Annotated in this window: 38 protein-coding genes, 4 pseudogenes and 1 other annotated feature (2 of these 43 cut by a window edge); of the genes and pseudogenes, 34 read left to right on the forward strand and 8 right to left on the reverse strand. The window is 32.5% G+C overall.

Annotated features, from left to right (window positions below; all coding sequences use genetic code 11):
- Positions 1-289, reverse strand: the 5' portion of a protein-coding gene (locus tag SBL16_RS03455) for a class I SAM-dependent methyltransferase (RefSeq protein ID WP_053018786.1). It extends 272 nt beyond the left edge of the window; 289 of the gene's 561 nt are visible here — the first part of the coding sequence; the start codon lies at positions 287-289; its stop codon lies beyond the left edge, outside the window.
- Positions 286-1,245, reverse strand: coding sequence for a TIGR01212 family radical SAM protein (locus tag SBL16_RS03460; protein ID WP_037536920.1), 960 nt, complete (start codon positions 1,243-1,245; stop codon positions 286-288). The genes SBL16_RS03455 and SBL16_RS03460 overlap by 4 nt, the downstream gene beginning before the upstream one ends.
- A gap of 109 nt (positions 1,246-1,354) precedes the next feature.
- On the opposite strand from SBL16_RS03460, the gene SBL16_RS03465 reads away from it, so the two are divergent.
- The 9 genes and pseudogenes from SBL16_RS03465 to SBL16_RS03500 all read left to right on the forward strand — a co-directional run bounded on the left by SBL16_RS03465 (position 1,355) and on the right by SBL16_RS03500 (position 20,593).
- The gene (locus SBL16_RS03465; RefSeq protein WP_037536918.1) at positions 1,355-2,542 is read left to right on the forward strand and encodes an MDR family MFS transporter; all 1,188 of its coding nucleotides are present in this window, start codon (positions 1,355-1,357) and stop codon (positions 2,540-2,542) included.
- Positions 2,543-2,610: 68 nt separating this feature from the next.
- Positions 2,611-2,796: a binding site (T-box leader), on the forward strand.
- A gap of 47 nt (positions 2,797-2,843) precedes the next feature.
- Complete coding sequence (leuS, locus tag SBL16_RS03470; RefSeq protein WP_107612409.1) at positions 2,844-5,258, forward strand: leucine--tRNA ligase; 2,415 nt, start codon at positions 2,844-2,846, stop codon at positions 5,256-5,258.
- 20 nt (positions 5,259-5,278) lie between these two features.
- Positions 5,279-5,590, forward strand: a complete 312-nt coding sequence (locus tag SBL16_RS03475) for a rhodanese-like domain-containing protein (RefSeq protein ID WP_107612418.1) — start codon at positions 5,279-5,281, stop codon at positions 5,588-5,590.
- Positions 5,591-5,798: 208 nt separating this feature from the next.
- A complete protein-coding gene (locus tag SBL16_RS03480; protein WP_317952731.1) occupies positions 5,799-11,348 on the forward strand; it encodes a SasC/FmtB family protein in 5,550 nt (1,849 codons plus the stop codon).
- Positions 11,349-11,441: 93 nt separating this feature from the next.
- Positions 11,442-11,564: pseudogene (locus tag SBL16_RS03485) on the forward strand (LPXTG cell wall anchor domain-containing protein); the annotation flags it as partial.
- 288 nt (positions 11,565-11,852) lie between these two features.
- Positions 11,853-11,951: pseudogene (locus tag SBL16_RS12170) on the forward strand (YSIRK-type signal peptide-containing protein); the annotation flags it as partial.
- A 246-nt stretch (positions 11,952-12,197) separates the two neighbouring features.
- On the forward strand, positions 12,198-16,082 hold the full coding sequence (locus SBL16_RS03490) for a SasC/FmtB family protein (RefSeq protein ID WP_411861521.1): 3,885 nt from the start codon (positions 12,198-12,200) through the stop codon (positions 16,080-16,082).
- Positions 16,083-16,130: 48 nt separating this feature from the next.
- Positions 16,131-16,544: pseudogene (locus SBL16_RS12175) on the forward strand (DUF1542 domain-containing protein).
- Positions 16,505-20,593, forward strand: a complete 4,089-nt coding sequence (locus SBL16_RS03500) for a DUF1542 domain-containing protein (protein WP_411861522.1) — start codon at positions 16,505-16,507, stop codon at positions 20,591-20,593. The pseudogene SBL16_RS12175 and the gene SBL16_RS03500 overlap by 40 nt, the downstream one beginning before the upstream one ends.
- A 92-nt stretch (positions 20,594-20,685) precedes the next feature.
- On the opposite strand, the gene SBL16_RS03505 is transcribed toward SBL16_RS03500, so the two are convergent.
- Positions 20,686-21,945, reverse strand: a complete 1,260-nt coding sequence (locus SBL16_RS03505) for an NAD(P)/FAD-dependent oxidoreductase (RefSeq protein WP_107611775.1) — start codon at positions 21,943-21,945, stop codon at positions 20,686-20,688.
- A 273-nt stretch (positions 21,946-22,218) separates the two neighbouring features.
- Between SBL16_RS03505 and SBL16_RS03510 the strand changes: the two genes are divergently transcribed.
- The 8 genes from SBL16_RS03510 to SBL16_RS03545 all read left to right on the forward strand — a co-directional run bounded on the left by SBL16_RS03510 (position 22,219) and on the right by SBL16_RS03545 (position 30,580).
- Positions 22,219-23,856, forward strand: a complete 1,638-nt coding sequence (locus SBL16_RS03510; protein WP_107611774.1) for a polysaccharide biosynthesis protein — start codon at positions 22,219-22,221, stop codon at positions 23,854-23,856.
- Positions 23,853-24,545, forward strand: coding sequence for a pseudouridine synthase (locus tag SBL16_RS03515; RefSeq protein WP_037536906.1), 693 nt, complete (start codon positions 23,853-23,855; stop codon positions 24,543-24,545). Before SBL16_RS03510 ends, SBL16_RS03515 begins: the two co-directional genes overlap by 4 nt.
- Before the next feature lie 20 nt (positions 24,546-24,565).
- Positions 24,566-25,045, forward strand: coding sequence for a YtxH domain-containing protein (locus tag SBL16_RS03520; RefSeq protein WP_317952735.1), 480 nt, complete (start codon positions 24,566-24,568; stop codon positions 25,043-25,045).
- A 290-nt stretch (positions 25,046-25,335) separates the two neighbouring features.
- Positions 25,336-26,745: a dipeptidase PepV gene (pepV, locus tag SBL16_RS03525; RefSeq protein ID WP_317952737.1), complete on the forward strand. Its 1,410-nt coding sequence runs from the start codon at positions 25,336-25,338 to the stop codon at positions 26,743-26,745.
- A gap of 3 nt (positions 26,746-26,748) precedes the next feature.
- The gene (dat, locus tag SBL16_RS03530) at positions 26,749-27,597 is read left to right on the forward strand and encodes a D-amino-acid transaminase (RefSeq protein ID WP_107613584.1); all 849 of its coding nucleotides are present in this window, start codon (positions 26,749-26,751) and stop codon (positions 27,595-27,597) included.
- A 455-nt stretch (positions 27,598-28,052) separates the two neighbouring features.
- Positions 28,053-28,844, forward strand: coding sequence for a phosphotransferase family protein (locus tag SBL16_RS03535; protein ID WP_107611771.1), 792 nt, complete (start codon positions 28,053-28,055; stop codon positions 28,842-28,844).
- A 14-nt stretch (positions 28,845-28,858) separates the two neighbouring features.
- Positions 28,859-29,509, forward strand: a complete 651-nt coding sequence (trmB, locus tag SBL16_RS03540) for a tRNA (guanosine(46)-N7)-methyltransferase TrmB (protein WP_107611770.1) — start codon at positions 28,859-28,861, stop codon at positions 29,507-29,509.
- Positions 29,510-29,755: 246 nt separating this feature from the next.
- Positions 29,756-30,580: a YtnP family quorum-quenching lactonase gene (locus SBL16_RS03545; RefSeq protein WP_107611769.1), complete on the forward strand. Its 825-nt coding sequence runs from the start codon at positions 29,756-29,758 to the stop codon at positions 30,578-30,580.
- Positions 30,581-30,696: 116 nt separating this feature from the next.
- On the opposite strand, the gene SBL16_RS03550 is transcribed toward SBL16_RS03545, so the two are convergent.
- Positions 30,697-31,014 (reverse strand): hypothetical protein, encoded by a 318-nt coding sequence (locus SBL16_RS03550; RefSeq protein ID WP_107611768.1) that lies wholly within the window; start codon positions 31,012-31,014, stop codon positions 30,697-30,699.
- 86 nt (positions 31,015-31,100) lie between these two features.
- Between SBL16_RS03550 and SBL16_RS03555 the strand changes: the two genes are divergently transcribed.
- The 10 genes from SBL16_RS03555 to ccpA all read left to right on the forward strand — a co-directional run bounded on the left by SBL16_RS03555 (position 31,101) and on the right by ccpA (position 44,267).
- On the forward strand, positions 31,101-32,174 hold the full coding sequence (locus SBL16_RS03555; protein WP_107611767.1) for a M42 family metallopeptidase: 1,074 nt from the start codon (positions 31,101-31,103) through the stop codon (positions 32,172-32,174).
- Positions 32,175-32,186: 12 nt separating this feature from the next.
- Positions 32,187-32,498 carry a thioredoxin family protein gene (locus SBL16_RS03560; RefSeq protein ID WP_070440099.1) on the forward strand — a complete coding sequence of 104 codons (312 nt, stop codon included), beginning with the start codon at positions 32,187-32,189 and terminating at the stop codon, positions 32,496-32,498.
- A 111-nt stretch (positions 32,499-32,609) separates the two neighbouring features.
- Entirely contained in the window at positions 32,610-33,467 is an 858-nt protein-coding gene (locus SBL16_RS03565; protein ID WP_033080129.1) for a DUF1444 domain-containing protein, read from the forward strand.
- A gap of 21 nt (positions 33,468-33,488) precedes the next feature.
- The gene (ytpR, locus tag SBL16_RS03570; protein WP_107611766.1) at positions 33,489-34,085 is read left to right on the forward strand and encodes a YtpR family tRNA-binding protein; all 597 of its coding nucleotides are present in this window, start codon (positions 33,489-33,491) and stop codon (positions 34,083-34,085) included.
- Positions 34,086-34,105: 20 nt separating this feature from the next.
- Positions 34,106-37,999, forward strand: coding sequence for a DNA translocase FtsK (locus tag SBL16_RS03575; protein ID WP_119472279.1), 3,894 nt, complete (start codon positions 34,106-34,108; stop codon positions 37,997-37,999).
- 20 nt (positions 38,000-38,019) lie between these two features.
- Positions 38,020-39,333, forward strand: coding sequence for a UDP-N-acetylmuramate--L-alanine ligase (gene murC / locus SBL16_RS03580; protein WP_011275483.1), 1,314 nt, complete (start codon positions 38,020-38,022; stop codon positions 39,331-39,333).
- A gap of 82 nt (positions 39,334-39,415) precedes the next feature.
- Positions 39,416-39,922 (forward strand): DUF948 domain-containing protein, encoded by a 507-nt coding sequence (locus SBL16_RS03585; RefSeq protein ID WP_011275484.1) that lies wholly within the window; start codon positions 39,416-39,418, stop codon positions 39,920-39,922.
- Positions 39,923-39,993: 71 nt separating this feature from the next.
- A complete protein-coding gene (locus SBL16_RS03590; RefSeq protein WP_241958348.1) occupies positions 39,994-41,580 on the forward strand; it encodes a Maebl in 1,587 nt (528 codons plus the stop codon).
- Between the two features lie 282 nt (positions 41,581-41,862).
- Positions 41,863-42,954 (forward strand): bifunctional 3-deoxy-7-phosphoheptulonate synthase/chorismate mutase, encoded by a 1,092-nt coding sequence (locus SBL16_RS03595; protein WP_317952748.1) that lies wholly within the window; start codon positions 41,863-41,865, stop codon positions 42,952-42,954.
- A 320-nt stretch (positions 42,955-43,274) separates the two neighbouring features.
- Positions 43,275-44,267, forward strand: a complete 993-nt coding sequence (gene ccpA / locus SBL16_RS03600; protein WP_053016754.1) for a catabolite control protein A — start codon at positions 43,275-43,277, stop codon at positions 44,265-44,267.
- 145 nt (positions 44,268-44,412) lie between these two features.
- Here the strand turns inward: ccpA and SBL16_RS03605 are convergent, their stop codons facing one another.
- Together SBL16_RS03605 and SBL16_RS03610 are read right to left on the reverse strand one after the other, a co-directional pair.
- Complete coding sequence (locus SBL16_RS03605) at positions 44,413-45,570, reverse strand: acetoin utilization protein AcuC (protein WP_107611763.1); 1,158 nt, start codon at positions 45,568-45,570, stop codon at positions 44,413-44,415.
- Positions 45,571-45,604: 34 nt separating this feature from the next.
- A complete protein-coding gene (locus SBL16_RS03610; protein WP_037536877.1) occupies positions 45,605-46,237 on the reverse strand; it encodes a GNAT family N-acetyltransferase in 633 nt (210 codons plus the stop codon).
- A 164-nt stretch (positions 46,238-46,401) separates the two neighbouring features.
- Here SBL16_RS03610 and acsA point away from each other — a divergent pair, with 164 nt between their 5' ends.
- Both acsA and SBL16_RS03620 read left to right on the forward strand, forming a co-directional pair.
- Positions 46,402-48,111: an acetate--CoA ligase gene (acsA, locus tag SBL16_RS03615; protein WP_107611762.1), complete on the forward strand. Its 1,710-nt coding sequence runs from the start codon at positions 46,402-46,404 to the stop codon at positions 48,109-48,111.
- Positions 48,112-48,444: 333 nt separating this feature from the next.
- Positions 48,445-50,112 carry a formate--tetrahydrofolate ligase gene (locus SBL16_RS03620; protein ID WP_037536874.1) on the forward strand — a complete coding sequence of 556 codons (1,668 nt, stop codon included), beginning with the start codon at positions 48,445-48,447 and terminating at the stop codon, positions 50,110-50,112.
- A gap of 139 nt (positions 50,113-50,251) precedes the next feature.
- On the opposite strand, the gene SBL16_RS03625 is transcribed toward SBL16_RS03620, so the two are convergent.
- Positions 50,252-51,166 carry a biosynthetic peptidoglycan transglycosylase gene (locus SBL16_RS03625; RefSeq protein ID WP_317953116.1) on the reverse strand — a complete coding sequence of 305 codons (915 nt, stop codon included), beginning with the start codon at positions 51,164-51,166 and terminating at the stop codon, positions 50,252-50,254.
- Between the two features lie 384 nt (positions 51,167-51,550).
- On the opposite strand from SBL16_RS03625, the gene tyrS reads away from it, so the two are divergent.
- From tyrS to SBL16_RS03640, 3 genes and pseudogenes are all read left to right on the forward strand, one after another.
- Entirely contained in the window at positions 51,551-52,813 is a 1,263-nt protein-coding gene (gene tyrS / locus SBL16_RS03630; RefSeq protein WP_107611761.1) for a tyrosine--tRNA ligase, read from the forward strand.
- Positions 52,814-52,937: 124 nt separating this feature from the next.
- Positions 52,938-53,408 (forward strand): MarR family transcriptional regulator, encoded by a 471-nt coding sequence (locus SBL16_RS03635; RefSeq protein ID WP_053016751.1) that lies wholly within the window; start codon positions 52,938-52,940, stop codon positions 53,406-53,408.
- A 119-nt stretch (positions 53,409-53,527) separates the two neighbouring features.
- A pseudogene (locus SBL16_RS03640) lies at positions 53,528-54,936 on the forward strand (DHA2 family efflux MFS transporter permease subunit).
- Positions 54,937-55,015: 79 nt separating this feature from the next.
- On the opposite strand, the gene SBL16_RS03645 reads toward SBL16_RS03640, so the two are convergent.
- Positions 55,016-56,293, reverse strand: coding sequence for a S1C family serine protease (locus SBL16_RS03645; RefSeq protein WP_107611760.1), 1,278 nt, complete (start codon positions 56,291-56,293; stop codon positions 55,016-55,018).
- Positions 56,294-56,460: 167 nt separating this feature from the next.
- Here SBL16_RS03645 and SBL16_RS03650 point away from each other — a divergent pair, with 167 nt between their 5' ends.
- Positions 56,461-57,084: a lysophospholipid acyltransferase family protein gene (locus SBL16_RS03650; RefSeq protein ID WP_107611759.1), complete on the forward strand. Its 624-nt coding sequence runs from the start codon at positions 56,461-56,463 to the stop codon at positions 57,082-57,084.
- A 335-nt stretch (positions 57,085-57,419) separates the two neighbouring features.
- Positions 57,420-57,671, forward strand: the start of a protein-coding gene (nagE, locus tag SBL16_RS03655) for an N-acetylglucosamine-specific PTS transporter subunit IIBC (protein WP_107611758.1). Its footprint extends 1,212 nt past the window's final position; 252 of the gene's 1,464 nt are visible here — the first part of the coding sequence; the start codon lies at positions 57,420-57,422; the stop codon falls past the right edge of the window.

Raw genomic sequence — 57,671 nt, forward strand, 5'->3', positions numbered from 1 at the left:
ATATCGCTGCATCTATATGACCTTTAAATTTAATGTCAATGTGGTTCTTAATGTTTTCATGGCCATCACGAATTAATGTTACATTATGAAATGCTTTTACTTTTTCGAAAGTTAACTGAATTGCTGAGTCTTGTATATCGAAACCAAAAACATGACCATTTGGAACCTGTTGTGCAAGAAACAACGTGTCATTACCATTCCCACAAGTAGCATCAATGACAATACTATCTTGTTTAATATGGTCTTTTATTAAAGTTTTTGAAAAGGGGAGAATACGTTCTAATTTCATGAGTTAACCTTTACCTCAGATGAATAATGTTTACCTTGATAAGAGTTGCGTCGTGCTAATTCATCATCAATTTCATTTAAAACTTCCCATTTATTAACACTCCACATAGGACCAACCATTAAATCAATTGGACCATCTCCAGTAATTCGATGAATAATCATTTCAGGTGGTAATATTTCTAATTGATCACATACTAGATTGGTATAGTCTTCTTGAGACATAAACTCAAGCATCCCTTTTTCATATTGTTTAACCATTGGTGTCCCTTTTAATAAATGAAGTAAATGTATTTTTATGCCTTGAACATCCATTTGAGCTACTTCACGTGCAGTTTCCATCATCATTTGATAGTCTTCGCCAGGTAGTCCATTAATAATATGTGTACACACATTAATATTGTGTTTTCTTAGTTTAGCAACACCATCATAATAAGTTTGCATATCATGAGCACGGTTAATTAAGTCTGAAGTTTCTTGATGTACAGTTTGTAAACCTAATTCTACCCATAAATAAGTACGTTCATTTAACTCGGCTAAGTATTCTACTACATCATCAGGTAAACAATCTGGTCTGGTTGCTATAGATAAACCTACAACACCTTCTTCTTTTAAGACAGGCTCATACTTTTCTTTTAATACTTCTACTGGTGCATGCGTATTTGTGAAAGCTTGGAAGTAGGCAATATATTTACCCTCACTCCATTTTTCATGCATCCTATCTTTAATTTGTTGAAATTGAACTTCAATTGGATCAGCTCTGTTACCAGCAAAGTCACCGCTACCTGCGGCTGAACAGAATGTGCATCCACCATGTGCAACTGTGCCATCTCGGTTAGGACAGTCAAATCCACCATCAAGTGCTACTTTAAAAATCTTTTGACCAAATTTATTTTTTAAATGGTAATTCCATGTATGATATCGTTTATTTTCAAAGGCATACGGGAAATAGTTACCCATAACACATTTTCCTTTCTATCTAACTTAGTTCTAAGTAAAGATTTTAACATACTTTAATGTTATAGTGTTTAATGTAGTTCAACAAAAATATAAAGAGGGGACTAAAAATATGAATATACCTAGATCAGTATGGTGGCTAGTTATAGGCATGGCGCTAAATATAACTGGCTCTAGCTTTTTATGGCCTTTAAACACAATTTATATGAAAGAAGAGCTTGGTAAGAGCCTGACAATTGCTGCGATTGTTCTAATGGTTAATTCATTCGGAATGGTAGTCGGAAATTTACTAGGAGGTTCATTGTTTGATAAATTAGGTGGTTATCGAACAATTATGATCGGTACCGTTACATGTTTAATCAGTACTACGCTTTTAAACTTCTTCCATGGATGGCCATGGTATGCTGTTTGGTTAGTATTGTTAGGCTTTGGTGGCGGAATGATAGTTCCCGCGATATATGCAATGGCTGGTGCCGTTTGGCCTAACGGGGGGAGAACGACTTTCAATGCAATATACTTAGCTCAAAATATTGGTGTAGCAACCGGTGCAGCTATGGGTGGTTTCGTTGCGGAATTAAGCTTTAATTATATTTTCTTAGCAAACTTGATTATGTACGTCTTGTTTGGAATTGTAGCGATAACTCAATTTAATCTTGAATATCATGCTAAAATAAGAACACCTGATAGTCTAGATATCCATAGTAAAGAAAATAAAAAACGTTTCATTGCACTCTTACTACTATGTGTAATGTTTGCAATTTGTTGGATTGCTTACATTCAATGGGAAACTACAATTGCATCATTCACTCAAGAATTAAATATTTCTATGTCGCAATACAGTATATTATGGACAGTGAATGGTATTATGATATTAGTTGCTCAACCGTTAATAAGACCAGCAATTATTTTATTAAAAGGTAATTTAAAATATCAAATGTTAGTTGGTATTTTAATTTTTATGCTTTCATTCTTTGTGACTAGTTTCGCTGAACAATTTACTGTATTTTTAATTGGAATGATTATATTAACTTTTGGTGAAATGTTTGTTTGGCCAGCAGTACCAACTATAGCTAATTATTTAGCACCAGAAGGAAAACAAGGTCAATATCAAGGTGTCGTGAACTCAGCTTCAACTGTTGGTAAAGCATTTGGTCCATTAATAGGTGGGGTATTAGTTGATACCTTTAATATGAGTGCGATGTTCATTGGCATCATGTTCTTATTAATTGTAGGAATTATTTTCCTTTCAATCTTTGATAAAGGACTGCCTAAAGGAAATCAATCGCGACAATCAAGATAGAAATTTTATTTATACATGAGTTTAAACAAAATAGTAACTACCACTTGCAATTAGTACTTGAATCTCATAATATTAAAATGTATTGGAGTAGTAACTTAAGTACTTTTCATCAGAGAGCTAGTGGTGGTGAGAACTAGTGTTAAGAATTAAGTGAACTTACCGTTATTCGATTAAATTATAAACATCTCTTACTATTATAAAGTGCACAATTTTTGTGAATTAGGGTGGTACCGCGGCTAAAAGTCGTCCCTTTAATAAATAATAGTTTGAGGTGTTTTTTTATTTATAGGAGGAAAAAGATTTGGGATATAATCACAAGGAAATTGAGAAAAAATGGCAAAATTATTGGGCAGACAACAAAACGTTTAAAACGAGTGATAATCTAGGACAAAAGAAATTTTATGCATTAGATATGTTCCCTTATCCATCTGGAGCTGGTTTACACGTAGGGCATCCAGAAGGTTACACAGCTACTGATATTGTTTCTAGATATAAACGTATGCAAGGTTATAATGTACTTCATCCAATGGGATGGGATGCTTTTGGATTACCTGCTGAACAATATGCATTAGATACTGGTAATGATCCTAGGGAATTTACAAAGCAAAATATTCAAACTTTTAAACGTCAAATACAAGAATTAGGTTTCAGTTATGATTGGGATAGAGAGGTAAATACTACTGACCCTGAATATTATAAATGGACACAATGGATTTTTATCCAACTGTATAATAAAGGTTTAGCCTATGTAGATGAAGTTGCTGTTAACTGGTGTCCAGCTTTAGGAACTGTTCTATCTAATGAAGAAGTTGTTGATGGAGTTTCTGAACGTGGAGGACATCCAGTATATAGACGACCTATGAAGCAATGGGTATTAAAAATTACTGAATATGCTGACCGATTATTAGAAGATTTAGATGAACTAAACTGGCCAGAATCTATTAAAGACATGCAACGTAATTGGATTGGACGTTCAGAAGGTGCGCGTGTTTCTTTTAAAATTGAAAATGAAGATGCTAGTATCGATGTGTTTACAACGAGACCAGATACAATTTACGGTACAACTTTCTTAGTATTAAGTCCGGAACATGATCTCGTAAATGCTATTACTTCTGAAGATAAATTAGAAGAAGTAAAAAAATATCAAGAAGACGCATCTAAAAAATCTGACCTTGAACGAACAGATTTAGCCAAAGATAAATCAGGTGTCTTCACAGGTGCTTATGCTATAAATCCATTATCAGGTGAGAAATTACCAATTTGGATTGCGGATTATGTACTTTCTAACTATGGTACAGGCGCAGTCATGGCTGTACCCGCGCATGATGAACGTGATCACGAGTTTGCAACTAAATTTGATTTACCTATTATCGAAGTCATTGAAGGCGGCGATGTGCAAAAAGAGGCATATACTGGTGAAGGTCAACATGTTAACTCAGGAGAACTTAATGGTTTAGATAATGAAGCGGCTATTACTAAAGCAATTGAATTACTAGAAACGAATGGTGCTGGAGAGAAAAAAGTAAATTATAAATTAAGAGATTGGCTATTCAGCAGACAACGTTATTGGGGTGAACCAATACCAGTTATTCATTGGGAAGATGGTACTATGACTACAGTTCCAGAAGATGAGTTACCACTTTTACTACCAGAAACTAATGAAATTAAACCTTCTGGCACAGGTGAATCTCCATTAGCTAATATCGATGAGTTTGTGAATGTTGTTGATGAAAAGACAGGCATGAAGGGTCGTCGTGAAACTAATACTATGCCTCAATGGGCAGGAAGTTGCTGGTATTACTTAAGATATATTGATCCTCATAATAGTAATATGTTAGCTGACCCAGAAAAATTAAAACACTGGTTACCAGTAGATTTATACATTGGTGGGGTAGAACATGCTGTACTTCACTTACTTTATGCTAGATTCTGGCACAAAGTTCTTTACGATTTAGGTGTAGTACCTACTAAAGAGCCATTCCAAAAATTATTTAATCAAGGTATGATACTTGGTGAAGGAAACGAGAAAATGAGTAAGTCTAAAGGCAACGTAGTTAATCCAGATGATATTGTAGATTCACACGGTGCTGATACATTACGATTATATGAAATGTTTATGGGACCATTAGATGCAGCTATTGCTTGGAGTGAAAATGGTCTTGATGGTTCAAGACGTTTCTTAGACCGTGTTTGGAGACTATTCATTAATGAAGACGGTTCATTATCAAATAAAATAGTTGAAAATAATGATAATGGATTAGATAAAGTGTATAACCAAACTGTTAAAAAAGTTACAGAAGACTTCAACACATTAAACTTTAATACTGCGATAAGTCAATTAATGGTATTTATTAATGATTGCTACAAAGCAGAAACGATTTATCAACCATATGCTGAAGGCTTTGTAAAAATGTTGGCTCCTATTGCGCCACATATTGGTGAGGAATTATGGAACCGTTTAGGTAATGAAGACACTATTACTTATCAACCATGGCCAACTTATGATGAATCATTACTTGTAGATTCAGAGGTTGAAATTGTAGTACAAGTGAACGGTAAAGTAAGAGCAAAATTAAATATTCCTAAAGATACTTCTAAAGATGAAATGGAAACATTAGCATTACAAGATGAAAATGTTAAACTATCGATTGAGGGTAAAGACATTAAAAAAGTAATCGCAGTCCCTCAAAAACTTGTTAACATCGTTGTAAAATAATAATATAAGGAGTTTTAATAATGGAATCTATTACAGTAGATCAATTAAAAGAAAAAGTATTAGAATCTAATCCAGTGAATATTGTGGACGTTCGTACTGAAGAAGAAACTGCAATGGGAGTTATTCCTGGAGCTAAAACAATTCCAATGGATCAAATTCCTGACAACTTAAATCATTTTAATAAAAGTGAAACCTATTATATTATTTGCGCCGCAGGAATGCGTAGTGCAAAAGTTGTAAAATATTTAGAAGATCAAGGTGTACATGCTATTAATGTTGAAGGTGGCATGAATGAGTGGGGTACTGAAGGTACAGTTATTGATAGCATCTAATTAACATTAAGAGGCTGACTAATATGTCAGTCTCTTTTTTTGCGATCATATTTTATTATATTTTTAAAAGAATAATTAAATATACACTAGCGTACAATAATTAATAATGATAGAATAATTTCGTAAGTGGTCAAATAGTGTACAGACTATATTTTGACTAATTCATTAAATCAAAGACATCAAGATAAGACTACAAGGAGGATATTTAATGAATCTATTTAAAAAACAAAAATTCAGTATACGTAAATTTACAGTTGGGACGTTCTCAACAGTGATTGCTACTCTAGCATTTATCACTCACACAGGACATGCAGCTGAATTAGATGAGCATAGTCAATCAGCTCAACAAAAAATTACTGAATCAAAAAATACGGAGGATTTAAATCAACATCAATCAGATGCTATTAAAGATTCATCTAAAAGTGAATCTAAGATAAATGCTAATCCTACTTTGAATAAAGAGGCTGTTAGTGAGACTACTGAAGTTCCAAATAAAACTCAAACTACAAATAGCACAGAAAATAAAAATAGCACTGAAATATCTGACAAAGATATAGATAAGTCAAAAGTTAAAGGTAATAATGTTGACACAAATCAACCAATTTTAGATAACAATGAATCTAATAAGAATAGTAAATCGGCACCAACTCACAAACGAGTGAAACGTGATGCTAATGATGCAACTTCAAATACTCAAACACAACAAGACCCAATGGCTATCAATGAAACAAACTCTGGTCAAATCATTAACGGTAACTTTACTGATACATCTAACGGAGCTGAAATTCCTACAGCAGCTACAGAATCTGCTATGGATGAAGCAAGTAAGATTCCTGGATGGAAAGTAGTGAATAGCCAACAAACACAAATACCACTAGTATGGGGACCAAAAGTATTACCATCATACACTTATATCACATTCGACAAGACTAATAACAAAATTGGTGCTGTATTATCTAAGTATAGCTATAATTTATCTTACGGAAGACCAGATAATAGTGTAGGACCGATATATCAAGATATCGATGTTACACCTGGTTCTGAATTACAATTCCATTACTTAGGTTCCTCAATAGGTAATATTTCAGGGTTTAATAGTGCACGCATGTTTATATATGATGCTAATAATCCATCAACATTATTGTATAAAGGTACGCCTAAAACAAGTAGCCAACCTTTCGGTATTTTTAAAGGTGTTTTTAATGTACCTGAAAACATTTCAAGAATCAGATTACAATTTGAGTCTTTAGTGAATGTCAGTCATGACACTTATAATGGACATCGTTTACTTAAAGGTCCTAATAACTTTGGTGGTGGTGTAGTTGCGGATGTTTCTGTTAATACTGGTGCATATTTAAAAGTGAGTGCAGCTCAAACTGAATACCAAGCTAACTCTACATCTAATAGTTCACCTGATGTAAATGCTAAATTAAATGTTTCTATTGAGAACAAAGGTCACTCTAGTTCTAACAAAACACAATATAAAGTTGTATTACCTGAAGGGGTGACTTTTGTCTCAGCTGAGAATGCAACTGGTACATTTAATGAAGATACTAGAGAACTTACACTTAATATTAATCCAATAAATGCTGGTACTACACGTGATATTTCTTATACTGTATCATTACCTACTACAGTTCCAATTAAAAAGGATTTTAATGCGAATCTAATTTATCAAACTGAAGGAATTAACATGAACCGTCAAAATGGTTCAAGAGACCTTGCTGTGCAAACACCTGGTGACAACAACTACTTAAGATATGGTGGTAATAATGAATTTATTATTACTGAGAGCGATCAAAGACAAGGTAGTACAATAGCTCCAACGCAATCTGTAACTGTCAATATGTATAAAGATGCCATTAATAGTAAAATAAGTGAGATTGAAACTGAGCTTGCACAAGTCAATCAAAATGATTATTCTACAGAAGCATGGAACAACCTACAAACAGCACTAACAAATGCAAAGGTTGTAAAAAATGAAACAGATGCTACACCATTAACCGATAGAAAGAACCAAGCAGAAATCAATAAATTATTACTTAACTTAGAGAAAGCAAAAGCTAAATTTGATATAGATAAAGCAGCTAAAGCTAGAGAAAGTGTTATCAATAGTAATACTGAAGCCACAACTGAAGAAAAACAAGCTGCTTTAACTAAATTACAAAATAAATTTAACGAGAATAAAGCTGAAATTGATAAATTAACTATTAGTAATGATATCGCTCCACTAAAAGAAAGCAGTATCTCTCAAATTAATTCAATTAATGTAACGGCTACTAAAAAAGCTGAAGCAAAACAAGCAATTGAAGCGGCTTTAACCCAACGTAAAGTATTCATTGACGGTCATTACGATGCAACACAAGAAGAAAAAGAGGTAGCAATGAATAAAGCTACTGAAGAAGCAAACAAAGCAAAAGCTTTAATTGATCAAGCTACATCAAATAATGATGTAGATCAAGCGCAAACTAATGGTATAGATATTATTAATACTATTGATGCGGTTGTTATAAAAAAAGCAAATGGTAAAAAGGCTATAGAACAAGCAGCTGAAGCGAAAAAAGCTTTAATTAATCAAATGAGTGATGCAACTCAAGAAGAAAAAGATGCAGCTATTCAAAGAGTAACTGATGAAGTTAGAAAGGCAGACAGACTCATAGATATGTCAACAACTAATAATGGTGTTGATGAATTTCAAGCGCGTGGTATTAGTGCAATTAACAATATTCAACCAGAAATAGTTAAAAAATCAGATGCGAAACAATCGATTGATATAGCGGTCTTAAATCAAAAGGCATTAGTCAATAATAACAATGAGGCAACACAAGAAGAAAAAGATGTAGCTTTAGCCAAAATTGATGAAGCAGCTAAACAAGCAAAGGCTGCAATTGATGCTGCAACTACAAATAACGCAGTAGATGAAGCAATAACCAACAACACTACAATAATTTCTGGAATTCTTACTGAGACGGTTAAGAAAGCAGCAGCAAGAAAAGCAATTGACGATGCTGCAACTGCTAAAAAAGAAGCTATAAATAATACGCCAGATGCAACACAAGAAGAAAAAGATGAAGCAATTGAGAAAGTTGATGCCGCTGTCTCAGCAGCTAAACAAGCAATTACACAAGCTACAACAAATGATAGTGTTGATCAAGAACAAACTAATGGTAATAATACAATTGCTAGTATCCAACCAGAAGTTACTAAAAAGGCAGCAGCAAGAAAAGCAATTGATGATGAAGTTGTTGCTAAAAAAGCAGCAATTGATACTGTTGCTGATGCTACAGATGAAGAAAAACAAGCTGCAAAAGACAAGGTTGATGCTGAAGCTACAAAAGCGAAAGCAGCGATTGATCGAGCTAATACAAATAGTGATGTAGAACAAGCTAAGTCATCTAGTGTGTCAACTATTGAAGCTATCCAACCAGAAACAATTAAGAAATCATCTGCTAAAAGAGCAATCGATGATAGTGCTAATGCTAAGAAAGCAGCAATCGACAATAATAGTGACGCAACACAAGAAGAGAAAGACGCGGCAAAAGCAAAAGTAGATGCCGAAGTTACTAAGGCCAAAGCAGCGATTGATCAAGCAACAACAAATGATGGTGTAGATCAAGCGAAAGACTTAGGTAATAACGCTATTTCAATTATTCAACCTGATGTTGTTAAAAAAGTAGCAGCAAGAAAAGCAATTGATGATGCAGCAACAGCTAAGAAACAAGAAATTGATCAACATCCAACAGCTACGCAAGAAGAAAAAGAAGCAGCAAAAGCAAAGGTAGATGCTGAAGTACAAAAAGCGAAAGATGCAATTAATCAAGCAAATTCAAATAATGATGTAGATCAAGTACAAAATTCTGAAACTGCTACAATAGCAGGTATTCAAGTAGATGCAGTTAAAAAAGCTACGGCTAAACAAGCTATCGATGTGGCATTAGCTGCTAAAAAACAAGAAATTGATAATAATGAAAATGCTACACAAGAAGAAAAAGAAGCAGAAAAAACAAAAGTGGATGAAGAAGCCACTAAAGCAAAAGCAACGATTGACCAAGCATCTACAAATAGTGATGTAGAACAAGCTAAATCAACAGGGGAAGCAATAATTTCTTCAATCCAACCAGAAGTTGTTAAAAAGTCAGAAGCTAAACAAGCCATCGATGATGCAGTGACAGCTAAAAAGGCAGAAATAGATCAAAATCAAGAAGCAACAAAAGAAGAAAAAGATGCAGCAAAAGCAAAAGTGGATGAAGAAGCCACTAAAGCAAAAGCAGCGATTAGCCAAGCATCTACAAATAATGATGTAGATCAAGCTAAAACATCAAGTGTAACAACTATTTCTTCAATTCAACCAGAAATAGTTAAAAAGGCAGAAGCTAAAAAAGCAATTGAAGATGAAGTAATAGCTAAAAAGGCAGAAATAGATCAAAATCAAGAAGCAACAAAAGAAGAAAAAGATGCGGCGAAAGCAAAAGTTGATGAAGAGGCAACAAAAGCAAAACAAGCAATTGATAATGCGACAACAAATGAATCAGTAGATCAAGCTAAAAATCAAGGTGTTACAACTATTACATCTATTCAACCTGAAACAAATAAAAAAGCAGATGCCAAACGTGCTATCGATGAAGTAGCCAAAGCTAAGAAACAGGAAATTGATAGTAATATTAACGCGACTAAAGAAGAAAAAGATGTAGCCAAATCTAAAGTCGACGAAGAGGTTACTAAAGCTAAAAATGTGATTGACCAAGCAACTACTAATGACCAAGTTGACCAAGGAAATAATAATGGTTATACAGCCATAACTGCTATTCAACCTGAAACAGTTAAAAAACCTGAAGCTAAACAAGCAATTGATGAAGTAGCAAAAGCTAAAAAAGATTTAATAGATCAAACACTAAATGCAACAAAAGAAGAAAAAGATGCAGCAAAAGCTAAGGTTGATGAAGAAGTTACTAAAGCTAAGAAAGCAATAGACCAAGCATCTACAAATAGTGATGTTGATCAAGTCAAAGATAAAGGAACAAATGATATTAATAGTGTTGTAGTTGAAGTATTGAAAAAAGACGAAGCTAAAAAAGCAATTGATGACTTAGTGAAAGCTAAGAAATCAGCGATTGATAGCAATCATAATGCGACTAAGGAAGAAAAAGATGCAGCAAAAGCAAAAGTCGATGACGAAGCTAAAAAAGCAAAAGACATCATAGATCAAGGAACTACTAATAGCGAAGTAGATCAAACTAAAAATAGTAGTAGTAATATCATTAAAAATATTCAACCAGAAACTATTAAGAAATCTGTTGCGAAACAAACGCTTTTAGATCAAGCGAAAGCTAAGAAAGCAGAAATAGACAATAACAACAATGCAACTAAAGAAGAAAAAGACGCAGCAAAAGCAGAGGTTGATAAAATAATTGATAAGGCTAATAAAGCAATAGACAACGCAAACACTAATGACGATGTTGATAAAGTTCAAGTTAATTTCACTACTAAATTAAAAGAAGTTAAAGTGAAAATCGTTAAAAAACCAGAAGCTCAAAAGATTATCTTAGAAGTAGCTAATAAACAAAAAGATAAAATTGATCAATTAGTTGGTTTAACAGATGAACAAAGAAATAAAGCAAAATATTTAATCGATGAAATTGTAAGAAAAGCTTTAGATAAATTAAATAAAGACATCACCAATAAAGATGTTGATTCAATTTTAAATAAAGCCATTGAAGATATTGAAAAAGTTAATCCAACTGTTTCAAAAGGTAAGTAAGTTTTACCGAGAGATAATAACGATGGTAGAGATAGAAATAATAACAATAAATTAGGCAATAATTCTAGTACTAATCCAAGTAGCAAGAATAAGTCTAATAAATTACCAAGCACTGGTGAAGAAAGTCAACGTCAATCACCTTTAGCAGGTTTTGCATTAATCAGTGGTTTATTCTTATTCTTAAAAAATAGAAAAAGAAACAAGGAAAATAATTAATTAATGAATTTATTTGGTTATCAGATCTCACATAAAAGTGAGGTCTGATTTTTTTAGTAATCATTTGCAAACAACATGTAATTATTTAAAATATAATTTTGAAAAGCTTTATACAAATTTAAAATCTTATCTAATGGAAAATTTATTCTGGTTATTTCAGATAAAAAATGATATTATAAAAAAGTATGATAACAATTGCATAAAATCAGATAATACAATTTAATATCAACACACATTACTATTCATTATTACTATTACAACAAGACAAGAACATCAAGGAGGACAATAATGAATCTTTTTAAAAAACAGAAATTTAGTATTCGTAAATTTAGTGTAGGAATATTTTCCACTGTCATAGCTACACTGACTTTCTTATCACATCCTGGTCATGCAGCAACTCAAGAGGAAGAAAGTAATTCTTCGCAAACTACCTCGCAAAATGTTAATTCTCAAAATAATGATAATTCAATATATAATAATGATAATTACATAGAAAATGAAAAAAATAGTAATGAGTCTATTAAAGAATTAGCAACCGCTCCTAAAAATTATAATAGCGAAATTAATTCTAAAATAGATAATGTTAATGGAAATTTTAAAAAAGATAATGAAGAAGCAGTAAGCACTTCTATAGTGAAGGATAAAGTCGCTGTTTCTAATAAATCAGATTTATCTTCTCAAAATAATACGAAAGAAGAAAGTAATTATAATACGTTAAATCAAACTCAATCAATTCATAAAAGAACAAAGCGATCTACTGTTAATGATAACCAAGACCAAATGAGTATAAACGAAACTAATTCTGGTCAAGTCATAAATGGTACTTTTACAGATACGTCTAATGGTGTAGTTATTCCTACTAATCAAACAGTGTCTGAATTGAACCAAGCAAATAAGATTACAGGATGGCATGTCAAAGATAATGATCAAACTGAAATTCCACTTATGTGGGGGCCAAAAGCATTGCCACCATATAATCCTTATGTTTTTGATAAAACGAACAATAAAATTGCAGCAGTACTTTCTAAATACCCAAATAATTTAGGCGGGGTAGCAGGAGATAAAACTGTTGGACCAATTTACCAAGATGTAGATGTAACACCAGGGTCAGAAGTTCAATTATATTTCATTGGTACTTCAATGGGTAACACACATGGGATAAATGGTGTTAAAGTTTCAATATATGATTCAAATAATCCCACAGATTTACTTTATTCAGGTAGACCAAACACAGCGAGCAAATCATTTGGTGTGTTCACAGGTGTTTTTAATGTACCTAATAATGTATCAAGATTAAGATTTATGTTCGAAACATTTGAAAAGAGAAGTTATGAAAGTGCCAATGGCGGTAGAATTTTAAAAGGGAAAAATAATTTTGGAGGAAGTGGATTAGCTGATGTAAAAGTCAATAGCGGTGCGTATTTAAAAGCTACTACTACACAAACAGAATATTCTGTTACTTCCCCATCAACTTCCAGTTCAACAATAAGTGCTACATTGGAGGTTTCGCTAGAGAATAAAGGTCATTCACGCTCGAATAAAACGCAATACAAAGTCGTTTTGCCTGAAGGAGTACAATTTATTTCAGCTCAAAATGCTAGAGCAAATTATAATTCAAAGAACAGATTATTAACATTAAATGTTGATAGAATTGAGCCAGGAACAATAAAAAATATTACTTATACTGTTTCTTTACCAACTTCAGAACCTATTAAAAAAGATTTTGATGCAACTTTAGCTTATGTTACAGATGGCATAAATATGAATAGAAGAAATGGAAGTCGTGATTTTGGTTCGAATGCTGACGATAATTATTTCAGATATGGTGGTAATAACGAATATATCAAAACAGAATCTGATCAAAAAAGAGGAAATGCTACTGTCGCAACACAATCGGTTACGGTAGAAATGTATAAAACTGAATTGAGAGAAAAATATAATCAAATTAGTGCTCAAATAGAACATTTAAACCCTAGCGATTATTCTCAAGAAGCTTGGTCATCTATGCAAAATGTGCTTAATGCTTCAAGACAAATTTTAAATGAAAATGGTAATACACCTATTAACGAAAGAAAAAATCAAGCAACTATCAACGATTTGACTTTAAGATTAGATAAAGAGAGAGCAAAATTAGATATTGATCAAGCTGCAGAATCACGTAGATTGACAATAAATAATAATAACGATGCTACTAAAGAAGAAAAAGATACAGCTTTAACGCTTTTAAAAGCTACACTTGATGAAAAAATTAGAGATATTGAAAGTGTAACTAATATAAATGAAATTCCTGATAGAAAAAATCAAGCTATAGCTAGTATCGATCCCATGGATGTTATTCCAACAATTAAGCAACAAGCGATTCAAGCTCTAAATGATAAAGCAGATGAAAAACTGATAGAAATTGAAAATAATGCGAATGCAACTTATGAAGAGAGAGAAGAAGCTAAAACAAGAGTTAATGAAGCTTTAATCAACGCTAAAAATGAAGTGAAAAATGCTTCAACAAATCAATTAGTTGAAACAGCACAAACTTCAAATATTAACCAAATAAGCCAAATTACACCAGATACGACTGTTAGGGATAGAATGAAGCAAGCATTAGATAGAGCTATTGCTGCTAAAAAGTTAGATATTGACAATAAAGAAAATGCAACTAGAGAAGAAAAAAATGAAGCAAAAGCTAAAATAGATGAAATTGCAAATCAAGCACGATTAAATATTGAACGAGGCGTTCACAACGATGATGTTAAGATTGCTAAAGAAAATGCAATAAACAAAGTATACGATGTCCAGGTTAATGCAATTAAAAATAATCAAGCGAAACAAACAATAACAGATCAAGCTAACGCTAAAAAAGCCGAAATCGATCAAACACCAAATGCGACAGATGAAGAAAAAGCTGTGGCAAAAGTGAAAATCGATGAAGCAGTAAATAGTGCAAGAGCCAAAATAGATCAAGCGAGAAATAACAATGGTGTAGATACAGCAAAAACAAACGGCTTAGATTCAATTAACAATATCCAACCAAAGGTTGTTAAGAAGGATGAAGCAAAAGCAGTAATTGATAATGCAGCAAGAACCAAAAAAGCAGAAATAGATCAAACGCCAAATGCGACAGATGAGGAGAAAGAGGCAGCAAAAGCAAAAGTCAATGAGGCAATAACAGCAGCTAAGAGCGCGATAGACCAAGCAAGAAATAATGCTGGCGTAGATACAGCGAAATCAAAAGGAACAGAAGCAATATTCAATGTACAACCAACGGTTGTTAAGAAAGATGAAGCAATAACAGCAATCGATAATGCAGCGCAAGCTAAGAAAGCGGAAATCGATCAAATGGCAAATGCGACAGATGAAGAAAAAGCTGTGGCAAAAGTGAAAATCGATGAAGCAGTAAATAGTGCAAGAGCCAAAATAGATCAAGCGAGAAATAACAATGGTGTAGATACAGCAAAAACAAACGGCTTAGATTCAATTAACAATATCCAACCAAAGGTTGTTAAGAAGGATGAAGCAAAAGCAGTAATTGATAACGCAGCTAGAACTAAGAAAGCTGAAATAGATCAGGTACCAAATGCGACAGATGAAGAGAAAGCGGCAGCAAAAGCAAAAGTCGATGAAGTAGTGAAAAATGCTAAAGTCGCAATAGATCGAGCAACAAATAATGCCGGTGTAGATACAGTGAAATCAAAAGGAACAGAAGCAATATTCAATGTACAACCAACGGTTGTTAAGAAAGATGAAGCGAAAACAGTAATTGATAATGTTGCACAATCTAAAAAAGCGGAAATTGATCAAACGTTCAATGCTACGGATGAAGAGAAAGCAGAGGCAAAAGCTAAGGTCGATGATGCAGTGACAGAAGCGAAGAAAGCAATAGACCAAGCAACAAATAACACCGGTGTAGATAACGCAAAAACAAATGGCGTAGAGGCAATTAATCACGTCCAACCAACGGTTGTTAAGAAAGATGAAGCGAAAACAGTAATTGATAATGTTGCACAATCTAAAAAAGCGGAAATTGATCAAACACAAAATGCGACGGAAGAAGAGAAAGCAGCGGCAAAAACCAAAGTTGATGAAGCAGTGGCAACAGCGAGGAAAGCGATAGATCAATCAACAAACAATGATGGTGTAGATACTGCGAAAGCAAACGGTATAGAAGCAATTAATCACGTCCAACCGACGGTTGTTAAAAAAGATGAAGCAAAAACAGCGATTGATAATGCAGCGCAAGCTAAGAAAACTGAAATCGATCAAACGCCAAATGCGACAGAAGAAGAGAAAGCAGAGGCAAAAGCTAAGGTCGATAATGCAGTAGAATCAGCTAAGAACGCAATAGATCAAGCAACAAACAACGCCGGTGTAGATAACGCGAAAGCAAATGGTGTAGAAGCAATCAATCACGTCCAACCAACGGTTGTTAAGAAAGACGAAGCGAAAGCAGCAATTGATAATGTTGCACAATCTAAAATAGTAGAAATCGATCAAACACCAAATGCGACAGATGAAGAAAAATAAGCAGCGAAAGCGAAAGTAGATGAAGCAGTAAATAATGCGAAAACGGCAATAAACCAAGCAACAAATAATGCCAGTGTAGATACTGCGAAAGCAAACGGTATAGAAGCAATTAATCACGTCCAACCGACAGTTGTTAAAAAAGATGAAGCAAAAGCAGCAATTGACAAAGTTGCTGAAGCTAAGAAAGCGGAAATTGTCCAAACGCCAAATGCGACAGATGAAGAAAAATAAGCAGCGAAAGCGAAAGTTGATGAAGCAGTAAATAATGCGAAGAAAGCGATAGACCAAGCAACAAATGACAATGGTGTAGACACTGCGAAAACAAGTGGCGTAGAAGCAATCAACAATATCCAACCAACGGTCGTTAAGAAAGATGAAGCGAAAACAGAGATTGATAATGCAGCTAGAACTAAAAAACAGAAATCGATCAAACGCCTAATGCGACAGAAGAAGAAAAAGTAGCGGCAAAAGCTAAGGTCGATGATGCAGTAATAGAAGCGAAGAAAGCAATAGACCAAGCAACAAATAACACCGGTGTAGATAACGCAAAATCAAATGGTACAGAGGCGATAAATCACGTCCAACCAACGGTAGTTAAAAAAGATGAAGCAAAAACAGAGATTGATAATGCAGCTAGAACTAAAAAAGCAAAAATCGATCAAACGCCAAATGCGACAGAAGAAGAAAAAGTAGCAGCGAAAGCGAAAGTTGATGTAGCAGTAACAGAAGCGAAGAAAGCAATAGACCAAGCAACAAATAACAGTGGCGTAGAAACTGCAAAATCAAATGGTACAGATACGATAAATCACGTCCAACCAACAGTTGTTAAGAAAGACGAAGCGAAAGCGGCGATTGACAAAGTAGCCGAAGCTAAGAAAGCAGAAATAGATCAAACGTTCAATGCTACGGATGAAGAGAAAGCAGAGGCAAAATCAAAAGTCGATGAAGCATTAACAGCAGCCAAGAACGCAATAGATCAAGCTACAAATAACGCTAGCGTAGATACAGCAAAAACAAATGGAGTAGAAGCAATCAATAACGTCCAACCGACGGTTGTTAAGAAAGACGAAGCGAAAACAGCGATTAACAAAGCGGCTGAAGCTAAGAAAGCAGAGATTGATCAAACACCAAACGCGACAGATGAAGAAAAAGAAGCAGCAAAATCAAAAGTCGATGAAGCAGCAAATAATGCGAAAGCGTCAATAGATCAAGTGACAAATAACATTGGTGTAGAGACTGCGAAAGCAAACGGTATAGAAGCAATCAATAACGTCCAACCGACGGTTGTTAAGAAAGACGAAGCGAAAGCAGCGATTGATAATGCAGCGCAAGCTAAGAAAACTGAAATCGATCAAACACCAAATGCGACAGAAGAAGAAAAAGCAGCGGCAAAATCTAAGGTCGATGAAGTAGCAAATAATGCGAAAGCATCAATTGATCAAGCAACAAACAATGCTGGTGTAGAGACTTCCAAAACAAGTGGAGTAGAAGCAAACAATAACGTCCAACCAACGGTTGTTAAGAAAGATGAAGCAAAAACAGCAATTGATAATGTTGCACAATCTAAAAAAGTAGAAATCGATCAAACACCAAATGCGACAGAAGAAGAAAAAGCAGCAGCGAAAGCGAAAGTTGATGAAGCATTAACAGCAGCCAAGAGTGCGATAGACCAAGCAACAAATAATGCGGGTGTAGATAACGCAAAAACAAATGGAGTAGAAGCAATCAATCACGTCCAACCAATGGTTGTTAAGAAAGACGAAGCAAAGGCGGCGATTGACAAAGTAGCCGAAGCTAAGAAAACTGAAATTGATCAAACGCTTAATGCTACGGACGAAGAGAAAGCAGCGGCAAAAGCTAAGGTCGATGATGCAGTAACAAAAGCGAAGAAAGCAATAGACCAAGCAACAAATAACACCGGTGTAGATAACGCAAAAACAAATGGTTTAGATGCAATCAATCACATCCAACCGAGGGTTGTTAAAAAAGATGAAGCAAAAGCAGTGATTGATAATGCAGCTAGAACTAAAAAAACTGAAATCGATCAAACGCCTAACTCGACGGATGAGGAGAAAGCAGAGGCAAAAGCGAAAGTTGATGAAGCAGCAAACAATGCGAAAACGTCAATAGACCAAGCGACAAATAACACTGGTGTAGAAACTGCGAAAACAAACGGTGTAGAAGTAATCAATCACATCCAACCGACAGTTGTTAAAAAAGATGAAGCAAAAGTAGCGATTGATAATGCAGCTAGAACTAAAAAAGCAGAAATCGATCAAACGCTAAATACGACAGAAGAAGAAAAAGTAGCGGCAAAAGCTAAGGTCGATGATGCAGTAACAGAAGTGAAGAAAGCAATAGACCAAGCAACAAATGACAATGGTGTAGAAACTGCGAAAACAAGTGGCGTAGAAGCAATCAACAATATCCAACCAACGGTCGTTAAGAAAGATGAAGCGAAAACAGAGATTGATAATGCAGCTAGAACTAAAAAAGCAGAAATCGATCAAACGTCAAATGCGACAGAAGAAGAAAAAGTAGCGGCAAAAGCTAAGGTCGATGATGCAGTAACAGTAGCGAAGAAAGCAATAGACCAAGCAACAAACAATGCTGGTGTAGATACTGCGAAAACAAACGGTATAGAAGCAATTAATCACGTCCAACCGACGGTTGTTAAAAAAGATGAAGCAAAAAAAGCGATTGATAATGCAGCTAGAACTAAAAAAGCAGAAATCGATCAAACGCTAAATGCGACAGAAGAAGAAAAAGTAGCGGCAAAAGCTAAGGTCGATGATGCAGTAACCGAAGCGAAGAAAGCAATAGACCAAGCAACAAACAATGCTGGTGTAGATACTGCGAAAACAAACGGTGTAGAAGCAATCAATCAAGTGCAACCAACGGTTGTTAAGAAGGACGAAGCAAAAAAAGCGATTGACAAAGCAGCCGAAGCGAAGAAAGCGGAAATTGATCAAACACCAAATGCGACAGAAGAAGAAAAAGCAGTGGCAAAATCAAAAATCGATGAAACAGCAAACAATGCGAAAGTGTCAATAGACCAATCAACATACAATGCTGGTGTAGAGACTGCCAAAACAAACGGCATAGAAGCAATCAACAATATCCAACCAACGGTTGTTAAGAAGGACGAAGCAAAAAAAGCGATTGACAAAGCAGCCGAAGCGAAGAAAGCGGAAATTGATCAAACGCCTAACGCGACGGATGAGGAGAAAGCAGAGGCAAAAGCGAAAGTCGATGGTGCAGTAACAGAAGTGAAGAAAGCAATAGACCAAGCAACAAACAATGCTGGTGTAGAAACTGCGAAAACAAACGGTGTAAAAGCAGTCAACAATATCCAACCAACGGTAGTTAAGAAAGACGAAGCAAAAGCAGCAATCGACAAAGCCGCTGAAGCTAAGAGAATTGAAATTGATCAAACACCAAATGCGACAGATGAAGAAAAAGCAGAGGCAAAAACGAAAGTCGATGAAGCAGCAACCAATGCGAAAACGGCAATAGACCAAGCAACAAACAATACTGGTATAGACATTGCTAAAACAAATGGCGTAGAAGTAATTAATCACGTCCAACCAACGGTTGTTAAGAAAGACGAAGCAAAAAAAGCGATTGATAATGCAGCGCAAGCTAAAAAAACTGAAATCGATCAAACACCAAATGCGACAGATAAAGAAAAATCAGTAGCCAAAGCCAAAGTTAATGAAGCAGTTAGAATTGCGAAAGAAAATATTGATAAATCTTTAAACAATAACGAAGTCGACGAGTCTTTAAATAAAGGTGAATTGCAAATTAAAAATGTTCATACTACAGTTATTGCGAAAGAAAAAGCGCTCAAACATCTTATGGATATTGCAACAAAACAAAAAGCAAAAATTGATTCAAATCAATTTGCAACTGATGAAGAAAAATCGCGTGCTAAACATAAGATTGATCAAATTATAAATAAAGCTTACACAGCAATCAAAAAAGCAAAAAGTAATAGTGAAGTAAATAATATTGATGATAAATATAGTAAGTTAATTTCAGAAACAAATACTATAGCTAAAGCTAAACTAAATGCTAAAAAAATAATTTTAAATAAGGCAAGTGAAGCAAAAAGAAATATAGAAAATTCTCAAAATATTTCTAATGAAGAAAAGAATAAGTTAAAAGCACTTATAGATGATATTGTTAAAAGTTCATTACAACAAGTTGCTAAAGCTAAACATGATATTCTATTAAAGCAAATTGTTGAAGAAACAAAGGTTAAACTTAATAATATTAAATTTAATATTGTGCAAAGTACTGAAAAAGAGAATGAAATACAAAAAGAAGAATCTAAAAATAAAAAAGAAAAAGTAAATTCTAAATTAGAAGTAACTAAGTTTAATGGAAGCACACAACTGCCTAATACAGGTGTGAATATGACATATAACGTCGTACCATTAACTCAACTATCCTTAATAAGTGGATTATTCTTGCTATTAATATCAAAACGAAGAAAAAATGCTAAATAAGATTGAATTGCACTATTTTTGACAATCAAATTAAAGTTTAATAAAACTTCCTTCAAACATTTTGAATACCAATATGTTTGAAGGAAGTTCTTTTATTCTATTTGAAATATGGCTGCTTCATTTCCCGCTACATGGCCGGTAACTAACGCACTTGTGATATTATATCCTCCAGTATAACCGTGAATATCTAAGACTTCACCACATAAAAATAGTCCTGGTTGAATTTTAGACATCATCGTTTTTGGCCAAATTTCTTTTAAACTTACACCACCACCAGTTACAAACGCTTTATCAATTGGTAGTGTACCATTAACTTCAAAAGTAAACGCTTTAAAGCATTCAACTAATTGTTTAAGTTGCTGATTTGATAAATGATGAAAAGTAGTATTTTCATCAATTTGAGCTTGTTTTAGCATAAATAGAAGATACCTTTCTTCTATTAATCTTCTCAAACTATTTTTTATATATTTGTCAGGTTCTTCACTTAAGATGGATGTTATCTTCTCTTCTAATAGGTGATTTTTAAATTCTGGAAACACATCTAATTGCATTTTAATCTCTTTTTTATTTTGGCTTTTTTGTTCTTTATAAACAAATTGACTACATCTTAGCGCTGCAGGACCACTTATACCAAAATGAGTGAATATCATATCCATTTTATGACTTATTCTTTTTTTACCATTTTTCTTAAGTACAGATAATTCTACGTCTTTTAGGCTTAAACCTTTAAGTTCTTTAGATTTAATAAAGGCCTCTGCTGAAGTTATAGGGACTTCAGTAGGGAAGAGTTCAGTGATACTATGTCCTAATTTTTGAGCAAACTTATAGCCATCACCCGTTGAACCTGTTTGAGGCACACTAGTTCCACCAGTTGCAATAATGACACTTTTACTTGAAAAAATACCTTTATCAGTTATAACGCTAAAAGTCCCGTTATCTTCTACATTAATATCATTGACGATAGTTTCCTCTTTTATGTCAACTTTATTTTGTTTAATGGTATTTACAAGTGTATCAACTACATCTTGAGATTTATTTGAGACAGGGAACATACGTCCATGGTCTTCTTCTTTTAATTTGACACCTCTAGATTCAAAGAAGTCGATTATCGATTCATTATCAAACACTGAAAAGGGGCTATATAAAAATTTTCCATTACCAGGGATATTTTTTATTATTTCTGCATAAGGTAAACGATTTGTAACATTACATCTACCACCACCTGAAATTTTAAGTTTTCTACCTAGACCTTTTTTCTTCTCCAATAAAAGTACATTTTGACTTTGTTCTGATGCAGCAACGGCTGCCATAAGCCCACTAGGTCCACCACCTATAATAATCGTTTGATACATAGAGTAACCTCCATTTGTTAATCATAGTTCTCTTATTATAAATTAAAATACGTTTGAATTCTCAATAAATTTAGTTATAATTTAAGATTGGTTCATCATTAATCAATTATATATCTTGATTTATTATGGGTTTAAACTTAAATTTAGCAAAACTATTAAAGTAATTAGTAAACAATTAGTATTTTGTGATATATTTTATAGTAATGCAAGCCCTTAAAAATTACAGGTTTTAAATTAAATAATTTGATTATTAAAAAGGCAGGAAGATTAAATATGAGTGAAAATAAGGAAATGGTAAGAGGTACCTTTCTCATTACATTAAGTATTCTTATTACTAAAATTTTAGGTGTACTTTTTGTAATTCCTTTTTATGCCATTATGGGTGCAAATGCGGAAGAAAAGTTAGCACCATTCAACTATGCTTATGTTCCATATAATATTGCAATTGCTGTAGCAACCGCAGGCATACCGTTAGCTGCTTCAAAATTTGTAGCTAAATATAATGCTTTAGGTGCGTATAAAGTCGGACAAAAATTGTATAAATCGAGTTTTATAGTGATGTCCATTTCTGGAATAATTGGATTTTTAATATTATTCTTCTTAGCACCAGACATCGCTGCTTTAACGTTAGGACGTAAAGAAGGTAAAGGCGGTTGGACAATCGATGATATCACATGGATTATCCGAGTTATTAGTATGGTAGTTATGTTTATACCATTACTTGCTACTTGGCGTGGAGTATTTCAAGGTTATGAATCTATGGGTCCTACAGCAGTTTCAGAAGTAACAGAACAAATTGCTAGAATAGTTTTTATTCTTATAGGTAGTTTTTTAGTATTAAATGTTTTTCATGGTTCTTATCTACAAGCAAATGGTATAGCAACATTTGCAGCTGCTATAGGTGCAATTGCTGGTTTGTTAACGCTTTGGTATTACTGGCGTAAACGTAAACCACATATTCAAAAAATGGTAGCTTTTGATCATACCGGTTTGGACGTGCCATACACAAAAATGTATAAAGAAATTATTTCATATAGTATTCCATTTGTTATTGTAAGTTTGAACTTTCCTCTATTTAATTTAGTGGATCAATTCACACATAATAACGCGCTAGATGCAGCAGGGTTTCATGCGAATAAGGACTATTTCTTTACAATTTTAAACTTTACAACAAATAAAATTGTTATGATTCCAACATCTTTAGCTGCTGGATTTGCTGTTAGTTTAATACCATTTATTACCAAAACTTTTGCAGAGGGTCGCTTAAATGAAATGCATCGCCAAATTAAAACTTCAATTGGTGTATTGATGTATATAACAGTTCCGGCAAGTCTAGGTATAATGGCATTGTCTTCACCGTTGTATACTGTATTTTATCAATACAATCCATATGGTAATAAAATATTATTTTATTATGCGCCTGTTGCAATATTAATTTCTTTATTGAGTGTTACTGCCTCAATGTTACAAGGAATAAACAAACAAAAATTAACAGTTTTTGTAATTTTAGGCTCAGTATTTGTTAAATTAATCTTAAATATTCCTTTAATTATGATATTCCATACATCAGGAGCTGTTTTAAGTACTGCAATCGCATTAACGGTTGCCAATGTTGCAAACTTAATGATTTTAAAAGTTTATGCCAAGTTCCACTTTACAGACACATTGGTTCAAGTTGCTAAAATTTTCATTTATAGTTTAATCATGATGATAAGTGTTGAAGTAGTCTACTTCTTACTAAGCTTATTTATTTCTGTAGATCGAAAATCTGGTGCATTTATAATACTAATTATAGGTGTTATAGTTGGTGGACTGATTTATGGAACAATTACAATCAAGAACAGATTAGCTGATGAGTTTTTAGGGGATTTACCTGGTAAGATTCGTCGAAAAGTTGGATTCCTAAGATGAGATTAGATAAATTTTTAGCAAATATGGGTGTTGGAACGCGTACTGAAGTTAAACAACTTTTAAAAAAAGGAAAGGTCACAGTTAACACCTCAGTCGAGAAGTCACCTAAATCTCATATTAACCCCACAGAAGATATAGTTTGTGTAAATGAAAAGCAAGTTGAGTTCGTTAACAATGTTTATATTATGCTTAATAAGCCAAAAGGTTACATTTCAGCTACACACGATGAATCAAATCGTACTGTAATTGATTTAATTCCGGAATACCAACATCTAAATATCTTTCCTGTTGGAAGGCTAGATAAGGATACTGAAGGTTTACTACTCATTACTAATGATGGTCAATTTAGTCATGATTTAATGAGTCCCTCTAAACATGTTTCTAAGACATATGAAGTGACATCGCAAAATCCCGTTACTAAAGCTGATATTGACGCATTTAAGAAAGGCATCATACTTTCTGACGGTCCAGTCAAACCAGCACAATTAACTAGAATAAATGAAACTACATCACAGGTTACTATCTATGAAGGTAAATATCATCAAGTTAAAAGGATGTTTCACGCCATTGAAAATGAGGTATTAGAATTAAAACGTCTTAAAATCGCTAATTTGGCGTTAGATGAAAATCTCAAATCTGGAGAGTATAAGTTACTTTCAGATAAAGAATTAAAACTTTTACAGCATTAACAAAGGAGAAGGTGTTTAATATGGCTAAAACTACAGGTTTATTTAGAATAATTGCTGGTGTTGGCGCTGCAGCTGCAGCAGTAGTATTATCTCGAAAAGAAAGCAGAGATAAATTAAAAGAACAATATAATAAATATAAAGAAGATCCAGAGGGATACAAAGAAAACGCAAGAGGCTTAGCAAGTCAATTAAGTTCTAAAGCTAATGAAACAATTCAAGAAGTTAGAAATAATCCTCAAGACTATGCTAATCGTTTAAAAAATGATCCAAAATCATTTTTAGAAGAAGAAAAATCAAAATTTACTAATTTAGATGCTAATAAAGAAGATTCATTAGAAGAAGAAAAATCAAAATTTACTAATTTAGATGCTAATAAAGAAGATTCATTAGAAGAAGGTAAATTTGATGATGAAGGTGGCGCAACTGTTAATAACAATTTAAGAGTTGTCACTGAAGAAGACTTAAAGAAAAATAATAATGCATTAGAAGATAAAGATTAATCTTGATTTTATCTAAGATGTTTTTGAACCTGAACATTGAAAAATGTATCAGGTTCTTTTTTATTTAATAAGAAGATACGTTTGAAAATAAGTAACTATAATTATTACTAAACATGCTAACGTACAATCTTGTTAAATATAACTCCATAAAAGGGTGTCAAATGTATAAACTCAATATAGTTAATAATATTTTTTATAAAATCTATAAATATTCTGACATCTTACTGTAATTTATCGCCATAGTTATGTAAAATAATATGTATATCTATTGAAAAGGAAGTTGATCTCGAATGTGGAAAGAAAAAGTTCAAGAATATGAAGGTCAAATTATCGATGATTTGAAAGGTCTGCTTTCAATTGAGAGTGTCAGAGATGATTCAAAATCATCTGATGAAACTCCAGTTGGTCCTGGACCACGACAAGCACTCGATTATATGTACGAAATTGCACAAAGAGATGGTTTTTCTACCCATGATGTAGATCACATTGCAGGCAGAATTGAAGCGGGCGAGGGTGACGATGTATTAGGCGTTTTATGCCACGTTGACGTTGTACCCGCCGGAGATGGTTGGGATTCAGACCCATTTAACCCAGTTGTAACTGATGATGCAATTATTGCTAGAGGTACGTTAGATGATAAAGGCCCTACAATAGCTGCTTATTATGCAGTTAAAATTTTAAATGATATGAAAGTTGATTGGAAGAAACGCATTCATATCATTATAGGTACCGATGAAGAATCCGATTGGAAATGTACTGAAAGATATTTCCAAACTGAAGAAATGCCTACATTAGGATTTGCACCGGATGCAGAATTTCCAGCTATTCATGGTGAAAAAGGTATAACAACTTTCGATTTAGTCCAAAATAGCACTTCTGAAGACCAAGATGAACCAGATTATGAATTAATATCGTTTGAATCTGGACAACGTTATAATATGGTGCCAGATCATGCACAAGCTAGAGTATTTGTAAAAGAAAATATGACAGACGTTGTACAACATTTTGAACACTACTTAGACCAACATAAATTACAGGGTGAGAGTGTTGTTGATAGTGGTGAGTTAGTTTTAACGCTTGAAGGTAAAGCTGTTCATGGTATGGACCCTTCATTAGGAGTTAATGCCGGTTTATATTTATTAGATTTCTTATCAACATTAAATTTAAATCAAACGGCAAGAGAGTTTGTAGACTTTAGTAATCGTTATCTTCATGAATCACACTTTGGTGAGAAAATGGGTATGAAATTCCATACAGACGTCATGGGTGATGTAACAACAAATGTTGGTATAATTTCTTACGATAATAAACAAGGTGGACGTTTTGGCATAAACTTACGCTATCCTCAAAAATTTGAGTTTGAAGAAGCAATACAACGATTTACAAAAGAAATTAAAGCATATGGATTTGACCTTGAATTAGGAAAAATTCAACAACCTCATTTTGTAGACAAAAATGATCCATTTGTACAAAAATTAGTTAAAGCTTATAGAAATCAAACTGGTGATATGTCTGAACCATATACAATAGGTGGGGGAACATATGCTAGAAATCTTGATAAAGGTGTGGCGTTTGGGGCTATGTTTGAAGATTCAGAGGATTTAATGCATCAAAAGAATGAGTATATTACTAAAAAACAATTGTTCAACGCGACAAGTATCTATTTAGAAGCAATTTATTCACTATGTGTGGAGGGATAATCTATGACAAAAGTTTTTATTAACGGCGAATTTATCGACCAAAATGAAGCTAAAGTATCTTATGAAGACCGTGGTTATGTATTTGGTGATGGAATTTATGAATACATTAGAGCATATGATGGGAAATTATTTACAGTAACAGAACATTTTGAACGATTTATTAGAAGTGCAAGCGAAATTCAATTAGATTTAGGCTATACTGTCGAAGAATTAATAGATGTAGTTAGAGAATTATTAAAGGTAAATAATATTCAAAATGGTGGTATCTATATTCAAGCTACGCGTGGTGTAGCACCAAGAAATCACTCGTTCCCAACTCCAGAAGTAAAGCCAGTTATTATGGCATTTGCTAAAAGTTATGACCGTCCATATGATGATTTAGAAAATGGTATTAATGCAGCTACTGTTGAAGATATTAGATGGTTACGTTGTGATATTAAAAGTTTAAACCTTCTAGGAAATGTACTTGCAAAGGAATATGCGGTTAAATACAATGCTGGTGAAGCAATTCAACATAGAGGAGACATTGTTACAGAAGGCGCTTCTAGTAACGTATATGCGATTAAAGATGGTGCTATTTATACGCATCCCGTTAATAATTACATTTTAAATGGTATTACTCGTAAGGTTATTAAATGGATTTCTGAAGATGAAGATATTCCTTTTAAAGAAGAAACATTCACTGTTGAATTCTTAAAAAATGCCGATGAAGTCATTGTTTCTAGTACATCTGCTGAAGTGACACCAGTTGTTAAGATTGATGGTGAACAAGTTGGTGACGGTAAGGTAGGTCCTGTGACTCGTCAATTACAAGAAGGCTTTAATAAATATATTGAATCTAGAAGTAGTTAATTCATTAAAATAATTAAATTGAAGATCGTACTAATTCTTAAAAGATAGAATTTTAGTACGTTCTTTTTTATTTTTCAGTGTGAATAAATTAAATGAATTAAATTAAAAATACTCAGTTTAAAGATATGAAAATGTGTTATAATGAAACCTAAAGATTGAAACGAATTTTAGCAAGTATCGACTAGTAAAATGTATCTTTTTGTTTCTCATTTTCAGTTGAAAAAGAAGGCTAAAAATTATAAAATCAACATTGAGTGATAAAAGAGACGTATTTATTTAAATAAGTGTTAGGGGACAATAACATATTATTTAAAATTATGACTTATAAGTAAAAACATAACTATTTTGAAATATATAATCTATTTTCCAACAAATGATTATAATAAATTAGAATATATGGCTCTTGAAAACTATATTTCTCGAGCCATTTTCTAATTGAAAGTGAGGTGAACGAGTTGGAGCAGTTTTATCAATTAGGGTGGACACTTGATTCTGCAGGTGGCGCTTCAGGTGAAGCATACATGGCTGAACAAGATGGACAAAAGCTATTTTTAAAGCGTAATTCTAATCCATTTATAGCAGCGCTTTCAGCTGAGGGGATTGTACCTAAATTAGTTTGGACTAAACGTATTGAAACAGGTGAAGTAGTTACAGCACAACATTGGAAAAATGGCCGAGAATTAGAACCTGATGAAATGTATCAATCACGAGTTGCTGCATTATTAAAAAAGATTCATGGTTCAAAACCTTTACTCAATATGCTTAAACGAATGGAAATGGAACCAATCACACCTAATATTATGTTAAAAAAGATTAATCCTTCATTATCAAGAGAAGTATTAACACATCATATTATTCGTAAATCATTAACATATTTAGAAGAACACATACCTAACCTAGATTCTCGCTTTTTTACTGTTGTACACGGTGATGTGAATCATAATAATTGGTTATTATCTGATAGGGATGAGTTGTTCTTAGTAGATTGGGAAGGTGCAATGATTGCTGATCCTGCAATTGATATTGGAATGCTGCTTTATAACTACGTTCCCGAAAAAAACTGGTCAGACTGGTTTAAAACATACGGTCTAGAAGAGAGCATTGAATTAAATAAGCGTATGAAATGGTATACGGTAATTCAATCAATTGGAATGGTTCAGTGGTATGAAGAACAGAAAAGATTTAAAGATATGAATAATTGGTTGAAATTCTTAAATGAGGTTATGAATAGTAATTTATTTATCTAAGGGAGAATTCGTGTATGAGAGTTCGCTATAAACCATGGGCGGAAGATTATTTAAAAGAACATCCTAATTTAGTTGATATGGATGGGGCGCATGCTGGAAAAATGTCAGAGTGGTTTGATAAAGAGCAACCGATTTATATAGAAATTGGATCTGGTATGGGGCAATTTATAACAACACTAGCTTCTAAATTCCCAGAAATAAATTTTGTTTCTATGGAACGTGAGAAAAGTGTAATGTATAAAGTGTTGGATAAAGTGAAGGAATTAAACCTGACAAATTTAAAAATGATATGTAATGACGCTATAGAATTAAATGAGTATTTTAATGATGGTGAAGTCTCTCGAATCTATTTAAATTTCTCAGATCCTTGGCCAAAGAAAAGGCATGCTAAACGTCGATTGACATATCATACTTTTTTAGCTTTATATCAACAAATTTTAAAAGAAGATGGAGAAATTCATTTTAAAACGGATAATAGAGGTTTATTCGCTTTCAGTTTAGAAAGTATGTCGCAATATGGGATGTACTTTACGAAGTTAAATCTAAATCTACATGACGAAGATGATGAAGATAATATTTTGACAGAGTATGAAAAGAAATTTTCTGAAAAAGGTTCTAGAATTTATCGTATGGAAGCGAAATTTCATAAATCTATTAAACATTAGTTAGTAAAATTTCAATAATAAATACCATTGAAATAATATGTTACAAATATTAAATTAGTGATAGAATAGTGAAGTTAACAACAATAAAATTTACTCAGTTCTAATCACCTTACAGGAGTGGTACAGTGATTCATTATGAATGATGTACCACTCCTGTTTATTTATTTTTAAAGTGGATATTGTATTGTAAGTTAGATTGATATCTGAACACTTGATAGATAAAAAGACAAATGGAAGGTGTTTAATATGAAATTAGGCGCATTTAACATCAATTATTTAAATGGTGGTATGACGCAAATGGATGGTGGGGCCATATTTGGAGTAGTTCCTAAACCATTATGGACTAAACGATATGCTGTTAATGAGAAAAACCAAGTTCCAAATTTAACTTACCCAATTTTAATTCAAACAGGGGATAAAAATATTTTGATTGATGCTGGAATTGGTAATCATAAATTAACTGATAAACAACTCAAAAATTATGGTGTCACGTATGAAAGTCAAATACATTATGAACTAGAAAAATTAAATTTAAATGTTGAAGATATAGATATGGTACTTATGTCCCACATGCATTTTGATCATGCCACAGGTCTAACAGATGTTGACGGCAACTCAATTTTTTCGAAAGCTACTCATTTTGTGCAACAAGACGAGTGGCATGAATTTACAAGCCCTAATATCCGTAGTAAGGCAACTTATTGGGAAATCAATAGAGGTACTTATGAAAATAAATTAATACTTTTTGATAAAGAGGTTGAAGTTTATCCAGGCATTCATATGAAGCATGTGGGTGGTCATAGTTATGGACAATCAATTATTACGATTGAAAGTGAAGGAGAGAGAGCTGTCCATATGTCTGATATTATGCCTACGAATGCACATATTAATCCATTATGGGTTATGGCATATGACGATTATCCAATGCAATCCATTCGAGAAAAAGAAAGATTAATTCCCTATTACATTTATCAAGATTATTGGTTCTTGTATTATCATGATAATGTATTCTTCGCGGCTCAGTATGAACTTGATGGCAAAACAATCAAGAAGTCAATTAAGCGTTTATGATTGACTAGTGAAATGTTGGATTTAGGCTTGCTTTAATAATAGAAATTACATGTAAAATAAAAATGGTAAGAGGAACGGGCATATTTTAATTCCAACTCCTCTTACCATTTACTTTATTATAATTCTACAATATTAATGATTTCTCCCGATTTAGCATCCGCATAAAATATATATTCAACTTGCTGATTATTCTTACTTTGAGTTATGCCACCTTGAAAGATTAATCTGTTTGGATATAAATTGTCATCTACATACGGCTCATGAAGAATAAATGAGCCTTTAATATTCATAAAGTAAGATTTGGCTTCTTTCAGAACATTACTAGGATTTTGGATTTTATTCTTTTCTCTAAGAAAATAGATAAATATAATGGTAGCAATACTTGTAAGTAAAGCAACTGAAATTGAGATGTATTTGTAAGTTTGACGTGTCATAATCTTTACCTCTCTATTAATAGTTCTTATCATTAGTGTACCATATTCAAAATGATATAATACATTTAAGGAGTGTGTTAGTTAAGATGGACAAGAATAAAACTTTAGAGCGAATTAAAGCTTTAACTGAATTACATGGTGCGCCAGGTTTTGAAGAAGACGTACGAAATTATATGAAAAAAGAAATGGCACCATATGTTGATGAATTTATTGTAAATCATATGGGTGGTTTCTATGGAGTCAAAAAATCTAAAAAAGCTAACGCCAAGAGGGTAATGATAGCTGCACATATGGATGAGATTGGATTTATGATTACAAATATAACAACAAATGGTATGTTACAGTTTACCAATCTTGGAGGAGTAGCAAATGATATATGGCAGGGTCAACGCCTTCAAGTTAAAAATAGAAAAGGAGACATTATTGTAGGGATTGTTTCTAATATACCTAAACACTTTAGAACTGGAAATGAAGCGGTACCTGAAATCAAAGATTTATTGTTAGATATAGGTGCAAGTTCTGATAAAGAAGTAAGGGAATTAGGTATTGAAATAGGAGATACAATAGTTCCAAATACTGAATTGACGCAGTTATCTGAATATCGATATAGTGCTAAAGCATGGGATAATCGATATGGTTGTGTCATTGCAATTGAAATACTAGAATTGTTGAGTGATGTAGAATTGGATGTCGATTTATATGTTGGTGCTAACGTTCAAGAAGAAGTAGGATTACGTGGTGCTAAGCCAGCTGCTGAATTAATTCAGCCTGACGTTGCTTTGGTTGTAGATTGTTCACCTGCGAATGATATTAAAGGTGTAAACCAATTATCAGGTGAATTAGGTGGTGGAACATTAATCCGTATTAAAGACGGCACTATGATTCTACAACCAGAATTTAGAGATTATCTAATTAAGTTAGCAGAAGACAATCATATTAAATATCAATACTACATATCTCCAGGAGGTACAGATGGTGGAGAAATACACAAAGCTAATATTGGTATTCCAACTGCAGTAATTGGTGTTTGTGCTAGATATATTCATAGTACGAATGCAGTTTTTGATATTAGAGATTACTATTCTGCTAGACAACTACTTGAACAAGTTATATTAAATTTAAATATAGAACAAATTAACAAATTACAATTCCAAGATTAAGGAGTAGATTAAATGATAAAATTAGAATCTGAATCTCAATTTAATTCACTTAAGAAAGAAAACACAGTATTTGAATTTACAGCAGGATGGTGTCCTGATTGTCGTATCATCGAACCTGATTTACCTCGATTAGAAGAGAAGTATAAACATTTTAATTTTGTTTCAGTTGATAGAGATGAATTTATAGATTTAGCTATTGAAAATGATATTATGGGTATCCCAAGCTTTTTAGTGTATAAAAATGATGAATTAGTAGGTAGTTATATTGGAAAAGAACGAAAATCTATTGAACAAATTGATGAATTCTTGAGTAAATATGTTTAATTAAAAAGTAATTTAAAAAATAGTAGAATTTAAACTCTAACTTATTTTTTCTGTAATTGACTACAAATTTATTGTAAAATAGCATAAGGTGCGAATATAGGAGTGTTAAACATGAATGTTTTTCAAATAAGAGATAAATTAAAACAACGTTTAGCGCATCTAAATGTTGATTTTAAATTTGATCGTGAAGAGGAAACATTACGTATATATAGACAAGACAATTATAAAGGTGTAACAATCAAGTTAAACGCTATTGTCGCTAAATATGAAGTCCAAAAAGAGAAAATAATAGATGAAATTGTTTATTATGTCGAAGAAGCAATCGCTCAAATGGATGATGAAAGCATTGAAAAAATGACTAACATCCAGATTATGCCTGTCATACGTGCTACAAGCTTTGATAAAAAAACAAAAGAAGGTCATCGTTTTATTATTGAAAAGCATACAGCTGAAACCAATATTTATTACGCACTTGATTTAGGTAAATCTTACCGACTAATTGATGAAAGTATGTTGGAGTCACTTGGTTTAACTGAACAACAAGTTAAAGAAATGTCATTATTCAACATACGTAAACTCAAAAATGAATATAAAACAGATGAAGTTAAAGGAAACATTTTCTATTTTGTAAATTCAAATGATGGGTACGATGCTAGTCGTATCTTGAATACGAAATTTTTAGATGATATCTATCAACAGTGTGAAGGTGAAATGTTAGTAGCTGTTCCACATCAAGATGTCTTAGTTATTGCTGATATACGCAATAAAACTGGTTATGATGTAATGGCTCATTTGACAATGGAATTCTTCACTAAGGGATTAGTTCCAATCACATCATTATCATTTGGTTATGAAAAAGGACATTTTGAACCTATATTCATTTTGGGTAAAAATAATAAACAAAAGCGAGATCCAAATGTTATTCAACGATTAGAAGCAAATCGTAAAAGATTTAATAATAAGAAATAATTGATATAGAGGAGATTTCAAATGAATTTATTTTACAATAAAGATGGAGTAGGGGATGTAGCTTTTCTACAAATAGAACCTACTGATGGACCGTTTGAATATAAAAAACAAGGCGATATTGTTGAAATTAGTAAGGAAGGAACAATTGTCGGTTTTAATTTATTTGAATTTTCAAGATATAACAAAATAAGTGGAAACGGACATATTAAATTAACTTCTGAACTAGTGGATGCACTTCAGAAAGCCATAAATAAATCAGGATTAGACTATCAATTAAATGCAGATCTATCTCCTAAGTTTGTAGTGGGATATGTTGAAACTAAAGAAAAACACCCAGATGCTGATAAATTAAGTGTTTTAAAAGTAAATGTTGGTAATGAGCATTTACAAATCGTATGTGGTGCACCAAATGTTGAGGCAGGCCAAAAGGTGGTTGTCGCAAAAGTAGGAGCAGTAATGCCAAGTGGTATGGTTATTAAAGATGCTGAATTACGTGGTGTAGCTTCTAGTGGAATGATTTGTTCTATGAAAGAATTAAATTTACCAAATGCACCTCAAGAAAAAGGTATAATGGTATTAAGTAATGACTATGAAATTGGTCAAGCATTTTTCGATTAATATAGGAAGGAAGTGAATATATGAGTTGGTTTGATGATTTATTTAGTAATAAAGAGAATTCTGATGAAGAATTGCTCAGACGCAAAAGTAAACGTCGCAATGGCGATCTAACTCAAAATAAAGATGATTCATTACTTCCTGAAAACAACGATATATATGATCGTCCAAGAGGTAAGTTTCGTTTCCCTATCGATGTGGGTCAAGACGAGAATTATGAAGAAGCAATTTATCGTGACAGTAATGATGATATTGATAGTTATAGACCACATTCTAGTAATGACCATAGTTCATATGATTCATTTGATTACGATGGTCATACAAATCAATCTAATAATTATGCTAAGTATGATAGTTCAGAAGATTCAAGAAGACGACGTAGAAGAAATCATATAAATCAAGATGATACTGGTATACCTTCTATTAAATCAAGAAGTCCTAAGTCATCAAATAAATATACTGATACACGTGAGTCACAACGCTTTAACAAACATCAAAACAATTACTCTAGTACCAATGTTTCAAATTATTCAAAAGCTAATTCTAATCACCAATCTAGAGTTAAGTTACAATCAGAGAGATTTAAATCAAATTATCATTTAAGTTCTGAACCTACATATCACCGTTCAAGTTTTAAAACATCGGAAGTACCATCTGCTATTTTTGGAACTAAAAAGCGTAGACCCATCGAAAACGGTGTAATACCACCTGTTAAAGATGATGAAGATTCAAAAGAGTCTACAACAAAATATAGTTCAAGCACAGTTGAACATGTTCCTCATGAAAGTAATCATGGTATAGCTGACAATTCAAATAAGGAAGATACTAAACGTTCCTCACAATTAGATTCATCAAATAACAATGAAAATGAATCAACTATAGAATCAAGTTCTAATACCTCTAATAATAATGAGCGTACTCCAAATTATTCAAAACGTGATAACACGGTGAATATTGAAAATATTTATGCATCTCAGATTGTAGAGGAAATTAGAAAAGAAAGAGAGCGTAAAGTTCAACAAAAGCGTAAATTTAAAGAAGCCTTACAAAATAAACGACAACAAACTGATGAAGAGGATAGTATACAAAGAGCAATCGATGAAATGTATGCTAAGCAAGCAGAACAATATACTGGTGAAAGTTCACTTAATCAAGGTGACAATGTAAGCAACAAATCGAATGAAGATGAAATCGATGAAAGCAAGCATAGTTATTATAGTAAGGACAAATCATTAGCTGATGAGCATAATGGGCTAGTTCAATATCAAAATGATGAACAAACAAATAGTGATAAAGTTGATAATCAAACAGAAGTTACAAATGGATCTCATGAACCATACAATTATGAAGAAATTGATTTAAATAAAGTTTCTAGCGTCCAACAAGTTAGTCAGGATGATGTACAAGTTAAAAATGTATCAGAAGATCAATCATCAAAAATTAACAATAATAAAGTGGAAAGTTATTCAAATGAAAAATTTGATGAATACTTAGAGGACACCAATAGTCATGAAGATATGCTTCATGATGATGATTTACACGATCAAGTCATGGATGATGGTGAAAATGAAGGTATTAGTAATAAAACAACTGCTGATTACAATGATGAAAAAATAGACGATGCTAATTATAGAGAGATTAATGAATCAGAATCACTTATGCAAGATAAAGTGAATGATTTATCATTTAATGAAGAAGTGAATAACTCTGAAGATCAACAAAATTCATCTGAAAATAATATCAATAACGCTGTTCGTAATGCTGTTTCTTCAGATATAGAATACGCAACTAATGAAGACGAGGAAAATGATGAAAGATTGGCACAAGATACGAATAAAGAAGATCAAAAGTTATCACATACAGAAGATATACAAAACGAGTCTTATAATAACGAAGATGTATTATTTACGTCTAATACAACAGATGATTCAGAACATCTTGAAAAAGATAGTTTAAGTGAAGATAACAAACCTGAACAATCATTTAATAAAACTAATAAAGCACCTCAAAAAATGTCAATCAAGCCAGGTAGTAAACCATTTAATGTTGTAATGACACCTTCTGATAAGAAGCGTATAATGGATGCTAAAAAAAATTCAGTTTCAAGAAACAAAGTTAATGTGCCTGAATTAAAACCTGAAACAAAAAAAGAAGCACAGGATGAGGAAATGAATGCAGAATTCGACAATCATTTAAATGAGACACAATTAAATTCTGACGAATCATCTGATTTTAATGTGGCATCTCTTGAATACAATGAAAGTTCCGAACATTCAGTTGAAAAAGACAATATTATTAATGACGAAAACACAAGAGAAAATGAACATCAAGATGATGATAATAGTCAAAACAATGAAATACCTATAGGTAATCAATTTAGTAAAGTTCAAAATTCAAATAATCAATATGATAATAAACTAGATATTAATGAGTTTGTTTCTAAAGAGGGTTATTCCGAAGATTCTTCAACAAAGAATCATAAAGATGGAAATGACGCTAATCATAAGGCTCTAATAAGAAGAGGACCTAATATTAAGCTACCAAGCCTTGATTTATTAGAAGATCATGAAGAACATGAAATAGATGAATCATGGATTGAAGAGAAAAAACAAGAATTAAATGACGCTTTTTATTATTTTAATGTACCTGCTGAAGTTCAAAATGTTACAGAAGGACCAAGTGTGACTCGTTTTGAATTGGCGGTAGAAAAAGGTGTCAAAGTTTCAAGAATTACAGCTTTACAAGATGATATTAAAATGGCTCTAGCTGCTAAAGATATTCGAATTGAAGCACCAATTCCTGGAACAAGTTTAGTTGGTATTGAAGTACCGAATTTAAATCCTACGAAAGTCAATTTAAAATCTATTTTAGAGAGCCCTAAATTTAAAAATGCCGAGTCTAAATTAACAGTAGCAATGGGTAATCGAATCAATAATGAGCCATTATTGATGGACATAGCTAAAACACCTCACGCATTAATTGCAGGGGCGACTGGTTCAGGTAAATCTGTGTGTATCAATAGTATTTTAATGTCATTACTTTATAAAAATCATCCTGAAGAATTAAGATTATTACTTATTGACCCTAAAATGGTAGAACTTGCACCATATAACGATTTACCACATTTAGTTTCACCAGTTATTACTGATGTAAAGGCAGCTACACAAAGTTTAAAATGGGCAGTAGATGAAATGGAAAAACGTTACAAATTATTTGCGCAATTCCACGTAAGAAATATTACTGCTTTCAATAAAAAAGCACCATATGAGCAAAGAATGCCAAAAATTGTTATTGTTATTGATGAGTTAGCTGATTTAATGATGATGGCACCTCAAGAAGTAGAACAATCAATTGCTCGAATAGCTCAAAAGGCTCGTGCATGCGGTATACACATGTTAGTTGCAACACAACGACCTTCTGTGAATGTCATTACTGGTTTAATAAAAGCTAACATACCTACACGTATTGCATTTATGGTATCTTCAAGCGTTGACTCAAGAACGATTTTAGATAGTGGCGGTGCAGAACGCTTGTTAGGATATGGGGATATGCTTTATTTAGGTAGCGGAATGAATAAACCAATTCGTGTCCAAGGTACTTTTGTTTCGGATGATGAGATTGATGATGTAGTTGATTTCATTAAAGATCAAAGAGAACCTGACTATTTATTCGAAGAAAAGGAATTACTAAAAAAGAATCAAACACAAGCTCAAGATGAATTATTTGATGATGTGTGTGAATTTATGGTTAAAGAAGGACATATATCTACTTCATTAATTCAAAGACATTTCCAAATTGGTTATAACCGTGCAGCTCGAATTGTAGATCAACTTGAACAATTAGATTATATTTCAGGTGCAAACGGTTCTAAACCTAGAGATGTATTTATAACTGAAGCAGACTTAAAGAAAGATTAATTTAAAGGAGTTTTATGTATATGACGCATTATCATTTTGTTGGTATTAAAGGCGCTGGAATGAGTTCGTTAGCACAGATCATGCATGATCTTGGTCATGAAGTGCAAGGGTCTGATATTGAAAAATATGTATTTACAGAAGTAGCATTGAAAAATAAAGGAATTAAAATACTACCATTCAATGCAGATAATATTAAAGAAGGGATGGTAGTAATACAAGGTAATGCGTTTCCAGATACACACGAAGAAATTGTTAAAGCGCATGATTTAAAATTAGATGTTATTCGCTATCATGACTTCTTAGGTCACGTAATTGATCAATATACATCTGTTGCAGTTACAGGTGCTCACGGAAAAACGTCAACAACTGGTTTACTATCACATGTTATGAATGGTGATAAAAAAACATCATTCTTGATTGGTGATGGAACTGGTATGGGATTACCTGCGAGCGATTATTTTGCATTTGAAGCATGTGAATATCGTCGACATTTCCTAAGTTATCATCCAGATTATGCAATTATGACAAATATTGACTTTGATCATCCTGATTACTTCAAAGATATTGATGATGTAGCAAGTGCTTTCCAAAGCATGGCGCACAATGTCAAAAAAGCAATTATTGCTTGGGGTGACGACGACCATCTAAGACAACTTAAAGCTGATGTTCCAATTTATTACTATGGTTTAAATAAAAATGATGATATTTACGCAGATAACATTCAAATCACGGATAAAGGCACTCAATTTGATGTTTATGTTAATGGTGAATATTATGATCAATTTTTATCACCTCAGTACGGTGATCATAATATCCAAAATGCATTAGCTGTTATCGCAATTAGTTACCTAGAAAAGATGGACGTTAACAACATTAAAGAGGCATTAGAAACATTTGGTGGTGTAAAACGTCGCTTTAATGAAACAAATGTTGCTAATCAAGTATTAGTAGACGATTATGCTCACCATCCTAGAGAAATTAGTGCTACAATTGAAACAGCACGTAAAAAATATCCAAATAAAGATATTGTGGCAGTTTTCCAACCACATACTTTCTCAAGAACACAAGCCTTCTTAGACGAATTTGCAACATCATTAAGTAAAGCGGACCATGTTTATTTATGTGAAATATTTGGTTCCATTCGTGAAAATACTGGCGATTTAACGATTCAAGATTTGATAAATCGTATTGACGGATCTGCGCTTATCGAAGAAAATAATATTGACGTATTAGATCAATTTGATAATGCAGTCATCTTATTCATGGGTGCTGGTGACATTCAAAAGTTACAACGTGCATATGAAGAACATGTCGGCATGACAAATGAATTTTAATATGTTTATATATAATTATGTTGGGTATTTATAATTAATAGCTTTTTATTTAAAAGTAAATGGTAATTAGGAGGCGTTTTTAATGGATTGGATTTTACCAATTGCTGGAATTATCGCTGCGATTGCATTCTTAGTATTATGTATTGGAATCGTTGTTGTTTTAATTTCAGTTAAAAAGAATTTAGATCACGTTGCTAAAACACTTGATGGTGTTGAAGGCCAAGTTCAAGGTATTACTCGTGAAACAACTGATTTACTTCACAAAGCTAATCGCTTAACTGAAGATATTCAAGGAAAAGTTGAACGTTTAAACTCTGTTGTCGATGGTGTTAAAGGCATCGGTGATTCAGTACAAAACTTAAATGGTTCAGTTGATCGTGTAACTAACTCAATTACACATAATATTTCTCAAAATGAAGATAAAATTTCTCAAGTAGTTCAATGGTCAAATGTTGCAATGGAAATTGCTGACAAATGGCAAAATAGACACTACCGTAGAGGAAGTGCAAACTACAGAAACACATCTGTAGGTAATGATGCAAATCATTCTAACGAAAATTACACTACTAACGTTGAGAAAAACTTTTAATATGATTCAATCAAATGCACTTAAATGAGGTTTTTACTTATTTAAGTGCTTTTCTTATAGGAGGAGTTAATATGAGCAAGAAATATAATCGTGACGCATTTGAAACTACAAATTCTGGTAATGATTTACACGGAAAAGGTGCTAATCAACAAGATAGTGCAGCACAATCAAATGCAACAAAGCATTATGACAGAGATTCATTCGTAACATCTAATACAGGTAGTGATTTGCATGGACAAGGTGCTAATCAACAAGATAGTGCAGCACAATCAAATGCGACAAAACATTACAATAGAGATGAATTTGAAAAAAATAATTTTGGTCATGATTTACATGATAATGGACCAAACCAAAAAAATGGTAAATCTAGACAGGGTTTAAATACAGAACATTATAATAGAGACGAGTTTGTGACTAACAACACTGGTAAAGATTTACACGGTCAAGGTGAAAATCAAAATTCTAATAATTATGATGTTTCAAATTCTCAATATAGTCACAACAAGTTCAGTTCTCATCCTTCACGTAAGGACTTTGTAATTAGTTTTATTACAGGTGCTTTAATCGGTTCAGCTGTAGGTTTATTTTATAAAAATAAAGCTGAAGAAAAAATTGATGGTGCGAAGGCTAAAGAAAAAGAATTGAGAAATCGTTACCAAAATATTAAGCAACAAACTGAAAGTAACATCGAAAATGTTAAACAAAAAATTGATGACTTTAAAAACAGAGACAATTCAGAAGTTAGCACTGATGAACTTGTAGCTCAACAAAATGCAATCAAAGTTGAAACGTCGAATAATTTAGCAGATCAATCATCACAAGCGCAAGAAATACAAGAAGCTAAAGCTGAAGCTAAAAAAGATTCAAAATCGAAAGAAAATAGTGCTACAGAATTAGCTGCACAACAAAATGCAATCAAAGCTGAAACGTCAGATGATTTATCAGACCAATCACCACAAGCACAAGAAATACAAGAAGCTAAAGCTGATGAAATTCAAAATTTAAGAAATAATGAAGATAATAGTGCTGAAGAAATTGTAGCTCAACAAAACGCAATTAAAGCTGAAACGTCAGATGATTTATCAGACAAGTCACCACAAGCGCAAGAAATACAAGAAGCTAAAGCTGAAACAGAGAAAGAAGAAGAAAATGAACCTAAAGAGGTTAGTGCAACTGAATTAACAGCACAACAAAATGCAGTAAAAGTTGAATCATCAAATAATAATTTATCAGATCCTTCAATTAAGGATGATGCAAGCCATAATAAAAATGTTACTGCGAAAAATCTAGCATCAGCTGCTAAAACAAAAAAAAGTAAATTAGATAATGACTCAAACGTAGCCAATAAAACAAAAAATTTATTAGAAGAGCCTTCTGTTGCTAAATCAATTGGTAATAAAACTGTACCTAATTTAGTAACAAAAAATGATAATACCTTTAACAAAGATGAAGACCAAGTTAAAAAACATCAAGCTCACGCAACTTCTAAATTTGAAAATGGTGTTATCACACACGATACAAAATCAAACAATGAAAAATCAACAGGGAATAGTAAGCAATCACAAAATGAACCAAAAGCTAAAAATAAAACACCTAAACAACAACAAAGAGCTGAAAAAGCTAAAAGTAAAATAGATAAACGTACTTTTAATGATTAATGAAACTTTAACTTATTAATTAAGTTAATATTCATTCACTAAATGGAGTGGATTCAGAAATCTATATATATTAGATTTTTGATTCGCTCCATTTTTTATATCAAAAACGATTAATTAAACATTTCACAATAATAATTAGACAATTCATAAATTTTAGAAAATTTTTTGACTTCTAAGGTTGAACTATTATTTTTAAATTGTTAGAATATTATCTATCTAATATTATTTTATCGCTTTAAAGTAATATAATTGATTAAGTAACTTTTATTGAGGTGAGTAGTAATGTCAACGAAATTAGAACAATACAGAGAAGAAATTGTTTCGATTAATAATCAAATTTTAGAATTATTATCTAAACGTGGTGAGTTAGCTCAAAAGATTGGTGAAGAAAAAATAAAACAAGGCACAAAAGTTTATGATCCACAGCGCGAAATGGAAATGATTAATGAATTAATGGATCGTAACCAAGGACCTTTTAATGATAATGTTATTAAGCAATTATTCAAAGAAATCTTCAAAGCGTCAACTGACTTGCAAAAATCTGAGAATGAAAAACATCTTTATGTATCACGTAAATTAAAACCTGAAGATACAATTGTTAAATTTAACAACGGTGGCATTATTGGCGATGGGAATAAATCATTTGTATTTGGACCTTGTTCTGTAGAATCTCAAGAACAGGTAGATGCAGTCGCAAAAGATTTGCAAGCTAGGGGAGAGAAATTTATTCGAGGTGGCGCATTTAAACCACGTACATCACCTTATGACTTCCAAGGTTTAGGCGTTGAAGGCCTTAAAATTTTGAAAAATGTTAAAGATAAATTCGGTCTTAATGTTGTTAGTGAAATTGTAAATCCTGCTGATTTTGAAGTTGCTAATGAATACCTAGATGTATTTCAAATTGGCGCGCGTAACATGCAAAACTTTGAATTACTGAAAGAAGCTGGCAGAACTAATAAACCTATCCTATTAAAAAGAGGATTGTCTGCGACTATTGAGGAATTTACCTTTGCAGCCGAATATATTGCTTCACAAGGAAATAAAAATATTATCCTGTGTGAACGTGGTATCCGTACTTATGAAAAAGCAACACGTAATACTCTAGATATATCTGCTGTTCCAATTTTAAAACAAGGAACGCATTTACCTGTAATGGTAGATGTAACGCATAGCACAGGACGCAAAGATATTATGTTACCAACTGCAAAAGCTGCTTTAGCTGTTGGTGCAGATGGTGTAATGGCAGAAGTTCATCCAGACCCATCTGTCGCACTAAGTGATAGTGGTCAACAAATGGATTTAAATGAATTTGATCAATTTTACAATGAATTGAAACCATTAGCTGAATTATATAATTCAAAAAAATTAAAATAATAAGTTCACCTAATTAGATAATTGAAATACATGAGCTATTCGTTTTACTGAATTATAAGTATGTTTTATAATACTAATTCTGGTAATAATGAATAGCTCTTTAAATTGTCAAACTTTAGCTATTCTATTTATTAATCAATGATTTCATTTTTATTTAATAATATGGCAAATCACTCTTTTGTAGTAAAAATAATATAAAATTTGACATAAATGTGAAATTATTAACAATAGGTTTGAATGAAAGCGATTTTGTGGTAAACTTTGAAAATGAAATGAAAACACGTTATAATAATAAATAAAACGCTTACAAGGAGGAAATTATGACAGTAACTATATATGATGTTGCTAGAGAGGCCCGAGTATCTATGGCAACCGTTTCACGAGTAGTGAATGGTAATCAAAATGTTAAACCTGAAACTAGAAAAAAAGTTAATGAAGTAATCAAAAGATTAAATTATCGACCAAACGCTGTTGCAAGAGGACTAGCTAGTAAACGAACAACAACAGTAGGCGTTATCATTCCTGATATATCCAATATCTATTATTCTCAATTAGCTCGTGGTATTGAAGATATAGCAACAATGTATAAATATCATTCTATAATTTCTAACTCAGATAATGATTCTGAAAAAGAAAAAGAAATATTTAATAATTTATTAAGTAAACAAGTGGATGGTATTATCTTTTTAGGTGGAACGATTTCTGATGAAATTAAAGATTTAATTAATCAATCATCTGTTCCAGTCGTCGTATCAGGTACGAATGGAAAAGATGACAATATCGCTTCTGTTAATATCGATTTCAAAACTGCAGCCATGGAAATTACTGAGCAGCTAATTCAATCAGGTGCTAAAGAATTTGCATTAGTAAGCGGTGATTACTCTAAAAAAGCTCAAGAAGATGTATTCAATGGTCTTAAAGAAGTAGTGGATCGTCATCAATTAAAATTAAATGAAACTGTGCAATTCTCTGGATCTGAAAGTTATAAAGACGGTATTAAAGTATTCGAGGATTTAAAAGAGAATTTACCTGATGCTATTTTATCAATAAGTGATGAACAGGCAATAGGTATTATGCATAGTGCATTAGATGCTGGTATTAGAGTACCAGAAGATTTACAAATTGTTAGTTTCAACAATACACGATTAGTAGAGATGGTAAGACCAAAACTATCTAGTGTTATTCAACCATTATATGATATCGGTGCTGTAGGCATGCGTTTATTAACAAAATATATGAACGAAGAAGAAATTGAAGAACCTAATGTTATTTTACCTCACCGTATTGAGTATAGAGGTACAACCAAAGACTAGTAGTAAAAAAATAATTTATTATTAATAGTTACAATTTCAACACATATCAACTGACAAATGTAGAAGTTATGTTAAAACTCTCCAGTTATAGTTGTTTTAAGGGAGCGGTACGATGATTTTCAAATTAAATCATCATACCGCTCCCTTAGTGTGTATACCAATGAACGATTCTACTTGCTCGTTCGTTGTTTTTCTGTGAGATTTCATATGTTCTGGGTATTGTTTGATAGTCGCGATAATCTTCTGTCCAATGTTTAGGTAGGTTTACTGGTGAGTACGCACGCCATTTTTTAATCCATTGTTCTGGTAAAGGTCCTTCTTGAATAGGTTTATTAATTAATGCTAAAAATATATGACTCCACGCTCTTGGGACTACTTGCCAAATATTATAACCTCCACCACCAAACATTAAAACTTTTCCATCTGTATATTTGTTCGCTAATTTATTAATTATATACGGAATTTCGTATAAAGTTTCTAATGAACAACTCATATGTGTTAAAGGATCTAAGTAATGAATATCCACACCATGCACACTAAGTAGGATATCAGGTTTATAAGCCTCAATAACACTTGTCACGGATTCTTCAAAGACTTTTAAATAATTATCATGTTCAGTATAAGGTTCTAACGGTAAATTTACTGTATAACCATAACCCAAATCTTCGCCGCGTTCAGTGTAATGTCCTGAACCTGGAAATAAAAATTTCCCTGTTTCATGGATGGAATAACACATGATTGTATTATCAGTATAAAGGCTCCATTGAGTCCCATCACCGTGATGCGCATCTGTATCAATGACCATTACACGCTGATTATATTTAGTAGCAAGATATTTTGCTGTAATGGCAACATCATTATAAATGCAAAATCCATTGGCACGTCCGGGTAAACTATGATGTAATCCGCCACCTAAGTGACAACCATTTAATATATTTTCATTCATTATTTCATCTGCCAAATTAAGTGCACCGCCAACTATCCTTGCACTATGTCTGTGCATATGTCGAAATTGGAATGTATCATCTGTATTTAATCCATATTTATTAGCCTCCGATGGACTTAAAATTCCATGAGACGCATGTTTAATTGCTTGTATATAATCATATTTATGAATTAAAGCCAATTCCTCTTCAGTGGCTATTCTAGGAGTAATGATTTGATCATCCTTCAACATATTCATCATTTGGAGTAATTCTGTAGTTAATTTTAATCGCATTTGATTAAAAGGGTGATTATCGTTAAAACGATATTTTAATAGTTCATCTGAATAGACATAACCCGTTCTTAAATTATTTTGCATAAATATCATACCCCTTAAATTTTTAACAGAAATCTTAAAATAAAAATCGATTCTTATAACGTAAATCATCAAAAGACTGTTGCTGGTCTAATGTAATTCTGTTTCCAATTCTCGCCATTAAACAATTAGCTGGATGACTCGTAATTTCTGGATCATCAGTAGCAAATACTTCTAATCCACCTTTAGACATTAATTTTTGCATCATTTTTTTATATTCAAAAACATCTAATTTAGCTGATTTCAAATCCCAATGCCAATAATACTCAGTTGTCAAAACAATATAGTCTTCAAACTCATCTTGAGAAAGACTTAATGAAATAAGCTCACCACCTAGATGAAACTGTCTAAAATCGCGATGCACTTCTATAGCACCTAACTCAATTAAATAGGGTAGCTGTCCTTCAGCCCATCTTTCAAATTCATCGGGATAGTGATATGTTACATACCCTATGACGTGTTTGTTTTCTCGAGCAATATAAATACGACCTTCAGGTAATTGCGTAATTTCTTTCAAAGCGTCAAATTGATCTTTTGCTGGTCTAAAGGCATTTAAGGACTCATCGAAAGAAAGCGTTTTCAAATAATTGCATGAAACAGGGCCTTCAATAGTGAAATGCTTATTGTTAATTGTAAGGTGCTTGGTTACGTTTGTTTTAATGTGTTTCATTCATCTCACTCCCAATATGAACTACTATTATAGTTATTTTATATTTATTTAGAGAAATAAACAAATTAAATTGTAATAATTATCTAAAAATTTTGAATAACACAAAAATTAATGTATAATACTTTTTAAAGAAAGCGATTTCATTAAACAAGGGGGAGTTTACAATGAAAGTAGAAGTATTTGAAAGCGAGCAAGGTAATTATAATTTACAAGATTATGAAAAGACATATCAGGACTTTGATTGGGATGAAGTGAAAAAAGCTTTCTCATGGAATGAAACAGGAAAAATAAATATGGCTTACGAGTGTATTGATCGTCATGTTGATAATGGTAAAGGCGATAAAATTGCACTTAATTATAGAGATGAAAAACGTAAAGAACAATATAGTTTTAAAGAATTAAAAGTGCTATCAAATAAGGCTGCCAACGTTTTAGTAGATAAAGCGAATGTTCAAAAAGGTGATCGTGTATTTATCTTTATGCCAAGAACGCCTGAACTATATTTTGCCTTTCTGGGTATTCTAAAAATTGGTGCTATCGTTGGTCCACTATTTGAAGCTTTTATGGAAAAAGCAGTAACTGATAGATTAGAAAATAGTGAAGCAAAAGTCATTGTTACTACAAATAGTTTACTAGGCAGAATTCCTAAGGATAAATTACCTCACTTAGAAACAATCGTAGTTGTTGATGATGAAGTTGATGAACAATATGTTGATTTCAATAAAGAATTGAATCAAGCAAGTGAAGAATTTGATATTGAGTGGTTAAAAGAAGATGATGGTTTAATCTTACATTACACATCAGGTTCTACTGGTCAACCTAAAGGGGTATTACACGTTCAAATAGCAATGTTACTTCATTATATTTCAGGTAAATATGTATTAGATTTAAAAGAAGACGACATTTACTGGTGTACAGCTGATCCTGGTTGGGTTACAGGTACATCTTATGGTGTGTTTGCACCGTGGTTAAATGGTGTTACAAATTGTATAGCGGGTGGTCGATTCTCTCCTGAACAATGGTATAGCATGATTGAAACATTTAAAGTAACAATTTGGTATACTGCGCCTACAGCATTAAGAATGTTAATGAGCGCAGGTGATGATGTAGTAGAAAAATATGATTTATCATCATTACGATCAATTTTATCTGTTGGTGAGCCACTTAACCCTGAAGTTATTAAATGGTCTAAAGATGTATATGATAAACGTGTATTAGATACATGGTGGATGACAGAAACAGGGGGCCATATGATTGTGAATTATCCTGCAGTTGACGTTAAATTAGGTTCTATGGGTAAACCATTACCGGGAATAGAGGCTGCTATTATAGATGACTCAGGTAATGTATTACCACCGAACAGAATGGGTAATTTAGCTATTAAAAAGGGTTGGCCATCTATGATGTATTCAATTTGGAAAAACCCTGAAAAATATAATTCCTACTTTATTGGAGATTGGTACGTTTCAGGTGATTCAGCATATCAAGATGAAGATGGTTATTTCTGGTTCCAAGGCCGTGTAGATGATGTTATTATGACTGCTGGTGAGCGTGTAGGTCCATTTGAAGTAGAATCGAAATTAGTTGAGCATGAAGCAGTAGCTGAAGCGGGTGTTATCGGTAAACCAGATCCTGTCAGAGGCGAAATTATCAAAGCCTTTATTTCATTACGCCAAGGATATGAACCTTCAGATGAGTTAAAAGCAGATATTCGTAAATTTGTTAAAGAGGGACTATCAGGTCATGCAGCACCAAGAGAAATAGAATTTAAAGATAAATTACCTAAAACACGTTCTGGTAAAATTATGAGACGTGTGTTAAAAGCTTGGGAGCTTAATATAGATGCAGGTGATTTAAGTACGATGGAAGATTAAACTTTAATAAGTGAAAGTAAGCTAGGACAATTATTGGTCCTAGCTTTTTTAATGATTATAGTTGACCTAAGTAGAAATAAAGGTTTTTGAAATCATACTATGATGTAATTTTACTTTAAATATTTAGATTTATAAAATAGATTTATTTAAATTAGCAGATTTATCATAAAATTAAGTTAAATTTTACACAAATCATTGGAAACGCTCTCAAAAATTCGACATCGCTTACATTGTTAGTTATTATTAATATGTAAGATTAAAAGAAACCTTAAGCAACTGATTTGAGGTATTCTTACATAAATCAAATTATAATTAACAAGGGGTTGAAATAAGTTGGCACATTTATCAGATTTAGATATTGCTAATCAATCAGAACTAAAACCTATTGGAGAAATCGCTGAAAAAGCTGGAATCCCAGCAGACGCTTTAGAACAATATGGTCACTATAAAGCTAAGATTGATATCAATCAAATCAAACCAAAAGACAACAAAGGGAAAGTCGTTTTAGTAACTGCAATGAGTCCAACACCAGCAGGTGAAGGTAAATCTACAGTTACTGTTGGATTATCTGATGCGTTCAACGAATTAAAGAAAAATGTAATGGTAGCTTTACGTGAACCAGCATTAGGACCTACATTTGGTATTAAAGGTGGGGCAACTGGTGGAGGTTATGCTCAAGTATTACCAATGGAAGATATTAACTTACACTTCAACGGTGACTTCCACGCAATTACTACTGCAAATAATGCTTTATCTGCATTTATCGATAACCACATCCATCAAGGTAATGAATTAGGCATTGATGTACGTCGTGTTGAATGGAAACGTGTATTAGACATGAACGACCGTGCATTACGTCATGTAAATGTTGGTTTAGGTGGACCTACTAACGGTGTACCTCGTGAAGATGGTTTCAATATTACAGTTGCCTCAGAAGTAATGGCAATCTTATGTTTAGCTCGTAATATTAATGACTTAAAAGAAAAAATTAGCCGTATTACAATTGGTTACACTCGTGATCGTAAACCAGTTACAGTTGCAGACTTAAAAGTTGAAGGCGCATTAGCAATGATTCTTAAAGATGCTATTAAACCTAACTTAGTTCAAACTATTGAAGGTACACCTGCATTAGTTCATGGTGGACCATTCGCTAACATTGCACATGGTTGTAACTCAATTTTAGCTACTGAAACAGCACGTGATCTTGCAGACATCGTTGTAACAGAAGCAGGATTCGGTTCAGACCTTGGTGCTGAAAAATTCATCGACATTAAAGCTAGAGAAGCTGGCTTTGAACCTTCAGCAGTAGTTTTAGTTGCAACAGTTCGTGCCCTTAAAATGCATGGTGGCGTAGCTAAAGATGACTTAAAAGAAGAAAATGTTGAAGCAGTTAAAGCTGGTATTGTTAACTTAGAACGTCATGTTAACAACATCCGTAAATTTGGTGTTGAACCAGTTATCGCATTAAATGCATTTATTCATGATACAGATGCTGAAACTGAAGCAGTAAAAGCTTGGGCTAAAGAAAATAACGTTAGAATCGCTTTAACTGAAGTATGGGAAAAAGGCGGTAAAGGTGGCGTTGAATTAGCTAACCAAGTACTTGAAGTTATTGAACAACCAAATGATTTCAAATTCTTATATGATTTAGATCAATCATTAGAAGAAAAAATTGAAACAATCGTAAAAGAAATCTATGGTGGTTCTTCAGTTACATTTAGTAAAAAAGCTAAAAAACAACTAAAAGAATTTACTGACAATGGTTGGGGTCAATATCCAATCTGTATGGCTAAAACTCAATATTCATTCAGTGATGATGCAACTGCTTTAGGTGCTCCAACTGATTTTGATATTACTATTAGAGAATTAGAGGCTAAAACAGGTGCAGGATTTATTGTTGCATTAACAGGTGCAATCATGACTATGCCTGGATTACCTAAAAAACCAGCTGCATTAAATATGGACGTTACAGAAGACGGCCATGCAGTTGGCTTATTCTAGTAGACTGAAGTACCTACTATCATAATGTATTATTATGTTACATTGAAAACTGCCGACAAAGCGCAAAACTTGTCGGCAGTTTTTTTGAATTTGTTTTTGAAACAAAATATGAATTTAATTAAATAAGACATTTAATCAATTATGCAGATTGATTATTAGTTAATTGCGGTTTTGTAAGTAAATGGTCATAGATATGATATCGTTTAGCGTGGCGGTATTCCTCTTTATCGATTACACCTTCAACAAGCATTCGTTTTAATACATAGTGTTGACGATTAACACTGATTTTGACTTCTTTATAAGTTTTTAATTCACCATTTTCTTCATAGGGTGTATACATATACGGGCTTTGTAATAAACCAATTAAGTAAGCAGACTGTGCAATATTTAAATCTTTCGGTGGAATACCGAATAAACTATAAGACGCAGACGCAATACCTGTAATATTGTTACCTTCATAATCTCTACCGAAAGGTACAATATTTAAATATGTATAGATGATTTCATTTTTTGACAATAAATTTTCAAGACGCATTGCTAAAATAAGTTCATTTGCTTTTCGACTATATGTTTTTTTACTTGATAGCACTTGGTTTTTGACTAATTGTTGAGTAATTGTACTACCACCAGTGCTTTCATCAAGATTAAATACATCTTGTATCATTGCTCGTACGAGTGCTTTTGGAAGGATACCTTTATGTTTATAAAACATAGTATCCTCGGAAGAGGTAAGGGCTTTAATGACATTTGGATTGACGTGTTTAGGACCAACTATTAGAGAGTTCTCAGATTTATCATATTCACTTAAGACATCAGAATTTTCATGATTTATTAAATCGTCACCTGCAAAATGCAAGACTTTCTGTTTTAATTCACGGTCGCTTATTTTAGACGATTCATGCGTTAAATGATTGAAATAAATAACTGTACCTATAAATTCTATTAAACATATAAATAACCCAACACTAAATAATCCTACAATTGCATGTTTCGTTTTTTTGTAGGACTTTTCAAATGAATTAAATTTAGTATCTCTATTAATGTTGGTTGACATCTCTTTCACCTTAAGCCTCCTGAAATTTAAATATAGTATACCATAATCACTGATTTGACTTTTATATTTTTAATACTTATAATTAATTACAATTCAATATATTTTGGATGAGAGGACAAGTAATATATTTGTGATTTCCAGAGAGTTAGTGGTAGCTGTGAACTAATAGTTGCACTTATATGAATACACCTCATTATGAATTGTCCAACGTTTATTAATGAACGTATCATTGATAGAGTGAATAGCAATATGCTATTTAAGTATGGTGGTAACGTGCTCAAGCGCCCTTACATTTAACGATGTATGGGTGCTTTTTTATTTTTCATAAATAGAGTATAGATCACTAAATATTAAAAATAAAATCTTTGTTTAGGAGGAATATTGATGTCAAACGCTTTAATTGAAGAGTTACAATGGAGAGGTTTAATTTATCAACAAACAGATGAAAGTAGCATAGAAGAATTATTAAATAAGGAACAAATTTCTTTATATTGTGGTGCTGACCCTACTGCTGATAGTCTGCATATTGGTCATTTGCTTCCCTTTATGACTCTAAGACGTTTCCAAGAACATGGTCATCGACCTATCGTTCTAATTGGTGGGGGAACTGGTATGATTGGTGATCCATCCGGAAAATCTGAAGAACGTATACTACAAACAGAAGACCAAGTAGAGGCTAACGTTGAGGGTATTAGTGCTCAAATGCATAAATTATTTGAATTTGGTACGGATAAAGGTGCCATTTTAGTTAATAACAAAGATTGGTTGAGTCAAATCTCACTAATTAGTTTCCTAAGAGACTATGGTAAACATGTTGGTGTGAACTACATGTTAGGTAAAGATTCTATTCAATCTCGCCTAGAGAATGGTATATCATACACTGAATTCACTTATACTATACTTCAAGCTATCGACTTTGGTCATTTAAACCGTGAATTAAATTGTAAATTACAAGTTGGTGGTTCAGATCAATGGGGTAATATCACTAGTGGTATTGAATTAATGCGACGTATGTATGGACAAACTGAAGCATATGGTTTAACAATTCCTTTAGTTACGAAATCAGATGGTAAGAAATTTGGTAAATCAGAATCAGGTGCTGTATGGTTAGACGCTGACAAAACAAGCCCTTATGAATTTTACCAATTTTGGATTAATCAATCAGATGATGATGTCATTAAATTCTTGAAATACTTTACATTTTTAGATAAAGATGAAATTAATCATCTCGAAGAATCTAAAAATCAAGAACCTCATTTAAGAGAAGCGCAAAAAGCCTTAGCGGAGAATGTTACAGAATTTATTCATGGTAAAGAGGCATTAGATGATGCCATTCGTATCTCTAAAGCTTTGTTTAGCGGCGATTTAAAATCATTATCAGGCAAAGAATTAAAAGAAGGTTTCAAAGATGTTCCTCAAGTTGAATTATCAACTGAAACTTCAAATATTATTGATGTCTTAATTGAAACAGGCATTGCGACGTCTAAACGCCAAGCACGTGAGGATGTTAATAACGGTGCTATTTATATTAATGGGGAAAGACAACAATCAGTAGACTATGAATTAAGCAATGAGGATAAAATAGATGATGAATTTACAATCATTCGTCGTGGTAAGAAAAAATATTTCATGGTTAACTATAAATAATAAGGTTTAATTTTATTGGCAATGTAGCGAAATCTTATAGACTTTGCGCATTGCCCTTTTTATGAAAAATAAATAGAGTACGGGTATAATAAATGTGTTATAAAGATTAAAAAGAAGTGATGAAATGACTAATAATAAAGAAGAAATTTTAATGAGTAGCTTTAGAGATTTGTTTAATAAAATAGGTTGGCTAAATAAAGATAAAATGGAACAAGCACTTAAGGGGTTCAAATCATCTGAAGTTCATTGCGTTGAAGCGATTAAAGAATATCAGAATCCCAATGTACAATATTTAGCGAATAAGCTATTTATGACAAGAGGTGCAATTAGTAAATTAACAAAACGTTTGCAGCAAAAAGGTTTAATTGAAAGTTTTAAAAGTAAAGACAATAAAAAAGAAATATATTTTAAGTTAACTGAACAGGGTGAAAGTGTTTATCAAATTCACTCTGAATTACATGAATCGTTTCAAAATAGAGATCAAAGTGTTTTTGACAGCATGACAGAAGATGAATTTAATAATATGATGACCTTCATTAATAGGTATCATCAACATTTGGATCAACTAATCGAACAAGAGCATCGATCATTATAAGAGATTAAACTTAAAAACTCGCTTACAGGTTAAGCGAGTTTATTTGTTATATATTGTTGACAAGGAAACAAAAAGAGAGTATATTTTGTTGACGTGGAAACAATATATAGGAGGAACGTATGTCAAAATTAAATGATAGTCAAGTTTCGAGAGAAATTATGATAGCTGCTTGGGCAATAGCATTAGGGGCTATGGCACCTATGTTGGATTCGACAATGATTAATATAGCTATCAAACAACTTAACAACGCATTTAATACTACTATTGAAATCACTCAGTGGGGTATAACAGGATATGTCCTTGCTTTAGCGCTAGTTATTCCAATAGCAGGATGGCTGGTCAATCAATTTAATGGTAAGTATGTATTTATCGGAGCATCAATTCTATTTGGAATTACATCTGTATTAGCTGGTATTAGTTGGAATGTAGAGAGTTTTATTGTGTTCAGAATTATTCAAGGAATGTCTGCAGGCATAATTACAACGTTAATGTTCACGCTATTGATTAAGACAACGGGTCAAGACCATATTGGGAAAGTCATGGCTGTCGTAAGTACACCTATGATATTCGGGCCTATCATAGGACCAGTCATTGGTGGATTTGTAATTCATATTGTGTCTTGGCGCTGGATGTTCTTTATTAATGTCTTAGTCGTAATCATCGCCATATTATTGCAAATAAAATATTTACCGAACTTTGTCCCTTTTAATAAAAGTAAGTCTATTGACATTTTAGGAATGATATTGCTAGGTCTTATCAGCATATCAACCATATACGGCTTAACAAAAGCAAGTGATTACCATAGTTTTATAATAGAACTACTATTCTTCTTCTGATTATTGGTTGTATTATGATACTTATGTATTATATTCATAATAAAGTTAAACATGATAATACCATTTTGCCATTATCACTCTTTACTAAGGGAAATTATACAGCATCATTTATAGGCTTATTTCTCTCAAATATAGGTATCATGGGACCTATGGTCATAATTCCGTTATATTTTCAGACATTTAAGCATTACACTCCTATTGAAGCAGCTCTAGCACTTATACCACAGGGAATTGGAATGCTTATTACAAGACCATACTTGGGGAAATTAATCGATCAGTATGGAGCGAAATGGGTGGTTTTAATAAGTGTTATAATCTCGATGTTTGGATCAATACCTTTATTATTTATTACAGATCATACTAGTATCATTGCTCTATCTATTATCTTATTTTTAAGAGGATGTAGTGTTGGAGGCATTAATTTAGGTTTAACTACTGATGCATATATGGGCATTAAAGAGAGCGTATTAGCTGAAGCGGGTGTGGGAATTAATATGATTGAAAATATTGGTTCAAGTTTTGGAACAGCTTTCATTGCAACAATTCTTTCAGTTGTATTAAATCAATTAGGTAATTCCTTGACACACAATATTATCGCTTATCATGCTGGATTCTTAGTATCAGTCATTACATTAATTTTAATCATTGTTCCAGCTTTATTTCTTACTTATAAGTCAAAGGCGACTATATAAGCATTAATACGACCAGTAATTGATTTTGAATAATCATGTACTGGCCGTATTTGTGTATTATGTTCTTTTGTTAGAAAAACTATTGTATAAATTGACTGTTTCGACTATTATCTGATTCAGAGTCAGATGATTGAGTAGATGATATATCGGACTGGCTTTTTAGCTTAACATTAACTGTTAGCGTTTTTCCATCACGTAAAACAGTTAGTTTAGCAGTCTCACCAGGCTTCTTATTTTGATACAGATAAGTTCTTAAATCAGTATCTTCTTTTACAGTTTTATCATCTATTTTAGTAATGATATCGCCTGTTTTTAATTCACTTGAGCGACTTACTTTAGCAACATAAATACCATCATCACGATCTGTGTTTAATTCTTTTTTATAAGAATCAGGAATATCACTTAAATTTAGTAAACCAATTCCTATAGAAGGGCGTTCAATTTTACCATTTTTAACAAGTTGTTCAATAGTTACTTTAACTTCATTACTTGGAATAGCAAAACCAATACCTTCTACTTGCTCAGCGGCTATCTTCATAGAGTTGATACCAACCAAGTTACCATTAATATCTACTAATGCACCACCAGAGTTACCAGGGTTTATTGCAGCATCAGTTTGCAAGACGTTAACTTTAGTACCACCAGAAGTAGTATTTGACTCAATTGTACGCTCATTTGCTGAAACAATTCCAGAAGTAACTGAATTAGCAAATTCCAAACCTAGAGGATTACCCATAGCGAAAACACTATCTCCAGTTTGTACTTTTGACGAATTTGCAAATTTAATTGATTTAATACCCTTAGTATTATCTATTTTTAAGACAGCTATATCTGATACAGTATCTTTCCCAATTAACTTCGCTTTAACTTGTTTACCACTATGTAATTGCACTTTAATCTCGGATGCACCACTTATTACATGGGTGTTTGTCACAATGTAAGCAGAATTATTATTAATTTGGTAGATCACACCTGAACCAATACCTGCTTCTTCAGATTCAGATGATGATTTACCTTGTAAAAAATCTTCTAAACCATTAGCTTTTTGCATATTAATGACACCAACTATCGCAGGTGATACATCTTTAATCATTGCATTAACAGATTTATATTTATCACTTTTTCCGTCTAATACATTTCCACCTTTACTATTATTGGCTTCTTGAACTTGGGCACCACCATTATCTATTCCAACTAATCCCATTATTTTACTTGCACCTAAGACAAGTAAAGCACCTATCACACCAGCAATTAATGCAACGATAATTGTTTTAAACCATGGGAATTTAGGTTTTCCAGGTTGAGGTTGCTGATAGTTGTTATAATTTGATTGATTCTCTTGATTAAATTCAGACATTTTTAACCTCCTTTTTAATATTAACCCTTTATTTAATTATGAAAGGTTTAATCAAATATTGCCAGTAATCCACTATCAGACTTTAGATGTATCTTTTGATAAGTTGTTCATATATAAGGATAATGATAAAATCAATAAAGTATAGAAATCAATAAGCAGGTGACATAATGTATCAATTTATAAGTAGACTATTAGATTTTATATTAGTTAAAATGGCTAAATCATTATATGTTATTGGAAAGGAGAACATTCCTAAAGATAACAAATACGTAGTAACATGTACTCATGAAAGTTATAATGAAGTGATCATGTTAGGTATGGCATTAGTTCCTAATGAAATTCATTACATGGCTAAAAAAGAATTATTTAATAATAAATGGTTTGGTCAATTTTTAACTTCATTGAATGCTTTTCCTGTTGACCGTGAAAATCCAGGACCAAGTACATTGAAAAGACCAGTTAATTTGTTAAAAGAAAATAAAACTGTCGGTATCTTCCCAACGGGACATCGTACATCAGCGGAAGGGGCTCCATTAAAAAGAGGCGCTTCAACTATTGCAATGTTAGGCAAAGCGCCAATTTTACCAGCAGCCTATGTTGGACCTAAAAAATTACATGGTTTAATTACTGGTCAGGCACTTATTAAATTTGGTGAGCCAATTTATCAATCAGATATTCCTAAAGATTTAAAAAGAAATGAAAAAATAGATTATTTAACACATGAAATTGAAAGACGTACAGCACAATTACAAAAAGAACTACACTTAATTCAAGACAGTTTAGAAAAATAAATTATAGTAACTAATTAACAATAAACACTCTATTTAATGACCCAAATAGTTATTTTAATAGGGTGTTTTTGTTTTTAAATATACACTTAATTAATTTCGGTGAATTTAATATGAGACTTGTTATTTTTATAAACTTATTTAAATTTATAATTTTACATATATAGGTTTAAGAGCTTTAGCGTGATAGATACCTTTATGCTTATTATATTTTTAAAATGATTTAAAATTGACACATCAAAAGCGCTTACATTTATGGTAAATTAATAAAGTAACTATATACATATCTTAGTTATATATAAATTATTTGAATAATATGTGTTTTGGGAGTGAGTGAAATGTTTAAGTTTTTTCAAAATTTAGGGAGATCTTTAATGCTACCAGTAGCTGTTTTACCCGCTGGCGCAATAATCGTTGGAATTGGTAATTTGCTTAAAGCATTAAATATATTACCAACAGTGGCATTATTCTTCAGTACGGTAGGGAGTGCAATATTAGGCCAACTAGGGCTTATCTTTGCAATTGGCGTTGCGATTGGTATGGCAAAGAAAAATGATGGTGCAGTCGCATTAGCGGGTGCTTTGGGATAT

It is taken from the genome of Staphylococcus sp. NWU MK-U1, from assembly GCF_033283505.1.
Taxonomy (GTDB): domain Bacteria; phylum Bacillota; class Bacilli; order Staphylococcales; family Staphylococcaceae; genus Staphylococcus; species Staphylococcus haemolyticus.

What these genes read in the sequence shown, in the direction of transcription:
- SBL16_RS03545 (WP_107611769.1), top strand. Translation starts at nt 29,756, where the DNA reads ATGAAATTAGGCGCATTTAACATCAATTATTTAAATGGTGGTATGACG.
- SBL16_RS03610 (WP_037536877.1), bottom strand. Translation starts at nt 46,237, where the DNA reads ATGAAACACATTAAAACAAACGTAACCAAGCACCTTACAATTAACAAT.
- murC (WP_011275483.1), top strand. Translation starts at nt 38,020, where the DNA reads ATGACGCATTATCATTTTGTTGGTATTAAAGGCGCTGGAATGAGTTCG.
- SBL16_RS03520 (WP_317952735.1), top strand. Translation starts at nt 24,566, where the DNA reads ATGGCTAAAACTACAGGTTTATTTAGAATAATTGCTGGTGTTGGCGCT.
- SBL16_RS03565 (WP_033080129.1), top strand. Translation starts at nt 32,610, where the DNA reads ATGAATGTTTTTCAAATAAGAGATAAATTAAAACAACGTTTAGCGCAT.
- ytpR (WP_107611766.1), top strand. Translation starts at nt 33,489, where the DNA reads ATGAATTTATTTTACAATAAAGATGGAGTAGGGGATGTAGCTTTTCTA.
- dat (WP_107613584.1), top strand. Translation starts at nt 26,749, where the DNA reads ATGACAAAAGTTTTTATTAACGGCGAATTTATCGACCAAAATGAAGCT.
- SBL16_RS03585 (WP_011275484.1), top strand. Translation starts at nt 39,416, where the DNA reads ATGGATTGGATTTTACCAATTGCTGGAATTATCGCTGCGATTGCATTC.
- acsA (WP_107611762.1), top strand. Translation starts at nt 46,402, where the DNA reads ATGAAAGTAGAAGTATTTGAAAGCGAGCAAGGTAATTATAATTTACAA.
- SBL16_RS03575 (WP_119472279.1), top strand. Translation starts at nt 34,106, where the DNA reads ATGAGTTGGTTTGATGATTTATTTAGTAATAAAGAGAATTCTGATGAA.
- SBL16_RS03560 (WP_070440099.1), top strand. Translation starts at nt 32,187, where the DNA reads ATGATAAAATTAGAATCTGAATCTCAATTTAATTCACTTAAGAAAGAA.
- SBL16_RS03510 (WP_107611774.1), top strand. Translation starts at nt 22,219, where the DNA reads ATGAGTGAAAATAAGGAAATGGTAAGAGGTACCTTTCTCATTACATTA.
- SBL16_RS03465 (WP_037536918.1), top strand. Translation starts at nt 1,355, where the DNA reads ATGAATATACCTAGATCAGTATGGTGGCTAGTTATAGGCATGGCGCTA.
- SBL16_RS03595 (WP_317952748.1), top strand. Translation starts at nt 41,863, where the DNA reads ATGTCAACGAAATTAGAACAATACAGAGAAGAAATTGTTTCGATTAAT.
- SBL16_RS03480 (WP_317952731.1), top strand. Translation starts at nt 5,799, where the DNA reads ATGAATCTATTTAAAAAACAAAAATTCAGTATACGTAAATTTACAGTT.
- SBL16_RS03650 (WP_107611759.1), top strand. Translation starts at nt 56,461, where the DNA reads ATGTATCAATTTATAAGTAGACTATTAGATTTTATATTAGTTAAAATG.
- SBL16_RS03505 (WP_107611775.1), bottom strand. Translation starts at nt 21,945, where the DNA reads ATGTATCAAACGATTATTATAGGTGGTGGACCTAGTGGGCTTATGGCA.
- SBL16_RS03645 (WP_107611760.1), bottom strand. Translation starts at nt 56,293, where the DNA reads ATGTCTGAATTTAATCAAGAGAATCAATCAAATTATAACAACTATCAG.
- SBL16_RS03590 (WP_241958348.1), top strand. Translation starts at nt 39,994, where the DNA reads ATGAGCAAGAAATATAATCGTGACGCATTTGAAACTACAAATTCTGGT.
- SBL16_RS03550 (WP_107611768.1), bottom strand. Translation starts at nt 31,014, where the DNA reads ATGACACGTCAAACTTACAAATACATCTCAATTTCAGTTGCTTTACTT.
- trmB (WP_107611770.1), top strand. Translation starts at nt 28,859, where the DNA reads ATGAGAGTTCGCTATAAACCATGGGCGGAAGATTATTTAAAAGAACAT.
- pepV (WP_317952737.1), top strand. Translation starts at nt 25,336, where the DNA reads ATGTGGAAAGAAAAAGTTCAAGAATATGAAGGTCAAATTATCGATGAT.
- SBL16_RS03475 (WP_107612418.1), top strand. Translation starts at nt 5,279, where the DNA reads ATGGAATCTATTACAGTAGATCAATTAAAAGAAAAAGTATTAGAATCT.
- SBL16_RS03635 (WP_053016751.1), top strand. Translation starts at nt 52,938, where the DNA reads ATGACTAATAATAAAGAAGAAATTTTAATGAGTAGCTTTAGAGATTTG.
- tyrS (WP_107611761.1), top strand. Translation starts at nt 51,551, where the DNA reads ATGTCAAACGCTTTAATTGAAGAGTTACAATGGAGAGGTTTAATTTAT.
- SBL16_RS03555 (WP_107611767.1), top strand. Translation starts at nt 31,101, where the DNA reads ATGGACAAGAATAAAACTTTAGAGCGAATTAAAGCTTTAACTGAATTA.
- SBL16_RS03460 (WP_037536920.1), bottom strand. Translation starts at nt 1,245, where the DNA reads ATGGGTAACTATTTCCCGTATGCCTTTGAAAATAAACGATATCATACA.
- SBL16_RS03515 (WP_037536906.1), top strand. Translation starts at nt 23,853, where the DNA reads ATGAGATTAGATAAATTTTTAGCAAATATGGGTGTTGGAACGCGTACT.
- ccpA (WP_053016754.1), top strand. Translation starts at nt 43,275, where the DNA reads ATGACAGTAACTATATATGATGTTGCTAGAGAGGCCCGAGTATCTATG.
- SBL16_RS03605 (WP_107611763.1), bottom strand. Translation starts at nt 45,570, where the DNA reads ATGCAAAATAATTTAAGAACGGGTTATGTCTATTCAGATGAACTATTA.
- SBL16_RS03625 (WP_317953116.1), bottom strand. Translation starts at nt 51,166, where the DNA reads ATGTCAACCAACATTAATAGAGATACTAAATTTAATTCATTTGAAAAG.